The sequence below is a fragment of the Serratia sp. CC22-02 genome (assembly GCF_900182895.1).
In the GTDB taxonomy this organism is placed as follows: Bacteria; Pseudomonadota; Gammaproteobacteria; order Enterobacterales; family Enterobacteriaceae; genus Serratia; species Serratia nevei.
The window spans coordinates 111,908-169,438 of record NZ_FXUD01000007.1 but is presented as its reverse complement, the minus strand read 5'-3'; the positions used below and the strand labels follow the sequence as shown (position 1 = coordinate 169,438).

Below are 57,531 nucleotides of genomic sequence, written 5' to 3'. Positions count from 1 at the left end.
GACGAGAGAACTTTGATTATGGAAATTCTGCGTGGTTCGCCCGCTTTATCGGCTTTTCGCATTACCAAACTGCTGTCCCGCTGCCAGGACGCCCACCTGCCCGTCAGTGATATCTACGCCGAGTACGTCCACTTTGCCGATGTTAGCGCACCGCTCAGTGCCGAAGAACACGCCAAACTTCAGCGGCTGCTCAAGTACGGTCCTTCTCTCGCCGAACACGCTCCCGAAGGCCGGCTGTTGCTGGTCACGCCGCGTCCGGGCACCATTTCTCCCTGGTCTTCCAAAGCTACCGACATCGCCCACAACTGCGGTCTGCAGCAGGTGCTGCGGTTGGAGCGCGGCCTGGCGTTCTACGTCAAGGCGCCCGAGCTGACGGAAACCCAGTGGCGCCAGCTCGCCGCGCTGCTGCACGATCGCATGATGGAAACCGTCTTCAGCGAGCTGCAACAGGCCGAACAGCTGTTCGCGCACCATCAGCCAGCGCCGTATCAGTCTGTCGACGTGCTGGGCGCAGGGCGCACCGCGCTGGAGCAGGCCAACGTCCGGCTCGGCCTGGCGCTGGCGCAGGACGAGATCGACTACCTGCTGAATGCCTTTACCGGTTTGGGGCGCAACCCGACGGATATCGAACTTTATATGTTCGCGCAGGCCAACTCCGAGCACTGCCGCCACAAGATTTTCAACGCCGATTGGATCATCGACGGCGAACAGCAGCCTAAATCGCTGTTCAAGATGATCAAGAATACCTATGAGCAGACGCCGGACTACGTGCTGTCGGCGTATAAAGACAACGCCGCGGTGATGGAAGGCTCGCAGGTCGGCCGCTTCTTCGCCGCGCCGGACAACGGCAAGTACGATTACCATCAGGAAGAAGCGCACATCCTGATGAAGGTGGAAACCCACAACCACCCGACGGCGATCTCGCCGTGGCCGGGCGCCGCGACCGGCTCCGGCGGCGAGATCCGCGACGAGGGGGCTACCGGCCGCGGCGCCAAGCCGAAAGCCGGCCTGGTGGGCTTCTCGGTGTCCAACCTGCGTATTCCCGGCTTTGAACAGCCGTGGGAGCAGGATTTCGGCAAGCCGGAACGCATCGTCACCGCGCTGGATATCATGACCGAAGGCCCGCTGGGCGGCGCGGCGTTCAACAACGAATTCGGTCGTCCGGCGCTGCTGGGCTACTTCCGTACCTATGAAGAGCGCGTCAACAGCCACAACGGCGTTGAGCTGCGCGGCTACCACAAACCGATCATGCTGGCGGGCGGCATCGGCAACATCCGTGCCGATCACGTGCAGAAAGGGGAAATCACCGTCGGCGCCAAGCTGGTGGTGCTGGGCGGCCCGGCGATGAATATCGGCCTGGGCGGTGGCGCGGCCTCGTCGATGGCGTCCGGCCAGTCCGATGCCGATCTGGACTTCGCTTCGGTGCAGCGCGACAACCCGGAAATGGAGCGCCGCTGTCAGGAAGTGATCGACCGCTGCTGGCAACTGGGCGACCAGAACCCGATCCTGTTTATCCATGACGTCGGCGCCGGCGGCCTGTCCAACGCCATGCCGGAGCTGGTGAGCGACGGCGGCCGCGGCGGCCGCTTCGAGCTGCGCGATATCCTCAACGACGAGCCGGGCATGAGCCCGCTGGAAGTGTGGTGCAACGAATCGCAGGAGCGTTACGTGATGGCGATTGCCCCGGCGCAGATGGCGCAGTTCGACGAGATCTGCCGCCGTGAGCGCGCACCTTATGCGGTGATCGGCGAAGCGACCGAAGAACAGCACCTGACGTTGAACGACCGTCACTTCGACAACCAGCCGATCGACATGCCGCTGGACGTGCTGCTCGGCAAGACGCCGAAAATGACCCGCGACGTTACCCGCCTGCAGGCGAGTGGCCAGCCGGTGCAGCGTGAGAACATCACGCTGGCCGACGCGGTGAAACGCGTGCTGCATCTGCCGGCCGTTGCGGAGAAAACCTTCCTGATCACCATCGGCGATCGCACCGTTACCGGCATGGTGGCGCGTGACCAGATGGTCGGCCCGTGGCAGATACCGGTTGCCGACTGCGCGGTCACCACCGCCAGCCTGGACAGCTACTACGGCGAGGCGATGTCGCTCGGCGAACGTGCGCCGGTGGCGCTGCTGGACTTCGCCGCCTCCGGCCGCCTGGCGGTCGGGGAAGCGCTGACCAACCTGGCTGCCACCGAAATCGGCAGCCTGAAGCGCGTGAAGCTGTCCGCCAACTGGATGGCCGCCGCCGGCCACCCGGGCGAAGACGCCGGCCTGTACGAAGCGGTGAAAGCGGTGGGCGAAGAGCTGTGCCCGGCGCTGGGCATCACCATCCCGGTGGGCAAAGACTCCATGTCGATGAAAACCCGCTGGCAGGAAGGCAACGAACAGCGCGAAATGACCTCGCCGCTGTCGCTGGTCATCACCGCCTTCGCCCGCGTGGAGGACGTGCGCCACACCGTGACGCCGCAGCTGCGCACCGATAAGGGCGACAGCGCGCTGCTGTTGATCGACCTGGGCAACGGCCATAACGCGCTGGGTGCCACCGCGCTGGCGCAGGTTTACCGCCAGCTGGGCGACAAACCGGCCGACGTGCGCAACGTTGCGCAGCTGGCGGGCTTCTTCAACGCCATGCAGCAGCTGGTGGCCGATCAAGCGCTGCTGGCTTACCACGACCGCGCCGACGGCGGCCTGCTGGTGACGCTGGCGGAGATGGCCTTCGCCGGTCACTGCGGTGTGGACGTCAATCTCGACGGCCTCGGCGACGATGCGCTGGCGGTGCTGTTCAACGAAGAGCTGGGCGCGGTGATCCAGGTGAGCGCCGAACGTCTCGACGACGTGAAGCAGGCGTTCGCTCAGCACGGACTGACCGACAACGTGCATCACATCGGCAGCGTGCAGGCCGGCGATCGTTTCGTCATCACCCAACACGGCAAGGCGCTGTACAGCGAAAGCCGCAATACGCTGCGCACCTGGTGGGCGGAAACCACCTGGCAGATGCAGCGCCTGCGCGACAACCCGGCGTGTGCCGATCAGGAGCATCAGGCCAAGCAGGATGAACAAGATCCCGGCCTGAACGTGAAGTTGACCTTCGCACCGGAGGAAGACATCGCCGCGCCGTACATCGCCAAGGGCGCTCGCCCGAAAGTGGCGGTGCTGCGCGAGCAGGGGGTGAACTCCCACGTTGAAATGGCGGCGGCGTTCCACCGCGCCGGCTTTGACGCGGTGGACGTGCACATGAGCGATCTGCTGGCAGGGCGCCGCGATCTGCAGGACTTCCATACGCTGGTGGCCTGCGGCGGCTTCTCTTACGGCGACGTCCTGGGCGCCGGCGAAGGTTGGGCGAAGTCTATCTTGTTCAACGAGCGGGTACGCGACGAGTTCGAAGCGTTCTTCCACCGTCCGCAGACGCTGGCGCTGGGCGTGTGCAACGGTTGTCAGATGATGTCCAACCTGCGCGAGCTGATCCCGGGCGCAGAACACTGGCCGCGTTTTGTGCGCAACCTGTCGGATCGTTTCGAGGCGCGCTTCAGCCTGGTGGAAGTGGCGGCCAGCCCGTCGCTGTTCCTGCAGGGCATGACCGGTTCGCGTATGCCGATCGCCGTTTCCCACGGTGAAGGGCATGTCGAAGTGCGCGATGCGGCGCATCTGGCGGCGCTGGAAAGCCACGGTTTGGTGGCGCTGCGTTTCGTCAACAACGCCGGTCAGGTGACGGAAGCTTACCCGGCTAACCCGAACGGTTCGCCGAACGGCATTACCGCCGTGACCAGCGCCAGCGGGCGTGCCACGGTGATGATGCCGCACCCGGAACGCGTGTTCCGCACGGTCAGCAACTCCTGGCACCCGGAAGAGTGGGGCGAGGACAGCCCGTGGATGCGCATGTTCCGCAACGCCCGTAAGCAACTGGGCTAAGACGGCCACCACCGTACAGAGGGCGCAAGCAATTGCGCCCTTTTTTATGGCCGGCGTTCGGCGATTGGCGGCAGTGTCTGCATTTTGCGACAGGCGCTATTTTCTCTGTCGCTAAATGGAGACATTTAACTAATTGATTTTATTGGTGGTAATCGGGTTTGGCTTTAGTTGTCTGCATTTGGCGACAGCGCGGCGTTTTTTTCATCGCTCATCGGGGCGTGATGCGCAAAGAAACTTACTGGTATAATTTTATTTTTTAATAAAATCATGTTGTTATTATTTTTATTGAAAAGTTGGCACGTAACGTGCATTATTCTCGTCGGTTGCTCATTCAACTTTTTATGACGGCGCCGTAATTAGACGGCAAATCGCCTCATAAGCCTCTGAATGATGCCAAAGAAATGGTGCCTATCGTCCAACCAAACCGATAACAGACCGTGCAAACGGCTTTATCAAGCATCGGGCGACACGTGGAGTGAGGCACCGCCTGTATCCAACTGTGATGAAGGGTTCATCAATCCTGGATACTTACGGATGCTATTCGTCCTGTTCGATGCCAGCCGCTGCGCTACATCACCCTGGGGACGAGACTTAAGGGCATCCACACTTTCCTTGCGTTGGGGCAAGTTTCTTGCCCCGATGTCATTTCTCAACGCTGCGCTTATCCCCATTTCGTTGCCTATGCCCTCGAACGCAGACGCTATCCTCACACTCTTGCTTTCACACCGGTTGATGTTATCGAGGCCGCATGCCGTCGGCAGGCCAGGCCTATGGGCGCGTTTCACCGCACTTGCGGCTTTTTCCTTGTGCGTTCAGGATTCTCCCTTGCCGGGCTTTTCTCTTTCCGGCGAGTCAGTTAGCATCGTGACAGAGCTGAGAGAATGAGATGATTTCGTTGAAAAAATGGCGTTTATTCCCCCGTTCGCTGCGGCAATTGGTGCTGCTGGCGTTCCTGTTGGTGCTGTTGCCGCTGCTGGTGCTGGCCTATCAGGCCTACCAGAGTCTGGATCACCTCAGCGCGCAGGCGGCGGACATCAACCGCACCACGCTGGTGGACGCGCGGCGCAGCGAGGCGATGACCAGCGTGGCGCTGGAGATGGAGCGCAGCTATCGTCAGTACTGCGTGCTGGTCGATCCTACGCTGCAGAAGCTGTACCAGAACCAGCGCAAGCAGTATTCGCAGATGCTGGACGCCCACGCGCCGATCCTGCCGGACGAGCGCTACTACCAAACGCTGCGCCAGTTGCTGACCCAACTGGCGGCGATCAAATGCCATAACAGCGGGCCGGACCAAGAGGCTTCCGCCTTGCTCGAGTCGTTCTCCCGTTCCAACGCCGAAATGGTGCAGGCCACGCGCGCGGTGGTGTTTTCGCGCGGCCAGCAGCTGCAGCAGGCCATTGCCGAGCGCGGCCAGTTCTTCGGCTGGCAGGCGCTGCTGCTGTTCCTGGTCAGCGTGCTGCTGGTGGTGCTGTTCACCCGCATGATCATCGGGCCGGTCAAGGCCGTGGAGCGGATGATCAACCGCCTGGGGGAAGGGCGTGCGCTGGGCAGCACCGCGTCGTTCAAAGGGCCGCGCGAGCTGCGTTCGCTGGCGCAGCGCATCATCTGGCTGAGCGAGCGGCTGGCGTGGCTGGAGTCGCAGCGCCACGAGTTCCTGCGCCATATTTCGCACGAGCTGAAAACGCCGTTGGCCAGCATGCGTGAAGGCACCGAACTGCTGGCCGACGAGGTGGCGGGGCCGCTGACTTCCGATCAGAAAGAGGTGGTGGCGATCCTCGACAACAGCAGCCGCCATCTGCAGCAGCTGATCGAACAGCTGTTGGATTACAACCGCAAATTGGCCGATGGCCCGGCGGAACACGAGAACGTCGAGCTGCGCGAAATGGTCGATTTGGTGGTCGCCGCGCACAGTTTGCCGGCGCGGGCGAAGATGATTTCCACCGAAATTACGCTGGAGGCGGAAATCTGCTGGGCAGAGCCTACGCTATTAATGCGCGTGCTGGATAATCTCTACTCCAATGCGGTGCACTACGGCAAGGAATCCGGTAACATTTGGATCCGCAGCCGTCAGGTTGGACAACGGGTGCAAATCGACGTCGCCAATACCGGCACGCCGATCCCCGAGGCTGAAAGAGCCATGATTTTCGAGCCTTTTTTCCAGGGTAGTCACCAGCGAAAAGGGGCGGTAAAAGGAAGCGGACTGGGGTTGAGCATCGCTCAGGACTGTATCCGTCGCATGCGCGGTGAGCTGCAACTGGCGACGGTCGCCGGTGCAGACGTCTGCTTCCGCATTGAACTGCCGTTAACCGCCGAGAATGAATAAATAATGTACACATGGTCTAAACGCCTTCGTCTTGCACAGACCGAACGTTCACCGCGTGCCACGCACAGAGCGCCGCTCGGCAAACGCCCGATCAGCTGGTTGGGCGCCGTCTTCTTTATGCCGCTGTTGCTGGCGGGCTGCGTCGATCGCGCCGTCAGCGGTGGCCTGAACCCTCAGCAGCAAGAGGCGATCCCGGATACCAAGGTGATCGATTACCGCACCGCGGCTTGCGATACCCTGTGGCAGTTGGACGATAAGGACGCGCTGGATAACTCGCTCTACTGGCTGCGCGCGATGGACTGCGCCGATCGCATCGGCTCGACCCAGGCGCGTGCGCTGGCGAAAACGGTGCCTGGCGACAGCTGGTCCGGCGTTTTCAAACAGAGCATCCTGCTGGGCAGCGCACAGCCGACCTCCGGCGAACGCCGCCAGATCATCGACAGGATCAACAGCTACCGGATGGAATTCCCCGGTTCACTGCGTCCGCTGACGCAGCTGTGGCGCCAGCAGCAATTGCTGCAGATCACGCTGTTCGATGAGAAAGCACGCTATCAGCATCTGCAGGAGAGCAGCGACAGTCAGATCGATTCGCTGCGCCAGAGCCAGGCGCGTCTGCAATCTCAGCTGCAGGACACCTCGCGCAAGCTGGAGAACCTGACCGATATCGAGCGCCAGCTCTCTTCGCGCAAGCAGCTGCAAGGGGAAATCCCGGACAACAGCGCAGGTTCGCAAAAGGGCGAAGCCGCCGGTAAAAACGGCGCGGCCGCCAAAGGGGCTGAATCGCAGGACGAACCGGAAAAAGGCACCGCGCTGCCGGTTGAACCGGAAGACACCTATACGCCGCACCCTGCCAATAAGGAGTCCCACGCGCAATGACCGCACGCAAACCGGCCAATTTGCTCTTGGTTGACGACGATCCCAGCCTGCTGAAGCTGCTGGGCATGCGTCTGACCAGCGAAGGTTTTCACGTCACCACCGCCGAAAGCGGCCAGGAAGCGCTGCGCCTGCTGGCGCGCGAACAGATCGATCTGGTGATCAGCGATCTGCGTATGGACGAGATGGACGGCATGGCGCTGTTCGCCGAGATCCAAAAGCATCAGCCGGGCATGCCGGTGATCATCCTCACCGCGCACGGTTCGATTCCCGATGCGGTGGCCGCCACCCAGCAGGGGGTGTTCAGCTTCCTCACCAAACCGGTGGATCGCGATGCGCTGTATAAGGCCATCGACGAAGCGCTCGCGCTGTCGGCCACCCCGGCCGGCGACGAGGCCTGGCGCGAAGACATCGTCACCCGCAGCCCGCTGATGCTGCGCCTGCTGGAGCAGGTGAAAATGGTGGCGCAGTCCGACGTCAGCGTCTTGATCAACGGCCAGAGCGGCACCGGTAAAGAGGTGGTGGCGCAGGCGATCCACGCCGCCAGCCCGCGCGCCGGCAAGGCGTTTATCGCCATCAACTGCGGTGCGCTGCCGGAGCAGCTGCTGGAGTCCGAACTGTTCGGCCACGCCAAGGGCGCCTTTACCGGCGCGGTCAGCAGCCGCGAAGGGCTGTTCCAGGCGGCGGCGGGCGGCACGCTGTTCCTCGACGAGATCGGCGATATGCCGCTGTCGCTGCAGGTGAAGTTGCTGCGCGTGCTGCAAGAGCGCAAGGTGCGGCCGCTGGGCAGCAACCGCGATCTGGACATTGACGTGCGCATCATCTCCGCCACCCACCGCGATCTGCAAAAGGCGATGGCGAAGAACGAGTTCCGCGAGGATCTCTACTACCGCCTCAACGTGGTGAACCTGAAGATCCCGGCGCTCAACGAACGCGCCGAAGATATCCCGCTGCTGGCCAACCACCTGTTGCGCGAGGCGGCTCAGCGGCACAAGCCGTTCGTGCGCAGCTTCTCGACCGACGCCATGAAGCGGCTGATGACCGCCAGCTGGCCGGGCAACGTGCGTCAGCTAGTCAACGTCATCGAGCAGTGCGTGGCGCTGACCTCGGCGCCGGTGATCAGCGAAGCGCTGGTGGAGCAGGCGCTGGAAGGGGAAAACACCGCGCTGCCGACCTTCGCCGAAGCGCGCAACCAGTTCGAGTTGCACTACCTGCGCAAGCTGCTGCAGATCACCAAGGGCAACGTGACCCAGGCCGCGCGCATGGCGGGCCGCAACCGCACCGAGTTTTACAAATTGCTGTCGCGCCACGAGCTGGACGCCAACGATTTTAAAGAATGACAGTTTGCCGCCGGCGCCTGCCACGCAGGTTCTCAACAAATCCGGCGGAATGATTTACACTCCGTTCTCTTTGCCGCGGCGCGCCCCGGCGTAGAGCACCATGGAACGTATTAAGCGGGATCGTACACAAATGAGCAGATCACTTTCCATCGCCCTGGCCCAGCTGAACCTGCTGGTCGGCGACATTGAAGGCAACACCGAACGCATGTTGCAAATCGTGCAGGAGCAGCAGAAGGCGGGAGCCGATCTAGTCATGTTCAGCGAACTGGCGCTGTCCGGCTACCCGCCGGAAGATCTGCTGTATCGCAATGACTTCTATCAGCGCTGCGACGCGCAGCTGCTGCGCCTGCAGCAAGCCTCCGCCGAGACGGCGATCCTGGTCGGCCACCCGTGGCGCGAAGGCGACAAGCTGTATAACGCGCTGTCGCTGTTTGCCGAAGGCCGCCTGCTGACCCGCTACTTCAAGCAGCAGCTGCCGAACTACGGCGTGTTCGATGAGAAGCGCTATTTCCACGCCGGCAACGACACCTGCGTGGTGGAGCTGAAAGGCTACCGTCTGGGTCTGCTGATTTGCGAAGATCTGTGGTTCCCTGAGCCGATCGACGCCGCCAAGGCGGCCGGCGCGGAAATTATCCTGTCGATCAACGCCTCACCGTATAACCGCGAAAAGCCGTATATCCGCAAAACGCTGATGGCCGGCCACTGCCAGCGCACCCAGCTGCCGCTGGTGTACCTCAATCAGGTCGGCGGCCAGGATGAGCTGATCTTCGACGGCTGCTCCAAGGTATTCGACGCCGCCGGCACCATGACCCACCGTCTGGCGGCCTTCGACGAGCAGGTGACTCGTCTGGAATTCAATGAGCTGGCCGTGGTGCCGATGACCGATCCGGCCGCTGAGCTGCCGCAGCTGGCGCAGGTGTACCAGGCGCTGGTGTTGGCGGTGCGCGACTACGTGACCAAAAACGGCTTTAAAGGCGCGGTGCTGGGCCTGTCCGGTGGCATCGACTCGGCGCTGACGCTGGCGATCGCCGTGGATGCGTTGGGTAAAGACAAGGTGCAGGCGCTGATGATGCCGTTCCGCTATACCGCGGATATCAGCATCGCCGACGCCAAGGAAGAGGCGGAAATCCTCGGCGTGGAGTTCGATATCGTCTCCATCGAGCCGATGTTCGACGCCTTTATGGGCCAGCTGTCGCCGATGTTCGCCGGCACCGAGCGCGACACCACCGAAGAAAACCTGCAGGCGCGTTGCCGCGGGGTGGTGCTGATGGCGCTGTCCAACAAACGCCGCAGCATCGTGCTGACCACCGGCAACAAGAGCGAAATGGCGGTGGGTTACGCCACGCTGTACGGCGATATGGCCGGCGGTTTCGACGTGCTGAAGGACGTGCCGAAAACGCTGGTGTTCAAGCTGTCCGAATACCGTAACACCGTCTCCTACGTGATCCCGCAGCGGGTGATCGATCGTCCGCCGTCCGCCGAGCTGGCGCCGGATCAGGTCGATCAGGACAGCCTGCCGCCGTACGATATCCTGGACGCGATCCTGGAAGGCTACGTTGAACGCGACAAGTCGGTTGCCGATCTGGTGGCTGAAGGGTTCGACGAAGCGATCGTGCGCAAGGTGATCCGCCTGGTGGACATCAACGAATACAAGCGGCGTCAGGCCGCCGTCGGGCCGCGCATCACCGCCCGTAACTTCGGCAAAGACCGCCGCTACCCCATCACATCCGGTTTTGGCCGCAAAAATTGGTAAAAGGAAAGAAGATGAAAAAGATCGACGCGATTATCAAGCCGTTCAAACTGGATGACGTCCGCGAAGCGCTGGCCGAAGTGGGCATCACCGGCATGACGGTCACCGAAGTGAAAGGCTTCGGCCGCCAGAAGGGCCACACCGAGTTGTACCGCGGTGCCGAGTACATGGTCGACTTTTTGCCTAAGGTGAAGATCGAGATCGTGGTTGCCGACGACATCGTCGACACCTGCGTGGAAACCATCATGCAGACCGCGCAGACCGGCAAGATCGGCGACGGCAAAATCTTCGTCTTCGACGTGGCGCGCGTGGTGCGTATCCGTACCGGCGAGCAGGACGAAGAAGCGATCTGATCCTCCGCAGGGTCATCGGCCATCCAGGGCGCAGCGTGCTGCGCCCTTGTCATTTCTGCTCCCCGCGCATCATGCTTCTTCGCCTCGCCGTTTCCCCCCTTTTTGCCCGTCGGCATTCTAAAAAAGCGAACGCTATCGCGTTTTTGATACTTTTCCCGATCGCTTTTCTCGCGGGATCTACAATCAATCTAACTATCTTGATTGAGGTGATCCCCAATGAATTTCAAGTTGCGGCTAGGCGGCAAGGGCGTGCATCCCCAGGAGCTTACTCAAGTAAGTGACTGGGGGGACAAATCTGCCGGGAGCAGATTTGAACGCTGCTTGCAGCGGCCCGTTAGGGCGTGGCCTACGGATGGGCCACGTAATAGCACGCAGACAACAACGCAGCGGCTTGAAAGGCGATGGGGATGATGACGTTACGCCAAATCCGCCACTTTATCGCGGTGGCGGAAACCGGGTCGATCTCCGCCGGCGCCCAGGCGGTGTTTGTCTCCCAGTCTTCGCTGACGCTGGCGATCCAGCAGTTGGAAACCGAGATTGGCGTGCGGCTGTTCGATCGCCACGCCAAGGGCATGACGCTGACCCATCAGGGGCATCAGTTCCTGCGCCAGTCGTATCTGATCCTGGCGACGGTGGACAACGCCAAGCGCAGCCTGCAGATCGGCACCGAAAGCCTGACCGGCAAGCTGACCGTCGGCGTTACCAGCCTGGTGGCCGGCTACTTCCTGGTGGAGCTGCTCACGCGCTTCAAATCGGCCTATCCCAACGTCACCGTGCAGGTGGTTGAAGACGAGCGCCCGTATATCGAGCATCTGCTGGTCAGCGGCGAGATCGACATCGGCGTGCTGATCCTGTCGAACATCGAAGACCGCGACGCGCTGCAGACCGAGGTGCTGATGCACTCGCCGTATCGCCTGTGGCTGCCGCCGCTGCACCCGCTGCTGGAGCACGAGAGCATCAGCCTGGCGGACGTGGCCAAACAGCCGCTGATCCAGCTCAACGCCGATGAAATGGACGTGCACGCGCGGCGCATCTGGTCGCGCGCCGGGCTGAAGCCGGAGATCGCCATGAAGACCGCCTCGACCGAGGCGGTGCGCAGCCTGGTGGCGGCGGGGATGGGGGTCTCCATCCAGCCGGATATGGCGTACCGCGCCTGGTCGCTCGAGGGCAACATGATCGAAGCGCGCAAGTTGGACGATCTGCTGGAGCCGCTGGATATCGGGCTGGCGTGGCGGCGCGGCAGCGCGCGGCCGGAGCTGGTGACGCCGTTCCTTACCATCGCGCGCGAGAACGGCAGCAAACATGCCGCCGGGCTTAAGCATTCGATTTAATCGAACGCAGCGTTCAGTATTTAGAATTTGTTGCCCGCCAGAGGCTCGCTTAGGCTGATTAAAACTAACTTATTCACATTTGGTTAACGTTTTTGTCACTTAGGGGCGTCAGGCGATGGCAGATGTGCAGGTTCTCTCAGGTTTGTCCTGTCAGCAGTTCATTAACGGTCAGTTGGTCGACGGCGAAGGCCAGCAGGAGTGCATCGTCAATCCGGCCAACGGCGAGACGCTGATCGCCCTGACCGAAGCCTCTTCGGCGCAGGTCGGCGGCGCGGTGAAAGCCGCGCAGCAGGCGTTTGGCCACTGGTCGCGCACCACGCCGGCCCAGCGCGCCGCTCTGTTGCTGCGCATCGCCGACGCCATCGAGCGGCAGGCGCCGCAGCTGGCGCAGCTGGAAGCCCTCAACTGCGGTAAACCGCTGCATCAGGCGCTCAATGACGATCTGCCGGCGGCGGTCGACGTGTTCCGCTTCTTCGCCGGCGCGGTGCGCACGCAGCAAGGGCAGCTGGCCGGCGAGTATGTGCCGGGCCACACCTCGATGATCCGCCGCGATCCGATCGGCGTGGTGGCCTCGATCGCCCCCTGGAACTATCCGCTGATGATGGCGGCGTGGAAGATTGCGCCGGCGTTGGCGGCGGGCAATACCGTGGTGTTTAAACCCTCCGAGCATACGCCGCTGACCATTCTGGCGCTGGTGCCGGCGCTGCAGGAGATCCTGCCGCCGGGCGTGCTGAATATCGTCTACGGCGGCGGGGAAGGGGTCGGCAGCCAGCTGGTGGGGCACCCGCAGGTGCGGCTGGTGTCGGTCACCGGCGATATCGTCACCGGGCAAAAAATTCTTCAGGCGGCAGCCAAAAGCGTCAAGCGTACCCACCTGGAACTGGGGGGCAAGGCGCCGGTGATCGTCTGCGACGACGCCGATCTCGACGAGGTGGTCAACGGCATCCGCACCTACGGCTATTACAACGCCGGCCAGGACTGCACCGCCGCCTGCCGCATCTACGCGCAGGCGGGCATCTATCCCAAGCTGGTGGACGCGCTGGGCGAGGCGGTTGCCAGCCTGCGCTTTGCCCGCAAGCGCGATCAGGACAACGAGATCGGCCCGTTGATAAGTAGCCGCCAGCGCGATCGCGTCGCCAGCTTCGTCGAGCGAGCGCTCAGCCAACCGCATATCGAATTGATCACCGGCGCCGCGGCCCACTCCGGGCCGGGGTTCTACTACCAGCCGACCCTGCTGGCGGGCTGCCTGCAAAGCGACGAAATCGTGCAGCGCGAGGTATTTGGCCCGGTGGTCAGCATCACGCGCTTCGAACACCTGGAGCAGGCGGTCGAGTGGGCCAACGACTCGGAATACGGGCTGGCTTCGTCGGTGTGGACGCAAAATATCGATCGGGCGCTGCACATCGCCGCCCATCTGCAGTACGGCAGCACCTGGATCAACACCCATTTCACCTTGGCGAGCGAGATGCCGCACGGCGGCCTGAAACGCTCCGGGTACGGCAAGGATCTGTCCAGCGATTCACTGCAGGATTACAGCGTTGTCAGGCACGTAATGGCGAAGTTCAAAGCCAGCTTCTAGCGGTTCTATAAAGCAAAATCAGGCGGCAGCCGTTCCCTGCCGCACACAGATACGCAACACAGGGGTAATTACGATGAGAAAAACTACCGCAGTCACCACCACCGTCTCCGCGCTCTGTCTCACCGTGCTGTGCGGCCTGGCTCAGGCGGCCGATCTGCCGCAGTCGCTGGGCAAAGGCGAAGGCCGGCTGGATATCATCGCCTGGCCCGGCTACATCGAACGCGGCCAGTCCGACAAAAACTACGACTGGGTCACCCAGTTTGAAAAGCAAACCGGCTGCGCGGTGAACGTGAAGACCGCCGCCACCTCCGATGAAATGGTCAGCCTGATGGCCAAGGGCGGCTACGATCTGGTGACCGCCTCCGGCGACGCCTCGCTGCGCCTGATCTTCGGCAAGCGGGTGCAGCCGATCAACACCGCGCTGATCCCGAACTGGAAGAACATCGATCCGCGCCTGCTGAACGGCGCCTGGTACACCGTGGACGGCAAAACCTACGGCACGCCGTACCAGTGGGGGCCGAACCTGCTGATGTACAACACCAAAACCTTCCCGACGCCGCCGGACAGCTGGGCGGTGATCTTCCAGCAGCAGAACCTGCCGGACGGCAAAAGCAACCAGGGCCGGGTGCAGGCTTACGACGGCCCGATCTACATCGCCGACGCGGCGCTGTTCCTGAAGGCCACCCAGCCGCAGCTCGGCATCAGCGATCCTTATCAGCTCAACGAAGAGCAGTATCAGGCGGCGCTGAAGCTGCTGCGCAGCCAGCACGCGCTGATCCACCGCTACTGGCACGACACCTCGGTGCAGATGAGCGACTTTAAAAACGAAGGCGTGGTGGCCTCCAGCGCCTGGCCGTATCAGGCCAACGCCCTGAAGGGCGAGGGGCAGCCGATCGCCACCGTGTTCCCGAAAGAGGGCGTGACCGGCTGGGCGGACACCACCATGCTGCATGCCGACGCCAAGCACCCGAGCTGCGCCTACCAGTGGATGAACTGGTCGCTGGAGCCGAAGGTGCAGGGCGACGTGGCGGCCTGGTTCGGATCGGTGCCGGCTTCACCGGCGGGCTGCAAGGCCAGCGCGCTGCTGGGTGAGAAGGGCTGCGAAACCAACGGATTCAACCAGTTCGACAAAATCGCCTTCTGGAAAACGCCGCAGGCGCAGGGCGGCAAGTTCGTGCCGTACAGCCGCTGGACCCAGGATTACATCGCCATCATGGGCGGCCGCTAAGCCGCGGGGCGCAGCCCGCTGCGCCCGAATTACATCAGTATGGAGCACAGAAAATGACCATTGCCGTGCAATTCATCGATGTTTCGCGGACTTTCGGCGATGTTCGCGCCGTGGATCGGGTATCCATCGACATTCAGGACGGGGAATTCTTCTCCATGCTCGGGCCGTCCGGCTCGGGCAAAACCACCTGCCTGCGCCTGATCGCCGGCTTTGAACAGCTCACTTCCGGCTCGATTCGCATTCACGGCCAGGAAGCCGCCAACCTGCCGCCGTATCAGCGCGACGTGAACACCGTGTTTCAGGATTACGCGCTGTTCCCGCATATGTCGGTGCTGGAAAATGTCGCCTACGGCCTGATGGTGAAGGGCGTCGCCAAACGCGAGCGGCTGGCGCGGGCGCAAGAGGCGCTGGAGAGCGTGGCGCTCGGTTTCGTTGCCGAACGCAAGCCTGCGCACCTGTCGGGCGGCCAGCGGCAGCGCGTGGCGTTGGCGCGCGCGCTGGTCAATCGGCCGCGGGTGCTGCTGCTGGACGAACCGCTCGGCGCGCTGGATCTCAAGCTGCGCGAGCAGATGCAGGGCGAGCTGAAGAAGCTGCAGCGCCAGCTGGGCATCACCTTTATCTTCGTCACCCACGATCAAAGCGAAGCGCTGTCGATGTCCGATCGGGTGGCGGTGTTCAATAACGGCCGCATCGAACAGGTGGATACGCCGCGCGAGCTTTACATGCGGCCGAAGACGCCGTTCGTCGCAGAGTTCGTCGGCACCTCCAATGTGGTGCGCAGCGAGCTGGCGCAGCGCCTGCTCGGCGAAAGCCGGACCTTCTCGATCCGGCCGGAACATATCCGCCTGCTGGAGCACGGCGGCGCGGCGCAGGACGAGATCCAAGTGCAGGGCACGCTGCAGGAAATCCATTACCAGGGTGCGGCCACGCGGTATGAAATCGCGCTGAACGGCGGCGAAAAGCTGCTGGTCAGCCAGGCCAATCCGCAGTGGATCGCCGAAGGGCAACAGCGGCAGATCGGCCAGCCGATCGTCGCCTGCTGGCCGCGCGCGGCGATGGTACCGCTGCTGGAGGAGAGGTGAGATGGACATGAGCATCGATTCCCCCTCGGCGCGCGGCGGTACCGTGCGCGCGCTGTCGACCTGGCTTTATCGCCGGCCGACGCTGTATCTGCTTTTGCTGCTGGTGCCGCCGCTGCTGTGGTTCGGCGCGGTGTACCTCGGTTCACTGCTGACGCTGCTGTGGCAAGGGTTTTACACCTTCGACGATTTCACCATGGCGGTGACGCCGGATCTGACCTTCGCCAACCTGGCGGCGCTGTTCAACCCGGCCAACTACGACATCATCCTGCGCACGCTGACCATGGCGGTGCTGGTGTCGCTGGCCAGCGCGGCGCTGGCGTTCCCAATCGCCTATTACATGGCGCGTTACACCAGCGGCCGCGTCAAGGCGTTCTTTTACATCGCGGTGATGATGCCGATGTGGGCCAGCTATATCGTTAAAGCCTATGCCTGGACCCTGCTGCTGGCGAAAGACGGCGTGGCGCAGTGGTTCCTGCAGCACCTGGGGCTGGAGCCGCTGTTGGCTTCGCTGCTGACGGTGCCCGGCGTCGGCGGCAACACGCTGTCGACCTCGGGGCTGGGGCGTTTTCTGGTGTTCGTCTATATCTGGCTGCCGTTCATGATCCTGCCGATCCAGGCAGCGCTGGAGCGCCTGCCGCCCTCGCTGCTGCACGCCTCGGCGGATCTGGGCGCGCGGCCGGCGCAGACCTTCCGCCACGTCATTTTGCCGCTGGCGGTACCGGGCATCGCCGCCGGATCGATCTTCACCTTCTCGCTGACGCTGGGCGACTTTATTGTGCCGCAGCTGGTGGGGCCGCCGGGCTATTTCATCGGCAGCATGGTGTACGCCCAGCAGGGTGCGATCGGCAATATGCCGATGGCCGCGGCCTTTACGCTGGTGCCGATCGTCCTGATCGCCATTTACCTTTCCATCGTCAAACGTCTGGGGGCTTTCGATGCACTCTGAACGCGCGCCCTTAGGGCTGAAGCTGGCCGCCTGGGGCGGACTGATCTTCCTGCATTTCCCGTTGGCGATCATCGCCATCTACGCCTTCAACACCGAGGATGCCGCTTTCAGCTTCCCGCCGAAGGGCTTCACGCTGCACTGGTTCAACGTTGCCGCCGGGCGGCAGGACATCATCGATGCGGTGCTGCTGTCGGCGCAGATCGCCTGCCTGGCGACCGCCATCGCGCTGGTGCTCGGTACGCTGGCGGCGGCGGCGCTGTATCGGCGCGATTTCTTCGGCAAGGACAGCATTTCGCTGCTGTTGCTGCTGCCGATCGCGCTGCCGGGGATCGTCACCGGTCTGGCGCTGCTGGCGGCGTTCAAGGCGCTGAACATCGAGCCGGGTATCCTGACTATCGTCGTCGGCCATGCGACGTTTTGCGTGGTGATCGTGTTCAACAACGTCATCGCCCGGTTCCGCCGCACCTCGTACAGCCTGATCGAAGCGTCGATGGATCTCGGCGCCGACGGCTGGCAAACCTTCCGTTACGTGATCTTGCCAAACCTCGGCTCGGCGCTGCTGGCCGGGGGCATGCTGGCGTTCGCGCTGTCGTTCGATGAAATCATCGTGACCACCTTTACCGCCGGCCACGAGCGCACGCTGCCGCTGTGGCTGCTGAACCAGCTCGGTCGCCCGCGCGACGTGCCGATCACCAACGTGGTGGCGCTGTCGGTAATGCTGTTGACCATGCTGCCGATCCTCGGCGCTTACTACCTGACCAAAGGTGGGGAAAGCGTCGCCGGCAGCGGCAAATAATTTCCTTACCCGACCTCTGATAAAAGGATAACCCTATGCAAAGCCAACTGTTGATTGACGGCCACCTGGTGAATGGCCAGGGCGCGACCCAGCCGGTGTATAACCCGGCGACCGGCGAAGTGATTGCGCAGGTGGCGGAGGCCAGCCCGGAGCAGGTCGATCGCGCGGTGCTGGCGGCGGACGCCGCGTTCGCCGCCTGGGGGCAAACCACGCCGAAGGCGCGCGCCGAGCATCTGCTCAAGCTGGCGGATCTGATCGACGAGCATGCCGAGACTTTCGCCAGGCTGGAGTCGCTCAACTGTGGCAAACCTTATCACTGCGTGTTGAACGACGAGCTGCCGGCGGTGGCCGACGTGTTTCGCTTCTTCGCCGGGGCCAGCCGCTGCCTGACCGGCATGGCGGCCGGCGAGTATCTGGCCGGGCATACCTCGATGATCCGCCGCGATCCGCTCGGCGTGGTGGCCTCGATCGCGCCGTGGAACTACCCGCTGATGATGGCGGCCTGGAAACTGGCGCCGGCGTTGGCGGCGGGCAACTGCGTGGTGATCAAGCCGTCGGAGCAGACGCCGCTGACCACTTTCAAACTGGCCGAACTGGCCGCCGGGCTGTTCCCGCCGGGCGTGCTCAACGTGCTGTTCGGCCGCGGCGCAAGCGTCGGCGATCGGCTAACCGGGCATGACAAGGTGCGCATGGTGTCGCTGACCGGCTCGATCGCCACCGGCGAGCACATCATCGCCCACACCGCCGCCGGCATTAAGCGCACCCATATGGAGCTGGGCGGTAAGGCGCCGGTGCTGGTGTTTGACGACGCCGATCTGCAGCAGGTGGTGGACGGCATTCGCGGCTTCGGTTTCTACAACGCCGGGCAGGATTGCACCGCCGCTTGCCGCATCTACGCGCAGAAAAGCATTTATCCCGAGCTGGTGAAGCGGCTGGGCGAGGCGGTGGCCAGCCTGAAGATCGGTGCGCCGGACGACGAGAGCACCGAGCTGGGGCCATTGATTACCGCCCAGCATCTGGAGCGGGTCGCCGGTTTTGTCGAGCGCGCCAAAGCGTTGCCGCACGTGCAGGTGGTGACCGGCGGCGAGAAGGTGAAAGGACCGGGTTACTACTTCCAGCCGACGCTGCTGGCCGGCGCGCGCCAGGAGGATGAGATCGTGCAGCGCGAGGTGTTCGGCCCGGTGGTGACGGTGACGCCGTTCGACGACGAAGAGCAGGTGCTGGCCTGGGCGAACGAATCCAACTACGGGCTGGCGTCGTCCGTGTGGACCCGCGACGTGGGCCGCGCGCATCGCTTAAGCGCCCGCCTGCAATACGGCTGCACCTGGGTGAACACCCACTTCATGTTGGTGAGTGAAATGCCGCACGGTGGCCAGAAACTGTCCGGCTACGGCAAGGACATGTCGATGTACGGGTTGGAGGATTACACCGCCATTCGTCATGTGATGTTCAAACATTGATTTTACAATAATTATCCGCACAATAGCGCGGCCTTCGGGCCGGCCCCGGCCGGCCGATGATAATAAAAATTGAAAGGAAGCCTATATGGGTATCACCAGACGCGATTTTCTCAACGGGGTGGCGATCACCATCGCCGCCGGGTTGACGCCGCTGCAAATCTTGCGCGCGTCGCCGCAAACCGCCAATCAAACCCTGTACTACCCGCCGGCGCTGACCGGGCTGCGGGGTAACCATCCGGGCTCGTTCGAGCATGCGCACCAGCTGGGGCGCGACGGTAAAACCTTTGATTTCGGCAGCGTACCCGCCGTTGAAGAGTTCGATCTGGTGGTGGTGGGCGCCGGCATCAGCGGGCTGGCGGCCGCCTGCTTCTGGCAGCAGTTGAAAGGCGAGCAGCAGCGCATTTTGCTGATCGACAACCATGACGACTTCGGCGGCCACGCCAAGCGCAACGAATTCAACACCGACGACGGCATGCTGCTCGGCTACGGCGGCAGCGAATCGCTGCAGTCGCCGCGCTCCAACTTCAGCCCGGTGGCGATGGGGCTGCTGCGCAAGCTCGGCGTCGATATCGACCAACTGGAGCAGGCGTTTGACACCACTTTCTACCCGGATCTGAACCTGAGCCGCGGGGTTTACTTCGATCGCAAGAACTTCGGCGTCGACAAGGTGGTGAGCGGCGATCCGGGCCGCACGGTGGCGGACGACATTCCACGCGATCGCCTCAACGGCCGCTCTTATGAAGCGTTCATCGGTGATTTCCCGCTGCCGGAAAGCGATCGCCAGGCGCTGATCGCACTGCATACGGTGGAGAAAGATTATCTGCCGGAGATGACGCTGGAGCAGAAGGTCGAGTGGCTCGATACCCACAGCTACACCCAGTTCCTGCGTGAAAAAGTGGGCCTGAGCGAGCTGGCGATCCGTTATTTCCAGCAGACCACCAACGACTTCCAGGCGGTGGGCATCGACGGCACGTCGTGCAGCGATGCGCGCATCTGCGATCTGCCGGGCCTCGGCGGCATGAATTTGCCGCCGCTGGACGAAGAGTCGCAGGCGGATCTCGACGATCCTTACGTGTTCCACTTCCCGGACGGCAACGCCACGCTGACGCGCCTGATGGTGCGCAAGCTGATCCCGGCGGTGGCGCCGGCCGGCAAAGACATGAACGACGTGGTGCTGGCCAAATTTGACTACAGCCAGCTCGATCGGCCGGAGTCGCCGGTGAAGCTGCGTTTGAACAGCACCGGGCTGCACGCGGCCAACGTCGGCGACAAGGTGGAAGTCACCTACATGACCGGCGAGAAGATGACCAAGGTGCGCGCCGGGCAGGTGGTGATGGCCGGCTATAACATGATGATCCCGTACCTGGTGCCGGAGATGTCACACGAGCAGCAGGAGGCGCTCAAGCAGAACGTCAAGGCGCCGTTGGTGTACAGCAAAGTGGTGATCCGCAACTGGCAACCGTTCATCAAGCTGGGCGTGCACGAAATTTATTCGCCGGCCGCGCCGTACAGCCGCGTGAAGCTGGACTACCCGGTGAGCATGGGCGGGTATCAGCACCCGCGCGATCCGGATCGGCCAATCGGCCTGCATATGGTGTACGTGCCGACGCTGCCGGGCAGCGGCCTCAGCCCGCGCGAGCAGTCGCGCAAAGGGCGCGCGCTGCTGCTGGGCACGCCGTTCGAGGTGCACGAGCAGATGATCCGCGAACAGCTGCAGGGCATGCTGGGTGAGGCCGGTTTCGACCATCAGCGCGATATTCAGGCGATCACCGTCAACCGCTGGTCGCACGGTTATTCCTACTTCCTCAACGGGCTGTTTGACGATGAAGAAGAAGCCAAGAAAATCATCGAAACGGCGCGGCAGCCGATCGGCAAGATCGTTATCGCCAACTCCGATTCTGACTGGAGCCCGTACGCCAACTCGGCGATCGATCAGGCGTGGCGCGCGGTGAACGAACTGGCCTACGGCAAGGTTGCCGCCAAGGAGGGAGCATGAGTCTGCGTTCGCTGTACCTGTTGAGCCTGCTGGCGGCCGGCGGCTCGGCCCAGGCGATGTCGGCCGGGGAATATGTCGCCAAGGCCGGCGACTGCACCGCCTGCCACACCGCGCCGGGCGGCGCTGAACTGGCGGGCGGCATGAAGTTCCCGACGCCGCTCGGGGCTATCTACGCCACCAACATCACGCCGGACAAGCTGCACGGCATCGGTGCCTATTCGTTCGAAGAGTTCGATCGCGCCATGCGCCAGGGGGTAGCCAAAGACGGTCACCGGCTCTACCCGGCGATGCCGTACACCTCGTACGCCAAAATGAGCGCGGAAGACATGCGCGCGCTGTATGACTACCTGATGAATGAGGTGCCGGCGCAGAACGTCGCCAACCGGGACAGCGGCATCAGCTGGCCGCTGTCGATGCGTTGGCCGCTGGCGGTGTGGAACCAGTTGTTCCACGACGACCAGCCGTATCAGGCAGATCCGCAGCAAAGCGCCGAGTGGAACCGCGGCGCCTACCTGGTACAGGGCGCGGGCCATTGCGGCAGCTGCCACACGCCGCGCGGCTGGGCGATGCAAGAGAAGGGGCTGGACGGTAAGGAACCGGTGTTCCTGAGCGGCGCCGAGCTGGACGGCTGGTACGCCTCCAATCTGCGCGGTCTGCCGCCGGAAGAGGTGACGGCGCTGCTGAAAACCGGCCGCAGCCGCCATGCGGCGGTCGCCGGGCCGATGAGCGAGGTGGTGACCCACAGCACGCAGTATCTCAGCGACGGCGATCTGAACGCCATCGCGGTGTACCTGCGCAGCCTGGCGCCGGAAACCGCCGCCAAAGCCGCTGCGCCTGCCGTGCAGGCGAATAATCCGGGCGGCAAGGCGACCTACGCGATGTACTGCTCGACCTGCCACGGCAACAAGGGCGAGGGCACCGATTTTGTCATTCCGGCGCTGGCGGGCAATGCCACGGTAACGGCGGACAATCCGCTGACCGCGCTGCGGGTAGTGCTGGAAGGGGCGCATACCCCGGCCACGCAGCAGGCGATGGCGTTCGATATGCCGGCTTACGGCTGGGCGTTGAACGATCGGCAGGCGGCGGATCTGATGAGCTATCTGCGGGGAAGCTGGGGCAACCAGGCGGCGCCGGTGACGGTGCAGCAGGTGCAGGACGCGCGCCAGCTGCAGGCGAAATGAGGGGGGAGCGCGGTCTGACGGCCGCGCTCCGCAAGCATTACAGCACCTTATGCGGGCCGAAACATTCGTAGTGGATGCGTTCGGCCTCTACGCCCATCTCCAGCAGTTGTTTGCCCACGAACTGCATGAAGGCCACCGGGCCGCAGAAGTAATAGTGCATCTGCGGATCGGCCAGGCTGCCTTGCAGCGCGCTCAAATCCATCAATCCGCGGCTGTGGTAGTCGCGGCCTTCCACGTCATCGGCAGCCGGCTCGCGGTACCACACATGGCGGCTCAGATTCGGCATACGCCCGGCAATATCCGCTACCTCATCGGCAAAGGCGTGCACGCTGCCGTTTTCCGCCGCGTGCAGCCAGTGGACCTGCGCCTGATGCTGGTTGTCGTGCAGGGTGTTGAGCATGCCGAGCATCGGGGTTTGGCCGACGCCGGCGGAGATCAGCGCCACCGGCGTGGTCGGCGCCACGTCGAGGAAGAAGTCGCCGTGCGGCGGGGCGATGTAGATCACGTCGCCTTCCTGCGCCTGCTGGTGCAGGTAGTTGGACACTTTCCCCTGATCTTCGCGCTTCACCGCGATGCGGTAGAACTCGCCGTTCGGCGAGGTGGTCAGCGAGTACTGGCGAATTTCCTGATGCTCCAGGCTGTCGTGCTTGATGTAGACCGCCAGGTATTGCCCCGGTTTGAAGTCCGCCACCCGGCCGCCGTCCACCGGCGCCAGCACGAAGCTGCAGATCACGTCGCTCTGCGGCTGTTTCTTCAGGATGCGGAACGCGCGCAGATCGCGCCAGCCGCCGTTGTCGGTTTCGCTCTGCTGATAAATCTGCTCTTCACGCTGGATAAATACGTTGGCCAGCACGCCGTAGGCTTTGCCCCAGGCGTCCAGGACTTCCTGACCCGGGCTGAACATTTCGTCCAGCGTCGCCAGCAGGTGACCGCCGACGATGTTGTACTGCTCCGGCTGGATATTGAAGCTGGTGTGCTTCTGCGCAATGCGCTCCACCGCCGGCAGCAGCGCCGCCAGGTTCTCGATGTTGGCGGCATAGGCGCAGATGGCGTCGAACAGCGCCTGACGCTGATCGCCGTTGCGCTGGTTGCTCATGTTGAAAATGTCTTTCAATTCCGGGTTGTGCGCGAACATGCGATCGTAAAAGTGGGCGGTCAGCTTCGGCCCGGTCGCAGCCAGCAGGGGAAGGGTAGATTTCACGGTGGCGATGGTTTGGCTATCCAGCATGGAAGCGCTCCTTGGGTTGGGATCTTGACGAGAATTCTAATGATGTATTTTAAATGCATCTTATTGGGTTCCGCGTCGCTTGTAAATACCCTTGTTTTCGTTGCGGTGTTCTTCGGGCGTCGATCGCGCTCACAGAACATGAAAAAAGCGCATTGTTCGCATGAGGAAATGTCCGTTGATAAACGGCGGCGTTTCGCGGATCAAAGCCTTGCGCCACCTTATGCCAATCGTTTGCGTAAAAACCTCTGTCAAGACCTATCTTCGGTGGGGTGAAACGGTTTACACTGTGGCCCAGAACCCAAACGGGTAGTTATTTGGTGATTTTTTAGTTAGCTGATTTAAGTCAGGAGATGCCGGATGTTAAAGCGTGAAATGAACATTGCCGATTACGATGCGGAACTGTGGCGTGCCATGGAGCAGGAAGTGGTGCGTCAGGAAGAGCACATCGAGCTGATCGCGTCTGAGAACTACACCAGCCCGCGCGTGATGCAGGCTCAGGGTTCCCAGCTGACCAACAAATACGCTGAAGGCTATCCGGGCAAGCGTTACTACGGCGGCTGCGAATACGTGGATATCGTTGAGCAGCTGGCTATCGATCGCGCCAAAGAATTGTTCGGCGCCGATTACGCCAACGTGCAGCCGCACTCCGGCTCCCAGGCTAACTTCGCCGTGTACACCGCGCTGCTGCAGCCGGGCGACACCATTCTGGGCATGAACCTGGCGCACGGCGGCCACCTGACCCACGGTTCCCCGGTCAACCTGTCCGGCAAACTGTATAACGTGGTGCCTTACGGCATCGACGACAAAGGCCAAATCGACTATGACGATCTGGCCAAGCAGGCGCAAACCCACAAGCCGAAAATGATCATCGGCGGCTTCTCCGCTTACTCCGGCGTGGTTGACTGGGCCAAAATGCGCGAAATCGCCGACAGCATCGGCGCTTACCTGTTCGTCGACATGGCGCACGTAGCGGGCCTGATCGCCGCCGGCGTGTACCCGAACCCGGTACCGCACGCGCACATCGTCACCACCACCACCCACAAAACCCTGGCGGGCCCGCGCGGCGGCCTGATCCTGGCGAAGGGCGGCGACGAAGAGCTGTACAAGAAGCTGAACTCCGCCGTGTTCCCTGGCGGCCAGGGCGGCCCGCTGATGCACGTGATCGCCGGCAAGGCGGTGGCGCTGAAAGAAGCGATGGAGCCTGAGTTCAAGGTTTACCAGCAGCAAGTGGCGGTCAACGCCAAGGCGATGGTGGACGTGTTCCTGCAGCGCGGCTACAAAGTGGTCTCCGGCGGCACCCATAACCACCTGTTCCTGCTGGATCTGGTCGACAAAAACCTGACCGGTAAAGAAGCGGACGCTGCCCTGGGCCGCGCCAACATCACCGTCAACAAAAACAGCGTGCCGAACGATCCGAAGAGCCCGTTCGTTACCTCCGGCGTGCGTATCGGCACCCCGGCCGTGACCCGTCGCGGCTTCAAAGAGGCCGACGTGCGCGAACTGGCCGGTTGGATCTGCGATGTGCTGGACAACATCAACGATGAAGCCACCATCGAACGCACCAAGAAGAAAGTGCTGGATATCTGCGCCCGCCTGCCGGTTTACGCATAATCCCGCTTTCGCCCAAAAAAACCCGCTGCGGCGGGTTTTTTTTATGCCCGCCAGCAGCAAACTGTGAACTGTCTGGCACTCTAACGCATTGAAGTGGAATGACGATTGCGGGGCAGTGTGAGCTCTGTCAAAGTATTGCCCTCACTCCGGAGGGATCATGGTTCTGCAATCAACGCGTTGGCTCGCTCTCAGTTATTTCACCTACTTCTTTTCCTATGGCATCTTCTTACCGTTCTGGGGCGTGTGGCTGAAAGGCGAGGGCATCGCGCCGGAAACCATCGGCATGTTGCTCGGTGCCGGCTTGGTGGCCCGCTTCCTCGGCAGTTTACTGATTGCACCCCGCGTTAAAGATCCCTCTCATTTAGTCTCCGCCCTGCGCCTGCTGGCTCTGCTGACCCTGGCCTTCGCGGTCGGCTTTTGCTTCGGCAACGGCTGGGGCTGGCTGATGCTGGTGATAGCGGGGTTCAACCTGTTCTTCTCGCCGCTGGTGCCGCTGACCGACGCGCTGGCCGGCACCTGGCAAAAGCAGATCCGTATGGACTACGGCCGGGTAAGGCTGTGGGGCTCGCTGGCGTTCGTCATCGGCTCGGCGCTGACCGGGCAGCTGGTGGCGGTGTGGGGCCATAACGCCATTCTTTACAGCCTGATCTTCAGCGTGTTGGCGATGCTGCTGGGCATGTTGCTGAAGCCGAGCGTCATGCCGCAGGGCGAAGCGCGCACGCACAGCGGAGCCGAGCGCTCGCTGTGGGCACTGCTGAAAGAAGGGCCGGTCTGGCGATTCCTGTTGTGCGTCACGCTGCTACAGGGGGCGCATGCCGGCTACTACAGCTTCGGCTCCATTTACTGGCAGGAGGCGGGCTATTCGGCCTCGACCATCGGCTATCTGTGGTCGCTCGGCGTAGTGGCGGAGGTGATTATTTTCGCCAGCAGCAACGTGCTGTTCCGCCGCTGGAATGCGCGCAACCTGCTGTTGCTCTCCGCCTGCTGCGGCGTGCTGCGCTGGAGCCTGATGGCCTACAGCACCGAGCTGGGCTGGCTGCTGCTGATCCAGATCCTGCACTGCGGCACCTTCACCGTCTGCCATCTGGCGGCGATGCGCTTTATCGCCGCACGCCAGGGACAAGAGGTGATCCGGCTGCAGGCGGTGTATTCGGCGCTGGCGATGGGCGGCGGCATCGCCGTCATGACGGTCATTGCCGGGTTCCTGTTCGAACATTGGCAGGGCGGGGTATTCTGGGTGATGGCGGCGGTCGCGGTGCCGGCCTTGTTCATCCGGCCGCCGGCGGTCAGCGTCAGCCGCTGATTAAGGGGCTTCCAGCAGCGCGCGGATCGCCTGGCGCTGCCGGGTTTCCAGCGGCAGTTCGGTATAGATCAGCGGCGGGTGCGGATCGCTGTGCACCGCCGCATAAGGGGTGATCACCAGCATGACGCCCTGCGGCGCGCCGCCGCGCAGATAGTCGTTCAGCGGCAGATACTTGATGTTCAGCGGCAGCAGCGTGAGCTCGCGAATCTGGTATTCCACTTCTTCTTCCAACTGCGGGTTGTCCAGCGTCAGCAGCAGCACCTGTTTTTCCTGCAGCGCGTTGTCCTGCATCAGCCAGGCGCCGAAGCTGATGGCCACCAGGCCGGCCTCCTCGTTGGAAAAATGCACGCCGTACTCCTGCTCCAGCGGTTTCAGCGCTTCCTGCGTGGTGCGCATCAGCCGCGGGTATTTGCGCACCACTTCTTCCAGCAGCATATTGTCGATGCCGATGGCGAAACGGCAGCGCTCCAGCGCCGGCGCCAGGTGGGCGAACAGCTGGCTAACCAACTCCGCCTTGCTGCTGAAGGCCATACCGGAAAGTTGCTGGAAGCGCTCGACCATGCTGTCGATGGCCGTCATCAGCCGCTGTTCCTGCGCGGAGTCGTTGCTGTGGTAGCTGTGATTTTTCAACATGGTAAACGTCAGTGCCAAAAAATCGCGCTCGTCTGCCTGCGGCGGCTGGTTAAACAGCCGGTTGCAGGCCTGATGCAGCCAGGCGGCGGCCTGCTGCTCCGGCTTTTGCCGCAGCCAGTCGCGCTGAACGGCGTCGAAACGCGGATGCTGCCGCAGGCGATTTTGCCAGGCGCAGTAGAGCAGATAATGCTGCAGAAATTGGCGGTCGCGCGCGTCAAAGTGGCGGTTGAGCAGCGGCTCGCAGGTATCGATCGCCTCTGCCAGCGCAGACGCCGGGGCGGCATCGGCCGCCAGCGCGTGCCGCAGGCGCGGGGCGAAATCGCCTTCAACGAATTGCGGGCTGCAGCGCAGGGCCCGTCGCAGCCAATGGATCAGGCACAGACGCTGGTCGAGCGCGCTGCCCCGCAGTTGGTATCCACGATCGTGATCGACGGCGATCTCCAGGTGGTGGAAACGCTGGATTTCACTGGCCACCTCGGCTATATCTTGCCGGGTTATCGGGGGGGCGACGCCGTTGATTCGGCTTAGGGTCTCCAGCTGTAACTCGGGCTCCGGCGTGTACAGCATCAGCAGCAGATGGCAGCGCCGTTGTTGTCCGGAGAGCTCGGGCACGGGAGAGGTGTCCAGGCTCATTATCACCTTCCGGCATAAAAGGTTGCGATTATGCCTAAGCATAGCAAAAGGCTTTGTAATGGCAGGGTTACCGCGCGGCTTTTACTTCGGCTTACAACTTTCGTCACAAATATCGCCGGGAGAGGCGGGCCGTTCGGTATTTATTTGTGTTACGTTATAACAAATGCAGGTAAGACAGGATAATGATGAAGTTACGTCGTCTTTTGGCTGCCTTCGGCGCCGTGTTCAGCGCCGGTGCGATCGCGCATCCGCACAGCTTTATCGACATGAATACCACCTTCGTCGCCAAAGACCAGCGGCTGGTCGGCCTGAAAATGGTGTGGGTGATGGATGAAATCACCTCGGCGGATCTGCTCTACGATGCGAAAAACGCCAAGAGCGATTCTGAAGTGTGGAAAAAGCTGGCGGCGGAAGTGATGGCCAACGTGCTGGGGCAGCACTATTTCACCGATCTTTACCGCGACGGCAAGCCGGTGAAATACCTGAACTTGCCCAGCGAATATCACCTGTCGCGCCAGGGCAATCAGGCGGTGCTGGAGTTCGTGCTGCCGTTGGCCGAGCCACAGCCGCTGGCGGGCAAGCCGTTCGAACTTTCTACTTACGATCCGACTTATTTCGTGGATATGACCTATAAAGACCAAAATGCAGTGCATCTGCCGCCGGAGATGGCGCAGCTATGTAGCTATAAGCTGATGACGCCGAAGCCGAATGCGTCGCTGCAGGCCTATGCGCTGTCGCTCGACAAGAACGACTCGCCCGGCGAAGACCTGGCGCTGGGGCAGCAGTTCGCCCAGCGGGTGACGCTGCAATGTCGTTAAATTTCTCACCACCGACGACGAGCCGACGCCACTGGGCCTTCGGTCTGTGGCCGCTGCTGCCGTTCACGCTGGCGTTGGCGGCCGCCGCGCTGCTGGCGTGGCACTATTGGCCGCAGCTGCTGATGCAGAGCGTGGTATGGCAAAAAGCGCTGCACCAGCAGATGGCGGGGCTGTTGCAGCAGGTGAAGGCCGCGCCGCAGCAGGCCGGGCTGGCGCTGATGCTGTTCAGCCTCGGCTATGGCGTCTTGCATGCGCTCGGCCCCGGCCACGGCAAAGTGGTGATCGCCACCTACCTGGCTACCCATCCGGCGCGGCTGAAAAGCAGCCTGAAGCTGACCTTCGCCGCCTCGCTGGTGCAGGGTGGGGTTGCGATCGCGCTGGTCACGCTGATGCTGGTGGTATTGCAGCTCTCTTCGCGCCAGCTGCACCAAAGCAGCTTCTGGCTGGAAAAGGGCAGTTTTATTCTGGTGATGCTGCTTGGCGTGCTGCTGAGTTGGCGCGCGCTGAAACGCCTGTTTGCGGCGATCAAGGCGATGCGCCCGGCGCCGGCGCTGCGCATCAACAGCCTGACGCCGCTGGCGGCGGATCATGTGCACAGTGCCCACTGCGGCTGCGGCCACCGGCATCTGCCGAGCGACAGCGAGCTGCAGGCGGGAAGCGACTGGCGCACTCAGGCCGCCATCGTGCTGGCGATGGGCATGCGTCCCTGTTCGGGGGCGATTTTGGTGCTGCTGTTCTCCAAGGTGATCGGCGTGTTCGGCTGGGGAGTGATCTCCGCGCTGGCGATGGCGTTCGGCACCTCGTTGACCATCTCGATGCTGGCGCTGCTGGTGCATTACAGTCGCCGGCTGGCGGTGCGCCTCAGCCGTTCGCGTGCCCCCGCCGCCTGGAGCGCGGTGGCCTGGGGGGCGCTGGCGTTAGCCGGCGGCCTGATCCTGTTGGCTGCAGGGCTGTTGCTGTACGTCAGCGCGCAGCCGGAATTCGGCGGCGGCATCCGGCCCTTCTCCCGCTAACGGGCATAAAAAAAGCGCTGCATCGGCAGCGCTTTTTTTCGATTCGCTTCTGGCGATTAACGCTTCAGCGCTTCGCTCAGTTCTTCACGCATGGTGGCCAGCATGGCTTTCACTACGCGCGGGTTGCCTGCAACCACGTTGCCGGAGCTGAAGTGGTTGTGGCCACCGACGAAGTCGGTCACCAGGCCGCCGGCTTCACGCACCAGCAGTTCGCCCGCGGCGAAATCCCACGGCTTCAGGCCGATTTCGAAGAACCCGTCTACGCGGCCGGCGGCCACATAGGCCAGATCCAGCGCGGCGGAACCGGTGCGACGGAAGTCTGCGCACTGGGTGAACAGCTTGCCGACGATGTTGATGTAAGGCGTTGCGTGCTGCTTGACCTTGAACGGGAAGCCGGTCGCCAGGATGGTGCCATCCAGATCTTTGGCGTTGGTGCCGCGCAGGCGGTAACCGTTGAGCTGTGCGCCCTGGCCGCGAGTGGCGGTGAACAGTTCGTTGCGCATCGGATCGTAAACCACGGCCACTTCAGTACGGCCTTTGATGCGTACGGCGATGGAAACGGAGAAATGAGGGAAACGTTTGATGAAGTTTGCAGTGCCATCCAGTGGATCGATCACCCATTGCACATCGCGATCTTCGCCGATCAGCTCACCGCGTTCTTCGCTCACGATACTGTGTTGCGGATAAGACTTGCGGATGACGTCGATGATCAGATGCTCTGCATCGCGATCGACGTTGGTGACGAAGTCATTGGTCCCTTTCTGGCTCGCTTCTACAGCGTCCGGGGTTTCGTAGTTTTTGGCAATCAGGTTACCGGCCTTGCGCGCAGCGCGCACGGCGATAGTCAGCATCGGATGCATGGGTATCTTCCAACTAGGATGTTAAAGAACAGGAAACGGCGCGAAGTATAGCAGCTGTTCGGCAAATTGCCTACGGCTGTGTTAAGATGCTGCGATTTTCCGCCACGCTCAGAGTTTGTATGCTGCACAATATCCGCATTGTTCTGGTAGAGACTTCACATACCGGCAACATGGGCTCGACCGCCAGAGCCATGAAAACCATGGGTTTAACCAACCTTTATCTGGTTAATCCGCTGATCAAACCCGATTCTCAGGCCATCGCCCTGGCCGCCGGTGCCAGCGACGTGATCGGCAACGCCACTATCGTCGATACCCTCGATGACGCCATCGCCGGCTGTAGCCTGGTGGTGGGCACCAGCGCACGTTCTCGCACCTTGCCGTGGCCGATGCTGGAGCCGCGTGAATGCGGCGTGCGCGCGGTGCACGAGGGCGAACACGCGCCGGTGGCGCTGGTGTTCGGCCGCGAACGCGTCGGGTTGACCAACGATGAACTGCAGAAGTGCCACTACCACGTCGCCATTCCGGCCAACCCGGACTACAGCTCGCTGAACCTGGCGATGGCGGTGCAGATCCTGGCGTACGAAGTGCGCGTGGCTTACCTCGATCGCCAACAGGCGGGCGCGCCGCAGCTGGAAGAGACGCCGTATCCGCTGGTGGACGACCTCGAGCGTTTCTATCAGCACCTGGAGCAGACGCTGCAGCGCACCGGCTTTATTCGCCCGTCCCATCCGGGGCAGGTGATGAGCCGCCTGCGTCGGCTGTTCACCCGTGCGCGCCCGGAAGGGCAGGAACTGAATATCCTGCGCGGCATGCTGACGTCGATCGAGAAACAGGATAAACATCAAGGTAATTAATTGATGTGGCATAACGGTGGGCGACAATAGTATTAGTTATCCAAAGGTTATAACATGTATTTTATATACCTTTGTTCTTGCTAAGTTCAAAACGTGCTAATACTTGAGTCAATTACTAGGTTAAATAGTTGACTGTTTTACTCAGGAATGTCAGACTTTCGGCCATATTTGACCAACAGGTAACCATTGAGCTATGAGACTGACATCCAAAGGCCGTTATGCCGTAACCGCTATGCTTGACGTAGCGCTGCATTCCCAGGAAGGGCCGGTACCACTGGCGGACATTTCCGAACGCCAGGGTATTTCGCTCTCTTATCTGGAACAATTATTCTCCCGTCTGCGCAAGAACGGCCTGGTGGCCAGCGTGCGTGGTCCGGGCGGTGGTTATCTGCTGGGTAAAGACGCGGGTGAGATCGCCGTTGGCGCTGTCATCACTGCCGTCGATGAATCGGTAGATGCAACCCGTTGCCAGGGCAAAGAAGGCTGTCAGGGCGGCGATCGCTGCTTGACCCACGCCCTGTGGCGCGATCTGAGCGAGCGCATCAGCGGGTTCCTGAACAACATTACGCTGGCAGAACTGGTCAATAACCAGGAAGTGCTGGTGGTGGCGGATCGTCAAAACAACGATACGCGCCGCACGGCCAACGGTCGTCCGCAAGAAACTATCAACGTTAATCTGCGCGCATAAGCAGCTGGCGAAATTTTTTTAGTTTTTGGAAGTGATGTACGGAGCACAAGAGCAATGAAATTACCGATTTATCTGGATTACTCAGCAACGACGCCGGTTGACCCGCGCGTTGCTGAGAAGATGATGCAGTTTTTGACCCTGGACGGCACTTTCGGCAACCCGGCTTCCCGTTCCCACCGTTTTGGTTGGCAGGCGGAAGAGGCGGTAGACATCGCCCGTAACCAAATCGCCGAACTGGTGGGCGCCGACCCACGCGAAATCGTCTTCACCTCCGGGGCGACCGAATCCGACAACCTGGCGATCAAAGGCGCTGCCAATTTCTACCAGAAAAAAGGCAAGCACATCATCACCAGCAAAACCGAACACAAAGCCGTGCTGGACACCTGCCGTCAGCTGGAGCGCGAAGGGTTTGAAGTGACCTACCTGGCGCCGCAGAGCAACGGCATCATCAGCCTGCAGGATCTCGAAGCGGCGATGCGCGATGACACCATTCTGGTCTCCATCATGCACGTCAATAACGAAATCGGCGTGGTGCAGGATATCGAAGCGATCGGCGAAATGTGCCGCGCGCGCGGTATCATCTACCACGTTGACGCCACCCAGAGCGTGGGCAAACTGCCTATCGATCTGAGCAAGCTGAAAGTCGACCTGATGTCGTTCTCCGGCCACAAAATCTATGGCCCGAAAGGCATCGGCGCGCTGTACGTGCGCCGCAAGCCGCGCATCCGCATCGAAGCGCAGGTACACGGCGGCGGTCACGAGCGCGGCATGCGTTCCGGCACCCTGCCTGTTCACCAGATCGTCGGCATGGGCGAAGCTTACCGCATCGCCAAAGAAGAGATGACCGAAGAGATGGCGCGTCTGCGCACCCTGCGCGATCGTCTGTGGAACGGCGTGAAAGATATGGAAGAAGTGTATCTGAACGGCGATCTGGAGCACGGCGCACCGAACATCCTGAACGTCAGCTTCAACTACGTTGAAGGCGAGTCGCTGATCATGGCGCTGAAAGACCTGGCCGTTTCTTCCGGTTCAGCCTGTACCTCCGCCAGCCTCGAGCCGTCCTACGTGCTGCGCGCGCTGGGCATGAGCGATGAATTGGCGCACAGCTCGATCCGTTTCTCTCTGGGGCGTTTCACCACGGAAGAAGAGATCGACTACACCATTCAACTGGTGCGTAAATCCATCGGCCGTCTGCGCGATCTGTCCCCGCTGTGGGAGATGTTCAAGCAGGGCGTGGACATCAACAGCATCGAATGGGCGCATCATTAATTCTCAGGTTTCAGGAGCAAGGTCATGGCTTACAGCGAAAAAGTAATCGATCATTATGAAAACCCGCGCAACGTGGGTTCTTTCGACAACGAAGATCCTACCGTCGGCAGCGGCATGGTAGGGGCGCCGGCCTGCGGCGACGTCATGAAGCTGCAGATCAAGGTTAACGATGAAGGCATCATCGAAGACGCGCGCTTTAAAACTTACGGCTGCGGTTCCGCCATCGCCTCCAGCTCGCTGGTGACCGAATGGATGAAAGGCAAGTCGCTGGATCAGGCTGAAGCGATCAAAAACACCCAGATCGCCGAAGAGCTGGAATTGCCGCCGGTCAAAATTCACTGCTCGATCCTGGCTGAAGACGCCATCAAAGCAGCGATTGCCGACTATAAGAGCAAGCACAGCGCCAAGTAATTTGTCTGAGTCGGCCCGGCCGCGCCGGGCTTTGATGTGAAGTGTGAGGTTGTGATGTCTATTACCATGAGCGACAGCGCTGCGCAGCGTGTTCAGGCGTTTTTGACGAACCGCGGCAAAGGTCTCGGCCTGCGTCTGGGAGTGCGAACTTCCGGCTGCTCCGGGATGGCGTACGTGCTGGAATTTGTTGACGAAGCCAACGATGACGACATCGTGTTTGAAGACAAAGGCATCAAGGTGATCATCGACGGCAAGAGCCTGGTCTACCTTGACGGCACCGAGCTTGATTTCGTTAAGGAAGGCCTGAACGAAGGCTTCAAGTTCAACAACCCGAACGTCTCAAGCGAATGCGGCTGCGGCGAGAGTTTCAACGTCTGACAGTCCATCGTGCTCCCCCGTTTCGGCGGGGGAACTTCATCCGCTAACGCCCAGAGCACGCTATGGATTACTTTACTTTATTCGGGCTGCCAGTTCGCTACACCGTGGACGGCAGCCTGCTTGCGTCCCGCTTCCAGGATCTGCAGCGCCAATTCCACCCCGATCGTTTCGCCAACCAGCCGGAGCGCGAACGCCTGATGGCGTTGCAGCGGGCGGCGACCATCAACGAAGCCTACCAGGCGCTGAAGCACCCGTTAAAACGCGCGGAGTATATGCTATCTTTGCACGGCTTCGATCTGGGCAACGAACAGCATACGATGCGCGACACCGCGTTCCTGATGGAACAGCTGGAACTGCGCGAAGAGCTCGACGCCATTGAGCGCAAGCCGGAGGCGGAAAGCCTGCTGGCCGATTTCGGCGCGCGGCTGGCCGTCTCCATCAAGCAGCGCAGCGCGCTGATGCTGCAGCAGTTGGACAGTGAACAGTGGGCGGATGCCGCCGACACCGTGCGCAAGCTGCGCTTTTTGGACAAACTCCAGCAACAGGTTGAACAACTCGAAGAAAAACTGCTGGGTTTTGAGTAACACCTTCTGATTCTGATTGTGGAAGCTTCAACATGGCCTTATTACAAATTAGTGAGCCTGGCCTCAGCGCCGCGCCGCACCAGCGACGTCTGGCCGCCGGCATCGACTTAGGCACCACCAACTCGCTGGTCGCCACGGTGCGCAGTGGGCAAGCGGAAACGCTGGCCGACGAACAGGGCCGCCATTTGCTGCCTTCGGTGGTGCATTATCAGGCGGACGCGCAGCGCGTCGGCTGGGAGGCGCGCCAACAGGCGGCGCAGGATCCGGCCAATACCGTCAGCTCCATCAAACGCATGATGGGCCGCTCGTTGGCGGACGTGCAGCAACGTTACCCGAACTTGCCTTATCAATTCCAGGCCAGCGACAACGGCCTGCCGCTGATCGTCACCGCCGCCGGCCCGGTTAACCCGGTCGGCGTCTCCGCCGATATCCTGCGGGCCCTGTCCGCGCGCGCGCAAGCGGCGCTGGAAGGCGAGCTGGATGGCGTGGTGATCACCGTTCCCGCCTACTTCGACGACGCGCAGCGCCAGGGCACCAAAGACGCGGCGCGTCTGGCCGGCCTGCACGTCCTGCGCCTGCTGAATGAACCGACCGCGGCGGCGATCGCCTACGGGCTGGATTCCGGCCAGGAAGGGGTGATCGCGGTTTACGATCTGGGCGGCGGCACCTTTGATATCTCCATTCTGCGCCTCAGCCGCGGCGTGTTCGAAGTGCTGGCCACCGGCGGCGATTCCGCGCTGGGCGGCGACGACTTCGATCACCTGCTGGCCGACTGGCTGCGCGAGCAGGCCGGCGTGGCCGATCGCAGCGACCACGGCGTGCAGCGCCAGCTGCTGGATGCCGCTATCGCCGCCAAAATCGCGTTGAGCGATGCCGACAGCGTGCGCGTTGAGGTAGCCGGCTGGCAGGGCGAGGTGACCCGCGCCCAGTTCGAAGCATTGATCGCTCCGCTGGTGAAACGTACGTTGATGGCTTGCCGCCGCGCGCTGAAAGACGCCGGCGTCGCCGCCGACGAGGTGCTGGAAGCGGTGATGGTCGGCGGTTCCACCCGCGTGCCGCTGGTGCGTGAGCAGGTGGGGGCCTTCTTCGGCCGCACGCCGCTGACGTCGATCGATCCGGATAAAGTGGTCGCCATCGGCGCCGCGATCCAGGCCGACATTCTGGTGGGCAACAAGCCGGACAGCGACATGCTGCTGCTGGACGTGATCCCGCTGTCGCTGGGCCTCGAAACCATGGGCGGCCTGGTGGAGAAAGTGATCCCGCGCAACACCACCATTCCGGTGGCGCGCGCGCAGGAGTTCACCACCTTCAAAGACGGCCAGAGCGCGATGATGATCCACGTGCTGCAGGGCGAGCGTGAGCTGGTGCAGGATTGCCGTTCGCTGGCGCGCTTCACGCTGCGCGGCCTGCCGCCGCTGCCTGCCGGGGGGGCGCACATTCGCGTTACCTTCCAGGTGGATGCCGACGGTCTGCTGAGCGTCACCGCAATGGAGAAATCCACCGGCGTTGAAGCGTCGATCCAGGTCAAGCCGTCGTACGGCCTGTCGGACAGCGAAATCGCCGGCATGATCAAGGATTCGATGGCCAACGCGCAAAGCGACGTGGGCGCGCGCAAGCTGGCGGAGCAACGCGTGGAAGCCGCGCGGGTGCTGGAAAGCCTGCAGGGCGCGCTGGCCACCGACGCCGCGCTGCTGAGCGAGACGGAAAGCCAGGCGATCGCCGCCGCGACCCAGGCGTTGCAGCAGGCGGTGCAGGGGGAAGATCCCGCCGCTATCGAAGACGCCATCAAAACATTAGATGCACAAACGCAAGATTTTGCCGCGCGCCGCATGGACGCTTCCATTCGCCGCGCGCTGGCTGGCCATTCTGTGGATGAGGTTTAACCATGCCTAAAATTGTTTTCCTGCCCCATCAAGATCTTTGCCCGGAAGGGGCGGTTCTGGAAGCCGAAAAAGGGGAGTCGATCCTCAACGTTGCGCTGCGCAACGGCATTGAAATTGAGCACGCCTGCGAGAAATCCTGCGCCTGCACCACCTGCCACTGCATCGTACGTGAAGGCTTCGATTCGCTGGAAGAGAGCAGTGAGCTGGAAGACGACATGCTGGACAAAGCGTGGGGGCTGGAGCCGGAAAGCCGTCTGAGCTGCCAGGCGCTGGTCGCCGACGAAGATCTGGTGGTCGAAATGCCGCGCTACACCGTCAACCACGCGCGTGAGCATTAATTGTTAGCCGCAGCGCCAACCCGGAGATCATAATGGGACTGAAGTGGACCGATAGCCGAGAAATCGGCGAAGCCCTGTACGACCAATACCCGGACACCGATCCGAAAACCGTGCGTTTTACCGACATGCATCAGTGGATCTGCGATCTCGAAGAGTTCGACGACGATCCGCAGGCTTCCAACGAAAAAATACTGGAAGCGATCCTGCTGGTCTGGTTAGATGAAGCGGAGTAAATAGCGTAACGGGCTGCCATGGGCGGCCCGTTTATTTTGTATCCGACAAGATTAATAAAAGAATAATCCGGAGTAAGAAGGCTATGACAACAGAATTCATGCAGGTCACGCTGTCGCAACAACCTGCCGACGCCCGTTGGGGCGAAAAAGCGCTGCTCAGCACCAACGGCGAAGGGATGACCATCCACCTGACCGGCGCCGACAAGCTGGGCGCGATCCAGCGTGCGGGCCGCAAAATTGACGGTCAGGGCATCAAAAACGTCAAGCTGGCCGGCGACGGTTGGGACTTGGAAAACAGCTGGGCGTTTTGGCAGGGTTACCGCGGGCCGAAAGGGCAGCGCAACGTCGAATGGGCCGAGCTGCCGGAAGCCGCGCGTCAGGAGCTGGATAAGCGCCTGAAGATCGTTGACTGGGTGCGCGACACCATCAACATGCCGGCGGAAGAGCTGGGGCCAGAGCAACTGGCGACCCGCGCCGTCGATCTGATGTGCGACGTCGGCTGTGATGCCGTCAGCTACCGCATCACCAAGGGCGAAGATCTGCGCGAGCAGAACTATGCCGGCATCCACACCGTCGGCCGCGGCTCCGAGCGCCCACCGGTGCTGCTGGCGCTCGACTTCAACCCGACCGGTAACCCGGACGCGCCGGTGTTCGCCTGCCTGGTCGGCAAGGGCATCACCTTCGATACCGGCGGTTATAGCCTGAAACAGAGCGCCTTTATGGATTCGATGAAGGCTGACATGGGCGGCGCGGCCACCATCACCGGCGCCCTGGCGCTGGCGGCGGCGCGCGGCCTGAAGCAGCGCGTGAAGCTGTACCTGTGCTGCGCCGACAACATGGTCAGCGGCAACGCTTTCAAACTGGGCGACATCATTCGCTACCGCAACGGCAAAACCGTTGAGGTGATGAACACCGATGCGGAAGGGCGTCTGGTGCTGGCCGACGGCCTGATCGACGCTTCTGAGCAGAACCCGCAGCTGATTATCGACTGCGCGACCCTCACCGGCGCGGCCAAAACAGCGGTCGGCAACGACTACCATGCGCTGTTCAGCTTCGACGACGCGCTGGCGCAGGAGCTGCTGAGCAGCGCCGCCGCCGAGCAAGAGCCGTTCTGGCGTCTGCCGCTGGCCGAGTTCCACCGCAGCCAGCTGCCGTCCAACTTCGCCGAGCTGAACAACGTGGCCGGCCCGGCCTACACCGCCGGCGCCAGCACCGCGGCGGCCTTCCTGTCGCACTTCGTCAAGAATTACCAGCAAGGCTGGCTGCACATCGACTGTTCCGCCACCTACCGCAAAGGCGCGGTGGAGCAGTGGTCGGCCGGCGCGACCGGTTTGGGCGTGCGTACCCTGGCCAATCTACTGCTGAGCAAAGCCAAATAATTGAACGCCCGCCACGTCGGGCGCTAGAATGCGCATTATCTTCGGGGCCCAGCATGCTGGGCCTCGCTATTTGATCCCTGGAGTTTGCCATGAGTGCCCATCATCACGATGCCGCCCCGAGCGAGAACGAACTTGAACGCCTGCTGAAGCTGGCGGTGACGGAGCCGGCCCACCGCCCGGCGTTCTTCCGTGAATTGCTCGACGCCACGGTGCTGATCCTCGGCGACAGCGAGCAGGTGCAGCAGGACGGCGACATCGCGCTGAACGCGGATACGCCGGTCAATATCCAGCATTGGGAGAAGCAGGACGGCGGCAGCATCATTCCGTTCTTCACCTCGCTGGAGGCATTGCAGAAGGCCGTTGAGGACGAACAGCCGTTTATCGCTATGCCGGCGCGGGTGTTGTTCGAAATCACCCAGGGCGCTGATCTGTTCCTCAACCCGAAGGCGGAATACGGCAAGGAGTTCTATCCGGAAGAGGTGGCGATGCTGCTGGCGACCGGCGGTATTGTCAAACCGGTGGAGCATTACGTCGACAAAGAGACCCAAATCCTGCTGGGGCAGCCCGAAGAGTATCCGTCGGCGATGGTGGACGCGTTGACCACGCTGTTCAGCCAGCGCAAGCCGGTGCGCCGCGCGTTTCTGGCGCTGATGCACGACCAGGCGGCGGACGAGAAGCCGAATTTGCTGATCGGGCTGGAAGTGGACGCCGAGCCGGCGGAGATCGAGGCGTTGATCAACGAGGCCGGCAGCGTCGCCAGCGAAACGGCGCCGAACGACGAACCAGTGGATTTCTGTCTGGTGTCGGAGAAAGAGCGCGGCATCAGCCACTATCTGATCTCCCATACGCAGCCGTTTTATCAGCGCCGCTGGGGCAGCTGGCTGCGCAATTTGATCCCGTCTACCGACAAGACCCAGTAGCGCCGTCACGTTGTCGAAAATGGCCCATGAAGATCATATTTTTTTAATGAAATGTTGATTTTCCCGTAGGCAAGCGTTAACGGCGCACATATAATCTGCGCCACTTGAGAAGGCCGGCAACATTGCAGACCGGCCTGTTTTGGAAGTCATACAGAGGCCATCATGACCGTAGAACGTACCTTTTCCATCGTTAAACCAAACGCTGTAGCCAACAACGACATCGGCGCTATCTATGCGCGTTTCGAGCGCGCCGGTTTCAAAATCATCGCCGCTAAAATGCTGCGTCTGACTCGCGAACAAGCTGAAGGCTTCTACGCTGAGCACAAAGGCCGCCCATTCTTCGACGGTCTGGTTGAGTTCATGACCTCCGGCCCAATCATGGTGCAGGTTCTGGAATCTGAAAACGCCGTACAGCGCAACCGCGACATCATGGGCGCAACCAACCCGGACAACGCGCTGGCCGGTACCCTGCGTGCCGACTACGCGGACAGCTTCACCGCTAACGCCGTGCACGGTTCCGACTCCGTTGAATCTGCACAGCGCGAAATCGCTTACTTCTTCAACGAAAGCGAAATCTGCGCACGTTAATCGTGCCGTTTCTTGGCTGATAACCAGGCATTCACCGGCTGAAACAATAAAAATGCCCTGAATGCCTTTCAGCCGTAGCCACCCGCTACTAAAATTTGTACAATGCCGCGCCCCTGATAAGACGACTTGTCAGGGGCGTGTTTTTAGTGCCGCCACCCGAATCATGCGGGCTGAAATGCACAACTTACTGTCCATTCTTTAGCGCCATAACGTGTAATAACGAGGCCAGAGATCATTATGTTAGAACCCATCACGTCCGAGCACACCGTGTCTGAAAATAATTCGCTGACTACCCCCTCCGTTAACGTGGAGCAACCGGCTGCGGCCAAAATCAACCTGCTGGACCTGAACCGCCAGCAAATGCGCGAGTTCTTCGCCGAAATGGGCGAGAAACCGTTCCGCGCCGATCAGGTGATGAAGTGGATTTACCACTACTGCTGCGACGATTTCGAGCAGATGACCGACATCAACAAAGTCCTGCGCGGCAAGCTGCAGCGCGTGGCGGAGATCCGCGCGCCGGAAGTGGCGGAAGAACAGCGTTCGGCCGACGGCACCATCAAGTGGGCGATTAAAGTCGGCGATCAGCAGGTCGAAACCGTGTACATCCCGGAAGCCGACCGCGCGACGCTGTGCGTCTCCTCGCAGGTAGGCTGCGCGCTGGAGTGTAAATTCTGTTCGACGGCGCAGCAGGGCTTCAACCGCAACCTGCGCGTGTCGGAAATCATCGGCCAGGTGTGGCGCGCGGCGAAAATCATCGGCGCGCTGAAGGTGACCGGCCAACGCCCGATCACCAACGTGGTGATGATGGGCATGGGCGAGCCGCTGCTCAACCTGAACAACGTGGTGCCGGCGATGGAAATCATGCTGGACGACTTCGGCTTTGGCCTGTCCAAACGCCGCGTGACCCTGTCTACCTCCGGCGTGGTGCCGGCGCTGGACAAGCTGGGCGACATGATCGACGTGGCGCTGGCGATCTCGCTGCATGCGCCGAACGACACCATCCGCGATGAGATCGTGCCGATCAACCGCAAGTACAACATCGAGACCTTCCTGTCCGCGGTGCGTCGCTATCTGGAAAAATCCAACGCCAATCAGGGCCGCGTGACCGTCGAGTACGTGATGCTGGATCATATCAACGACAGCACCGACGATGCGCATCAGCTGGCTGAAGTGCTGAAAGACACGCCGTGCAAGATCAACCTGATCCCGTGGAACCCGTTCCCGGGCGCCCCCTACGGCCGCAGCTCCAACAGCCGGGTGGATCGTTTCTCCAAGGTGTTGATGGAATACGGCTTTACGACTATTGTTCGTAAAACCCGTGGTGACGATATCGACGCCGCCTGCGGGCAACTGGCGGGTGAAGTGATCGACCGTACCAAGCGTACCCTGAAGAAGAAAATGGCCGGGGAACCTATCAACGTACGGGCGGTCTGAATCCTATAGCACCATTTTTTGTTATCTAACAGCCTGTTATGCGCAAGCGTGTCGCTGGCGGGCGTTAGCTGACGGCCGATAAGGAAATGAATGCGGGCATGAAGCTGAAACTGTGGGGTGTGTGGCTGGCGGCCGGGTTGTTGGCCGGGTGTTCCGGTTCAGCGCCGGAAAAGGAAGCACAAGTCTCTGAGGCGGGCCAGACGCGGTTGCAGCTGGGCCTGGAGTACCTGCAGCAAGGCGACATGGACGCCGCGCGCCAGAACCTGGAAAAGGCGCTGGACGCGGCCCCACAGGATTACCGCACGCAGTTGGGCATGGCGCTCTATGAGCAGCGGATCGGTGAAAATGCCGCGGCCGAACAGCGTTATCGGCAAGCGCTCAAACTTGCGCCAGGCAATGGCACCGTATTGAATAATTACGGTGCGTTTCTTTGCGGTTTAGGGCAGTATGTACCGGCGCAACAGCAGTTTAGCGCTGCGGCGCTGGCGCCCGATTATGGCCAGGTCGCCGACAGCCTGGAAAACGCAGGTTACTGTTTTCTCAAGGCCGGACAAAACGATGAGGCGCGCACGCTGTTGAGCCGCGCGCTGAAGGTCGATCCGGACAAAGGCACTCCGCTGTTGGCGGAGGCCGAAAAGCAATTTGGAGAAGGGAAGCGCGCCCAGTCGCAACTTTTATTGGATGTTTATCAGCATGTTCTGCCGGCCAGCGCCAGCAGCTTATGGTTACAGATTCGTTTCGCCGCGTTAGCCGGCCGTCAGGATAGCGTTCAACGCTATGGCAAGCAGCTAGCGCGAAGTTTTCCACAATCCAAACAGTACCAGCAGTTCTTAGCTAATGAATACTGAAGCCTCCCAAGATAAAACCGTATCCATGACGACGGGCCAGCGCCTGCGTCAGGCCCGTGAGCAACTCGGGCTGAGCCAACAGACCGTTGCAGAACGCCTGTGTCTCAAAATGTCCACCGTGCGCGATATCGAGGAAGACAGCGTGTCTGCTGACCTCGCGTCCACCTTCGTGCGCGGCTACATCCGTTCCTACGCCAAGCTGGTGCATTTGCCGGAAGACGAACTGCTGCCGATGCTGGCCAAGCAGGCGCCGTTGAAGATGGCGAAAGTGGCGCCGATGCAAAGCTTCTCGCTGGGCAAGCGCCGCAAGAAACGCGACGGCTGGCTGATGAGCTTCACCTGGCTTATCGTGTTCGTGGTGATCGGCCTGACCGGCGCCTGGTGGTGGCAAAACCACAAGGCCCAGCAGGAAGAGATCGCCACCATGGCCGATCAGTCCTCCGCGCAGCTTTCACAGAATAACGAAGGGCAGTCCGTGCCGCTGACCGACGGCAACGCCGACGCTGGCACCAACGTGCCGTTGACCGACAACAGCGCTGCGCCGGCCGATGCCGGCGCAGCGGCTCAGGCACCGGCGGCTACCGCTCAGGTGCCGGGCACGGCTCAGCAGCAGCCTGCCGTGGTGTCGCCAAGCCAGACTACCCTGCCGGAAACCACCCCGGCGGCACAAGCGCCGCTGCCGACCGCCGATGCGGGCGTGGCTGCGCCGGCAGCCGATCCGAACGCGCTGGTAATGGACTTCTCCGCTGACTGCTGGCTGCAGGTGAGCGACGCGAGCGGTAAAACGCTGTTCAGCGGCACCCAGAAGAAGGGCGGCAAGCTGAACCTGGCCGGCACCGCGCCGTATAAGCTGACCATCGGCGCGCCGGCGGCAGTACAGATCCAGTATCAGGGTAAACCGGTTGATTTAAGCCGGTTCGTTAAGTCAAACCGTGTTGCTCGCCTGACCGTCGCCGCGCAGTAATCGCGCGGCCCCGGTCGTGATGTCAGAGCAGCAATGGAGAGTAAGTAATGCATAACCAAGCGCCCATCAACCGTCGAAAATCTACACGCATTTACGTCGGCAAGGTGCCTATTGGTGATGGCGCGCCGATTGCCGTGCAGTCGATGACCAACACCCGTACCACCGATGTTGAAGCAACGGTTAATCAGATCAAAGCGCTGGAGCGCGTGGGCGTCGACATCGTCCGCGTTTCGGTTCCTACCATGGACGCCGCCGAGGCGTTCAAGCTGATCAAGCAGCAGGTCAACGTGCCGCTGGTCGCCGATATCCATTTCGATTATCGCATCGCGCTGCAGGTTGCCGAATACGGCGTAGACTGCCTGCGTATCAACCCGGGCAACATCGGTAACGAATCGCGCATTCGCTCGGTGGTGGACTGCGCCCGCGACAAGAACATCCCGATTCGCATCGGCGTCAACGGCGGCTCGCTGGAGAAAGACCTGCAGGAAAAGTACGGCGAACCGACGCCGGAAGCGCTGCTGGAATCTGCCATGCGCCACGTGGACATCCTCGATCGCCTCAACTTCGACCAGTTTAAAGTCAGCGTCAAAGCGTCGGACGTGTTCCTGGCGGTGCAGTCTTACCGTCTGCTGGCGTCGCGCATCGATCAGCCGCTGCATTTGGGCATCACCGAAGCCGGCGGCGCACGCAGCGGGTCGGTCAAATCGGCCATCGGCCTGGGCATGCTGCTGTCTGAAGGCATCGGCGACACCCTGCGCATCTCGCTGGCGGCGGACCCGGTTGAAGAGGTGAAGGTCGGTTTCGATATCCTGAAGTCGCTGCGCATCCGCGCGCGCGGCATCAACTTCATCGCCTGCCCGACCTGTTCGCGTCAGGAGTTCGACGTGATCGGCACGGTGAACGCGCTGGAGCAGCGCCTGGAAGACATCATCACGCCGATGGACGTTTCGATCATCGGCTGCGTGGTGAACGGCCCGGGGGAAGCACTGGTGTCCACCATGGGCGTGACCGGCGGCCATAAGAAGAGCGGCTTCTATGAAGACGGCGTGCGCCAGAAAGAGCGTTTCGACAACGAACAGATGATCGACCAGCTGGAAGCGAAAATTCGCGCCAAGGCCGCGATGATGGACGAAAGCAACCGCATCACGGTCAACCTGCTGGAAAAATAAGCGTTATCGCTACACGGCGGGCCTGTTGGCCCGCTTGTTTATGAACCTGAAGGGCAGAAAACCGCATCCGCGTTGAATACCGGGCGGCAAAGTCCCTATAATCGGGTTCATTTTTACAGACAACGGACAGAGAACTCACGTGGCAAAGAACATTCAAGCCATTCGCGGCATGAACGACTACCTGCCGGAAGAAACGGCATTATGGCAGCGTATTGAAGGCACCCTCAAGCAGGTGCTGGGCAGCTACGGTTACAGCGAAATCCGGTTGCCGATTGTAGAGCAGACCCCGTTATTCAAACGCGCGATCGGCGAAGTGACCGACGTCGTGGAAAAAGAGATGTATACCTTCGAAGACCGCAACGGCGAAAGCCTGACGCTGCGTCCGGAAGGGACGGCTGGCTGCGTGCGCGCCGGCATCGAACATGGTCTGCTGTACAATCAGGAACAGCGTCTGTGGTACATCGGCCCGATGTTCCGCTACGAGCGCCCGCAGAAGGGCCGCTACCGTCAGTTCCATCAGCTGGGCGCGGAAGTGTTCGGCCTGCAAGGCCCGGACATCGACGCCGAGCTGATCCTGCTGACGGCCCGCTGGTGGAAAGCGCTGGGCATCGCCGAGCACGTCAAGCTGGAGCTGAACTCCATCGGTTCTCTGGAGGCGCGCGCCAACTACCGCGACGCGCTGGTGGCGTTCCTGGAGCAGCACGTCGAGGTGCTGGACGAAGACTGCAAACGCCGCATGTACAGCAACCCGCTGCGCGTGCTGGACTCCAAGAATCCTGAGGTGCAGGCGCTGTTGAACGACGCGCCGCGCCTGTCCGAGTACCTGGACGAAGAATCCCGTGCTCACTTCGCCGGTCTGTGTGAACTTTTGGCGCAGGCAGGTATCCCATATACCGTTAACGAGCGCCTGGTGCGCGGTCTGGATTACTACAACCGCACCGTGTTTGAGTGGGTGACCACCAGCCTGGGCGCGCAGGGCACCGTCTGTGCGGGCGGCCGTTACGACGGCCTGGTCGAGCAATTGGGCGGCCGTGCCACCCCGGCGGTCGGTTTCGCCATGGGCCTCGAGCGCCTGGTGTTGCTGGTGCAGGCGGTTAACCCGGAATTCAAGGCGCCGTCGGCTATCGACGTGTACGTCATCTCTTCCGGCGCGGGCACCCAGAGCGCGGCGATGCAGCTGGCTGAACAGGTGCGCGACGCGGCGCCGCAGCTGAAGCTGATGACTAATTACGGCGGCGGCAACTTCAAGAAGCAGATTACCCGTGCGGACAAATGGGGCGCGCGCATCGCGCTGATCCTGGGTGAGAGCGAAGTGGCGGCGCAGCAGGTGGTGGTGAAAGACCTGCGCAGTGGTGAACAAGAAACGCTGGCGCAAAGCGAAGTCGCTGCGCGTCTGGCTTTGATGTTAGGTTAAGGAGAAGGACACCGTGGAAGTCTATACCACTGAAAACGAACAAGTCGACGCACTGCGTCGGTTCTTTGCCGAGAACGGCAAAGCGCTGGCGGTGGGCGTGGTGCTCGGAATTGGTGCCCTGGTTGGCTGGCGTTACTGGCAGAGCCATGAAAACTCCAACATGATGGCTGCGTCGCAATCCTATCAGGAAGCCAGCGATCGTCTGGCGGCCGGCAAGCCGGATGACGTGGCTGCCGCGGAGAAATTTGTCCAGGCTAACGGCAACAGCTACGGCGTATTGGCCGCGCTGCAGTTGGCCAAGCACTTTGTCGAACAGAATGATTTCGCCAAGGCGGAACAGCAACTGGCGCTGGCGCAGGGCCAGACCAAAGACGACAACCTGTTGGCAATGATCGATCTGCGTCTGGCGCGCGTCCAGCTGCAGGAGAAAAAGCTGGATGAAGCGCTGAAAACGCTGGATGGCGTGAAAGGCGAAGGCTGGGCGGCGATGATGCAGGATGTGCGCGGCGATGTGCTGCTGGCCAAGGGCGACGCCAAGGGCGCGCGCGAAGCTTACAGCAAAGGCATTGAATCCAACGCTTCTCAGGCGCTGCAGGTTCTGCTGCGCATGAAATTGAATAACTTGTCCAGCTAAGGGGAATTCCCATGCAATTGCGTAAAACACTCTTGGTCGGACTGGTTTCCGCTGCCTTGCTGAGTGGTTGCTCGCTGTTTAACAGCGAAGAAGACGTGGTTACCATGTCGCCGTTGCCGAAAGTTGAAAATCAGTTTACGCCGAACAAGGCGTGGAGCACCACGGTGGGCGACGGTATCGGTGAGTATTACTCCCACCTGCGTCCGGCCTATCAGGACAGCACCATTTACGCCGCCGATCGCTTCGGCATCGTGAAAGCGATGGACGCCGACAGCGGCAACGAGAAGTGGAAGGTCAATCTCTCGGAGAAGACCGGTTTCTTCTCCAGCAACCTGTCTGCGCTGCTGTCGGGCGGCCTGACGGTCGCGGGTGACAAGGTTTACGTCGGCAGCGAAAAAGCGGTGGTTTACGCATTGAACACCGCCGACGGCGCCATCGCCTGGCAGACCAAAGTGGCCGGCGAAGCGATCTCCCGTCCGGTTGTCAGCGACGGCATGGTGTTGGTGCACACCTCCAACGGCATGCTGCAGGCGTTGAACGAAGCCGACGGCGCGGTAAAATGGACGGTTAACCTGGACATGCCTTCGCTGTCGCTGCGCGGTGAATCCGCGCCGGCCGTCGCCTTTGGCGCTGCCATCGTCGGTGGTGACAACGGCCGCGTCAGCGCCGTGCTGATGCAGCAGGGTCAACTGATCTGGCAACAGCGCATTTCTCAGCCGAGCGGCGCGACCGAAATCGATCGCCTGAACGACGTGGACACCACGCCGGTGATCGTTGACGGCGTGGTCTACGCGCTGGGCTACAACGGCAACCTGACGGCGCTGGATCTGCGTTCCGGCCAGATTATCTGGAAACGCGAGCTGGGGTCGGTGAACGATTTCATCGTCGACGCGGGCCGCATCTACCTGATCGACCAAAACGATCGCGTCGTCGCGCTCAGCACCGAAGGCGGCGTGACCGTGTGGACGCAGAGCGATCTGCTGCACCGCAACCTGACGCCGCCGGTGATGTATAATGGTTATCTGGTGACCGGTGACGCCGAAGGCTATCTGCACTGGATCAACACCACCGATGGCCGTTTTGTCGCCCAGCAGGAAGTGGACAGCTCCGGCTTCCTGTCTGCGCCGATGGTGGCCGGCGACAAGCTGGTCATCCAGGCTCGCGGCGGGAAAGTTTACGCTTTCACCCGCTAACGCCGCTCGTCGCAAGGCTTGAAAACGGCTCCTGAATGTTCAGGGGCCGTTTCGTATTTTTATAAGCTGTACCGCTGGTGTCTATCCACAGTGCAGTAACGCATTGATTATTAAGTAATGAGGCTTCAACAATGATACCTGTCGTCGCGCTGGTCGGGCGCCCGAATGTGGGTAAATCCACCTTGTTCAACCGTTTAACCCATACGCGCGATGCGCTGGTGGCGGATTTCCCGGGGCTGACGCGTGACCGCAAGTATGGTCGTGCTGAAATCGAAGGCAATGAATTCATCATCGTCGATACCGGCGGTATCGACGGCACCGAAGACGGCGTCGAAACGCGCATGGCCGGTCAGTCGCTGCTGGCGATCGAAGAAGCGGACATCGTGCTGTTCATGGTCGACGCCCGCGCCGGCCTGATGCCGGCGGATCAGGGCATCGCCCAGCACCTGCGCAGCCGTCAGAAGGCAACCTTCCTGGTGGCCAACAAGACCGACGGCCTGGATCCGGACACCGCTACCGCCGATTTCTACTCGCTCGGCCTGGGTGAAGTGTTCGCTATCGCCGCTTCCCACGGCCGTGGCGTGACCCAACTGATCGAACACGTGCTGGTGCCGTTCGTGCCGGAAAAACCGGAAGACGTCGAGCTGACCGAGGAAGAGGCCAACGCCGCTTACTGGGCCGAGCAAAACGGCGAAACGCTGGAAGGCGAAGAAGACGAAGAGCCGGAAGAAGAGTTCAACCCGCAGGATCTGCCGATCAAGCTGGCGATCGTCGGTCGTCCGAACGTTGGTAAGTCTACGCTCACTAACCGCATCCTCGGCGAGGAGCGCGTGGTGGTGTATGACATGCCGGGCACCACCCGCGACAGCATCTACATTCCGATGGTGCGCGACGAACGCGAATATGTGCTGATCGACACCGCCGGGGTGCGTAAACGCGGCAAGGTGACCGAAACCGTCGAGAAGTTCTCGGTGATCAAAACCCTGCAGGCGATTGAAGACGCCAACGTCGTGCTGCTGGTGATCGACGCGCGTGAAGGCATCTCCGATCAGGATCTCTCGCTGCTCGGCTTTATCCTCAATAGTGGGCGCTCACTGGTGATTGCGGTCAACAAGTGGGACGGTATGAGCGAAGAAGATCGCGAGCACGTGAAAGAGATGCTCGACCTGCGTCTGGGCTTCGTCGACTTCGCGCGCGTGCACTTTATTTCCGCGCTGCACGGCAGCGGCGTCGGCAACCTGTTCGAATCGGTGCAGGAAGCCTACGAGTGCGCAACCCGCCGCGTAAATACCTCGATGCTGACCAAAATCATGCAGATGGCGGTTGACGATCACCAGCCGCCGTTGGTGCGCGGCCGCCGCGTGAAGCTGAAATATGCCCACGCCGGCGGTTACAACCCGCCGATCGTGGTGATCCACGGCAACCAGGTCAGCGATCTGGCCGATTCGTACAAACGCTATCTGATGAACTACTTCCGCCGCTCGCTGAACGTGATGGGGACGCCGATCCGTATCCAGTTCAAAGAGGGGGACAACCCGTTCGCCGGCAAACGCAACCTGCTGACGCCGACCCAGATGCGTAAGCGCAAGCGCCTGATGAGCCACCTGAAAAAGAGCAAGTAATCGCTCATGTGGGGCGCGGCAGTGATGCCGCGCCCCTTTTTTATTGGCCCGAAATCGTTTTATTATCTGAAGATTACCTCGCCTGCCTGAAGGAACACCATGTCCTGGGAAACCTGGAGTTTTGCGTTTAACGTCACCGTGCCGAATCTGTTGATGATGCTGCTGGGGATCCTGCTGCGCCATTGGCGCCTGATGGATGACCGCTTTGTCGACGGCGCGACCCGCCTGGTGTTCAATCTGGCGCTGCCGTGCCTGCTGTTTTTCAGCATCGCCACCAACCACCCGCAGCTGCTCGGCAACCTGCCGCTGGTGCTGTTTGGCGCGGTCGGCACGCTGGCGACCTTCCTGCTCTTGGAGCTGGCCGCCAAGTGGCTGGTGAAAGAGCCGCGTGAGCGCGGGGTGTTCGTACAGGGCGGTTTCCGCGCCAATACCGCCATCGTCGGCCTGGCCTACGCCATGACCGCCTATGGCAGCGAAGGGATTGCGCTCGCCTCGCTGTACCTGACGGTGACGGTGATCCTGTTCAACATACTGTCGGTCATCACCCTCACGCGCAGCCTGCAGGGCGGGCAGGGCAAGAAAATCAGCCACCTGTCTTTGCTGCGCAGCATCGTTACCAATCCGCTGATCATTGGCCTGGTGTGCGGGCTGCTGTATGCGCAAACCGGGCTGGGCATCCCGGCCGTGATCCGCCAGACCGGCAGCTATATTTCCGCGCTGTCGCTGCCGCTGGCGCTGCTGTGCACCGGCGCCAGCCTGGATTTTCGCGCCATGTTCCGCTCGTCCAACGTGGCGGCGCTGTCGTCGGCGGCCAAGCTGTTTCTGGTGCCGTGCCTGATGACGCTGGCCGGCTGGCTGTGCGGGTTTCAGGGGGCGGCGCTGGGCATTATCTTCCTGTTTTCCGCCACGCCGACCGCTTCGGGCAGCTATGTGATGACGCGCGCCATGGGCGGCAACGCCACGCTGGCGGCCAACATTATCGCCATCACCACCGTCGGTTCGTTCTTCACCACCGCGTTGGGGATCTATTTCTTGCGCTCATGGGGCGCGATTTAACCTGGAGTCGTTATGGAAGCGCACTGTCCGCACTGCCGTCAGACCATGAAGTGGGTAGCGGGTCACTACCATTGTGAAACCTGCCAGAGCGATTATCGGCAGCTGGCGAGCTGCCCGGAGTGCGGGCAGCCGCTGCAAGAATTGAAAGCCTGCGGGGCGGTGGATTACCTGTGCCAGAACGGGCACGGGCTGATCTCCAAAAAACGGGTGAATTTCAGCTATCAGCCGCTGTAAGCCCTCACTCATCCACCTGGCCGGTTTTCCACAGATCCACCAGCGCCTGCGGCGCGCTGCTTTCCGGGATTAACAGCACGATCTCAGTGCTCAGGGTGGGGCTGGTGTAGTTGATTTGCACGCGGTAGTAGCGCTGGTCGCCGCAGCCGGGGGAGGTGGGCTGGCCTTCTTCCTGCGCATAGGGCAGCGTCTGGTTCAGCAACTGATTCAGGCGCTGCCGCTGCTCCGGCGTGATATCGGCCAGCGCGATGCGGCGCTGGCCCGCCAGTTTGGGAATGTAGGCGAAGCCCCCCTCGCGCGCCAGCTCAATGACCGTATCCTGATTGAGCGTCGGCAGCGGTTTCATTATTCCACCCCCACCTGATGCCAGGCTTGCTGCACCTTGTCCGCCACGCTCTGGTCGAAACGCGCTAGCGCATGTTTCACCGTGGCGCGGGCGAAGGTGGCGAAGTCGGCGTTTTGCGGCAGCGCTTTGTCGCACACCGTGTCATACCAGACGTAGCCGGCTTTCTCCCAGGCGAAGCCGCCCAGCGCCGTCGCCGCCAGGTAGAAGGCGCGGTTGGGGATACCGGAGTTGAGGTGCACACCGCCGTTGTCTTCCTTGGTCTGGATATAATCTTTCATGCTGGCGGGCTGCGGGTCTTTGCCCAGCAGCGGATCGTCGTAGGCGGTGCCGGGTGCCGACATCGAGCGCAGCCCTTTGCCTTTGATGCCCTTGGCGAGCAGCCCGGCGCCTATCAGCCAGTCGGCTTTATCGGCGGTTTGCTGCAGGTGGAACTGCTTGACCAACGAGCCGAATACGTCGGACAACGACTCGTTGAGCGCCCCGGACTGCTGGTAGTAGATCAGCCCGGCTTCGCTCTCGGTCACGCCGTGCGCCAGTTCGTGGCCGACCACGTCGATGGCGATGGTGAAGCGGTTGAAGATCTCGCCGTCGCCGTCGCCGAACACCATCTGCTGGCCGTTCCAGAAGGCGTTCTGGTACTCCTTGCCGTAGTGCACGCTGCCAACCAGCGGTAGCCCCTGGTTATCCAGTGAATTGCGGCGGTAGGCCTGCCAGAAGAAATCGTAGGTGACGCCGAGATAGTCGTAGGCCTCGTCCACCGCCACGTCGTGGTTGCTGGGCTGGCCCTCTTTGCGCACCTGTTTTCCGGGCAGCTGGGTGCCGTTTTGGGCGTCGTAGATATCGCGGAGCGCTTCGCCGGCTCGGGCGTTTTTCTCGGCCGGCGAACGCAGCGGCTTATTGCCGAGCAGGCTTTGCACGTGGTTCAGCGTGTGCAGCGCGCAGTCGCGCTGCGGGGCGTTGCCGTGTTCAATGATGCGGCGCAGCATGTAGGGAGGAATGACGGAACGCATGCGCTGGGCTGGCATAGTGGCTCTCCTTAGGCAAAAATTTTACCTCATCGAATGAATGCACTGTGCCTAAGTGTAGCCTACTCGTCATAAAGCCTGTGGTCATGCGTGCTCACCGCCGGCGCGGTCTTGTGCGGGCTGATGCGCCGCACCGAGGCGCGCACCGCCAGCCGGCCGTGCAGCAGCAGATTGCACGGCGGCGCGTCGGCGCGCAGCATGCGCCGTTGCAGCAGTTGGATCGCCTCGTAGCCCAGCTCATCGCGCGGAACCTGCACCGAGGTCAGCGGCACATCGTGGATTTCCGCCAGGTTGAAGCCGTCGGTGCTCATCACCGAGACGTCGCCCGGCACGCTCAGGCCCCGCTTGTTGAGCGCCTTGACCGCCCCGACCGCCATGTAGTCGCCGCCGGCCAGGATCGCCGTCGGCAGCGGGGAGTGGCCGAGGAGGCCGTCGAGATAGGTGGCCAGCGCCTGCTCGGCCTCTTCACTGCCGAAGCCGGAGGTGGTGACCAGATGGCGGCCGTCGTCGAACGGCAAATGATGCCGGGCGTAGGCCTGCCGGATGCCCGCCAGCCGCAGCTCCATGGTGTGGCGGCGCAGACACTGCAGATTGAGGATATGGCTGTGCCCCTGCTGAAACAGGTAGCTGGCGGAATAGTCGCCGATCAGCTGATGATCCGGTGAGACGCTGTCCAGCCGCATCTGCCGATCGCTGCAGTTGATCAGTACGCAGGGCTTGTGCAGATCGGCGGCCAGGGTGTGGATATGCTCGTCGTCGATGCCGATGATCAGCGCCGCTTCGGTGTGCGGGTCGCTCATCTTTTCCAGAAACAGCGCGCCGTCGCTGTGTTGCTCTTCCAGCCCGCAGTAGCGGATGCGCACCTCGTGCTCCATCAGCGCGGCGGCGATACCCTGAATGACCTTGTAGTAGAAGATGTCGGTGCGCACGTCGAACGCGCGCTGCGGCGCGAACACCATCACGTTGTTCAGCATCAGCCGGCCGCTGGAAATACCCTGCAGAATGCCGTTTTGCTGCGCACAGTCCAGCACCTTGCGGCGCGCCTCGGCGCTGGTGTTGGCCTTGCCCGCCAGCACGCGGGAAACGGTGCTGATCGACAACCCGGTTTGGCGAGCGATCTCCTGAATTTTCAGCTTTCCGTTCATTCTGTGATCTCCTTCAAATTCGTCCATGAGAATATTTTCACCGCGGATTTTCAGCGTCTTGACCGGCTTTCATGCCCATTATGACTATTTTTTCACCCGCCTGTGAAAATCTTTGCAAAAAACCCCGTTTCGCTACGCGCTCTCGCTGAGTAGTCTGCATTGGTACACCAATTTTAGCGACCTGTCAGTCCAATTTTAACGGTGTGCGAAAAAGAAAACAAAAAATAAATCATGGGGTTGTGATTGTCTGTCGGCCAATGATACGGCGCCGACCCGTTTTCACCGTCCCGTGTTTGATAGCACAACGTACCCTACTAAAACACGCGTTGCCGTCGCCGGCGGCCGCGGGGAGAGAACCGATGAGTGTGGAGATCAATCAGGCGGTCGCGCAGAGCGGCCGGCGCAAGTTCAAATCGCTGCGCTGGTGGATGCTGGCGCTGTTCTTGCTGGGCGTCACGGTCAACTACATCACCCGTAACTCGCTGGGCATTTTGGCGCCGGAGCTGAAAACCAGCCTGAACATGAGCACCGAGCAATATGCCTGGGTGGTGGCGTCGTTCCAGCTGGCTTACACGGTGTTTCAGCCGATCTGCGGCTGGCTGATCGACGTTATCGGCCTGAAGATGGGCTTTCTGATCTGCGCCGGCATTTGGGCGGTGGTATGCATGCTGCACGCCGGCGCCGGCAGCTGGCTGCAACTGGCCATTCTGCGCTTCTTCATGGGGGGAGCGGAGGCGGCGGCCACCCCGGCCAACGCCAAGGCGATCTCCGACTGGTTCCCGAAGAAGGAGCGGCCGATCGCCGCCGGCTGGGCGGGCGTCGGTTTCTCCATCGGTGCCATGCTGGCGCCGCCGATCATCGTCATCGCTCACGTCTCCTTCGGCTGGCAGGGCGCCTTCCTGTTCTCCGGCGGGCTGGCGCTGATTTGGGTGGTGCTGTGGTGGCTGTTCTACCACTCGCCGCAGCAGCACCCGAACCTCAGCCAGCAAGAGCTGGATCTGATCCGCGAAGACAACGAGCCGGTGCTGCCGAAGCTGCCGTTCCTCACCTCGCTGGCCAGCCTGTGCAAGAACAAGAAGTTCTACGGCATCGCCATCCCGGCCTTTCTCGCTGAACCGGCCTGGGCGGTCTTCAGCTTCTGGGTGCCGCTGTACCTGGCCACCGAACGCGGCATGGATCTGAAACAGATCGCGATGTTCGCCTGGCTGCCGTTCCTGGCGGCGGATATCGGCAGCGTCGCCAGCGGCTATCTCACCACCCTGTACCGCAAATGGTTCGGCTGCAGCCGCGTCAACTCGGTGGTCGCCAGCTCGGTGACCGGCGCTTTCCTGATGGTGTCGCTGGCGTTCGTGGCGATCACCCAAGATCCCTATGTGGCGATCGCGCTGATCTCGATCGGCGGCTTCGGCCACCAGGTGATCTCCTGCATGCTCAGTGCGCTGGTGGTGGAGTCGTTCGATAAAAACCAGATGGCGACGGTCAATGGTATGCGCGGCTCCAGTGCCTGGATCGCCAGCTTCCTGTTCACGCTGCTGATCGGCGCGGTATCCGACACCCTCGGCTTCAACCCGCTGTTCATCGCCATGGGTTTCTTCGACCTGATCGGCGCCCTGTTCCTGATTGCCCTGATCGCCGAACGTGGCGGTAAGAAAACACCTTCACACAGCTAAGTGGAATGCTTATGAAAACCTTGAAAAACTGGACGTTGGCGGCGCAGCATGCCGACCACGTTGAGCTGCTGGTCGATGAACGCCACCGTTTCTGCCTGTACGTGCTGGAAAACGATCTGTTCCGCGTGTTGATCAAACGTGAGGGCGAGCTGGCGCTGGATCGCACCTGGAGCATCGCGCCGCAGGAGGATGTGCCCTGGGAGGGGCGCGATCGGCTCAGCGTCGCCGGCTTCAGCCTGCCGGGCTATCAGCTGCGCCAGGAGGGCGATCGGCTGGTGGTCAGCACGCCGCGTCTGCGCGTGACGGTACATCAGCCGCTGTGGCTGGAATGGGAGTACTGCAACGCCGCCGGCGAATGGCGGCCGCTGGCGGCGGACCGGCCGACCAGCGCCTATCTGCTCAATGCGCACGGCGACGGCGTGGCGCATTACCAGCGCCGTTTCGCCGATGAGCGCTATTACGGCCTGGGGGAGAAAGCCGGCGATCTGGAACGCACCGGCCGCCGCTTCGAGATGCGCAATCTGGACGCGATGGGCTACAACGCCGCCAGCACCGACCCGCTGTACAAACACATTCCGTTTACCATCACCCGCGGGCCGGAGGCGAGCTTCGGCCTGTTCTACGACAACCTGAGCAGCTGCTGGCTGGATCTGGGCAACGAGATCGACAACTACCACGCGGCCTATCGCCGCTATCAGGCCGAAGCGGGCGATCTGGATTACTACCTGTTCCTCGGGCCGAAGGTAGTGGACGTCACCAAGGCCTTCGTGCGCCTGACCGGCCGCACCCACTTCGGGCCGAAGTGGAGCCTGGGCTACAGCGGCTCGACCATGCACTACACCGACGCGCCGGATGCCCAGCAGCAGCTGCAGCAGTTCATCGCGCTGTGCCGTCAACACGCCATTCCCTGCGACTCCTTCCAGCTGTCGTCGGGCTACACCTCGATCAACAACAAGCGCTACGTGTTCAACTGGAATTACGACAAGGTGCCGCAGCCCAAGCAATTGAGCCAGGCGTTTCACGACGCCGGTCTCAGGCTGGCGGCTAACATCAAGCCGTGCCTGCTGCAGGATCACCCGCAGTATCAGGCGGTGGCGGCGCAGGGGCTGTTTATCCGCGATTCGCAAAGCGACGCGCCCGAGCGCTCCAGCTTCTGGGACGACGAGGGATCGCACCTCGACTTCACCAACCCGGCGGCGGTGCGCTGGTGGCAGCAGGGTGTCACGCAGCAGCTGCTGGAGATGGGCATAGACTCGACCTGGAACGACAACAACGAATACGAAGTGTGGGACGGCGAAGCGCGCTGCCACGGCTTCGGGCGGCCGATCGCCATCAAGCACATCCGCCCGGTGATGCCGCTGCTGATGATGCGCGCCTCGATGGAGGCCCAGCAGCGCTTCGCGCCGCAGAAGCGGCCGTACCTGATCTCGCGCTCCGGCTGCGCCGGCATGCAGCGCTACGTGCAGACCTGGAGCGGCGACAACCGCACCAGCTGGCAGACGCTGCGCTACAACATCCGCATGGGGCTGGGCATGAGCCTGTCCGGACTGTATAACCTCGGCCACGATGTCGGCGGCTTCTCCGGCGACAAGCCGGATGCGGAGCTGCTGGTGCGCTGGGTGCAAAACGGCGTGATGCATCCGCGTTTCACCATTCATTCCTGGAACGACGACGCCACGGTCAACGAGCCCTGGATGTACCCGGCCGCCACCCCGGCGGTGCGCGAGGCGATCAACCTGCGTTACCGGCTGCTGCCGTATTTCTACACCCTGTTATGGCAGGCCTGCGCCGACGACGAGCCGATGCTGCGCCCGACCTTTCTCGATCATGAACAGGATGCGCGCACCTTCGACGAGAACGACGATTTTCTGATCGGCCGCGATCTGCTGGTGGCCAGCGTAGTGGAACCGGGGCAGCGCCGGCGTTCGGTGTATCTGCCGGACAACGGCGAAGGCTGGTACTGCTTCTACAGCGGCCAGTGGTTCGGCGGCGGCCAAACGGTAACGCTGGCGGCGCCGCTGGAGCGTCTGCCGCTGCTGGTGCGCGCCGGGGCGGCGTTGCCGCTGTCGCAGCGGTTGGCGCATGTGGACGTGGCCGCCGACGATCGGCGCGAGCTGCGGCTGTTTCCGCTCAAGGGCTGCGGTGCAAGTAGTGGGTTGTTGTTTGAGGACGACGGTGAAAGCGAAGGCTGGCGGCAGGGCGATGCGCTGTGGCTGCGCTGGGAAATGCGCTGCGACAATCAGCGCATCATGCTGGATATCACGACGGAAGGGCGTTTCCGCCCGGCCTGGCGCACGTTGGCGCTCAGCCTGCCGGAAGGCGAGACGCGCGCGCTGTGGGTAAACGGCGAACCGGGCGAGCGTTTTACGCTGGAGTAGGGGTTACTCGGCCGCGCGTTTCTTGCGCGGCTTCTTGGCGACGGTGATGGTTTTCACCTCGCTTTCCACCCAGCCGTCCTGCAGGCGGGTTTTCAGCAGTTCGCCGACCTGCGCCTGTTTGGTGGTTTTCAGCAGCTCACCGCGCGGGGTTTGCGTCACGCTGTAGCCGCGCGCCAGCGTCGCCAGCGGGCTGACAGTTTCCAGTTGGCTGCAGGCCACGCCGAAGCGCTGGCGGTAGGCGTTGAGCTGCCGCTCCATCGCCTGCTGCAGGCGGTATTCCTGCTGCTGTACGCGCTGTTGGTAGCGGTGAATGCGGCCCTGCGGCTGCACCTGCGCCAGCCGCTGCTGGGCGCGTTCGCTGCGGCGGGCGGCCAGGCGCAGCTGTTGCTGCATGCCGTCTTCCATCCGGCGCTGCAGCTTGAACAGCAGCGTCTGCTGGCGCGCCAGGCGCAGATGCGGATGCTGCTGCTGTAAACGGTGGTGAATGCGGGTGAACTGCTGCTGGCGCTGCGCCAGGTAGTAATCCATCGCCATCTCCAGCCGCTGCTGCTGCGACTGCAGCTGGCGCAACAGCTCAAGCTGATTGCGGCTGACCAGTTCGGCGGCGGCGGAAGGGGTCGGCGCGCGC

At 61.8% G+C, this 57,531-nt stretch carries 50 protein-coding genes (1 of these 50 running past the window's edge); 43 read left to right on the top strand and 7 right to left on the bottom strand.

Going from position 1 to position 57,531, the window contains the following annotated elements; all coding sequences use genetic code 11:
• The first annotated feature begins 15 nt into the window (after positions 1 to 15).
• From purL to QOL81_RS20725, 15 genes are all read left to right on the top strand, one after another.
• Entirely contained in the window at positions 16 to 3,909 is a 3,894-nt protein-coding gene (purL, locus tag QOL81_RS20795; protein ID WP_195892973.1) for a phosphoribosylformylglycinamidine synthase, read from the top strand.
• Between the two features lie 886 nt (positions 3,910 to 4,795).
• Complete coding sequence (locus QOL81_RS20790; protein ID WP_049200747.1) at positions 4,796 to 6,232, top strand: sensor histidine kinase; 1,437 nt, start codon at positions 4,796 to 4,798, stop codon at positions 6,230 to 6,232.
• Positions 6,233 to 6,235: 3 nt separating this feature from the next.
• Complete coding sequence (gene qseG, locus QOL81_RS20785) at positions 6,236 to 7,108, top strand: two-component system QseEF-associated lipoprotein QseG (RefSeq protein WP_110158348.1); 873 nt, start codon at positions 6,236 to 6,238, stop codon at positions 7,106 to 7,108.
• On the top strand, positions 7,105 to 8,445 hold the full coding sequence (glrR, locus tag QOL81_RS20780) for a two-component system response regulator GlrR (RefSeq protein WP_025303931.1): 1,341 nt from the start codon (positions 7,105 to 7,107) through the stop codon (positions 8,443 to 8,445). Before qseG ends, glrR begins: the two co-directional genes overlap by 4 nt.
• A 130-nt stretch (positions 8,446 to 8,575) precedes the next feature.
• On the top strand, positions 8,576 to 10,198 hold the full coding sequence (locus QOL81_RS20775) for an NAD+ synthase (RefSeq protein WP_197757956.1): 1,623 nt from the start codon (positions 8,576 to 8,578) through the stop codon (positions 10,196 to 10,198).
• A gap of 11 nt (positions 10,199 to 10,209) precedes the next feature.
• Entirely contained in the window at positions 10,210 to 10,548 is a 339-nt protein-coding gene (gene glnB / locus QOL81_RS20770; protein WP_004847623.1) for a nitrogen regulatory protein P-II, read from the top strand.
• 407 nt (positions 10,549 to 10,955) lie between these two features.
• A complete protein-coding gene (locus QOL81_RS20765; protein ID WP_038874511.1) occupies positions 10,956 to 11,879 on the top strand; it encodes a LysR substrate-binding domain-containing protein in 924 nt (307 codons plus the stop codon).
• Positions 11,880 to 11,994: 115 nt separating this feature from the next.
• Positions 11,995 to 13,458: a gamma-aminobutyraldehyde dehydrogenase gene (locus QOL81_RS20760; RefSeq protein WP_047730064.1), complete on the top strand. Its 1,464-nt coding sequence runs from the start codon at positions 11,995 to 11,997 to the stop codon at positions 13,456 to 13,458.
• Positions 13,459 to 13,531: 73 nt separating this feature from the next.
• Complete coding sequence (ydcS, locus tag QOL81_RS20755; RefSeq protein ID WP_033635611.1) at positions 13,532 to 14,686, top strand: putative ABC transporter substrate-binding protein YdcS; 1,155 nt, start codon at positions 13,532 to 13,534, stop codon at positions 14,684 to 14,686.
• Positions 14,687 to 14,739: 53 nt separating this feature from the next.
• Positions 14,740 to 15,768, top strand: a complete 1,029-nt coding sequence (locus QOL81_RS20750) for an ABC transporter ATP-binding protein (protein WP_033651579.1) — start codon at positions 14,740 to 14,742, stop codon at positions 15,766 to 15,768.
• 1 nt (position 15,769) lies between these two features.
• Positions 15,770 to 16,714: an ABC transporter permease gene (locus tag QOL81_RS20745; protein ID WP_033644105.1), complete on the top strand. Its 945-nt coding sequence runs from the start codon at positions 15,770 to 15,772 to the stop codon at positions 16,712 to 16,714.
• A complete protein-coding gene (locus QOL81_RS20740; RefSeq protein WP_038874514.1) occupies positions 16,704 to 17,510 on the top strand; it encodes an ABC transporter permease in 807 nt (268 codons plus the stop codon). The genes QOL81_RS20745 and QOL81_RS20740 overlap by 11 nt, the downstream gene beginning before the upstream one ends.
• Before the next feature lie 35 nt (positions 17,511 to 17,545).
• A complete protein-coding gene (gene patD, locus QOL81_RS20735; protein ID WP_060425034.1) occupies positions 17,546 to 18,970 on the top strand; it encodes an aminobutyraldehyde dehydrogenase in 1,425 nt (474 codons plus the stop codon).
• An 85-nt stretch (positions 18,971 to 19,055) separates the two neighbouring features.
• The gene (locus tag QOL81_RS20730; RefSeq protein WP_060425032.1) at positions 19,056 to 20,966 is read left to right on the top strand and encodes an NAD(P)/FAD-dependent oxidoreductase; all 1,911 of its coding nucleotides are present in this window, start codon (positions 19,056 to 19,058) and stop codon (positions 20,964 to 20,966) included.
• Positions 20,963 to 22,147: a c-type cytochrome gene (locus tag QOL81_RS20725; RefSeq protein WP_060425030.1), complete on the top strand. Its 1,185-nt coding sequence runs from the start codon at positions 20,963 to 20,965 to the stop codon at positions 22,145 to 22,147. The genes QOL81_RS20730 and QOL81_RS20725 overlap by 4 nt, the downstream gene beginning before the upstream one ends.
• A gap of 37 nt (positions 22,148 to 22,184) precedes the next feature.
• Here the strand turns inward: QOL81_RS20725 and hmpA are convergent, their stop codons facing one another.
• On the bottom strand, positions 22,185 to 23,375 hold the full coding sequence (gene hmpA, locus QOL81_RS20720; RefSeq protein ID WP_060425028.1) for an NO-inducible flavohemoprotein: 1,191 nt from the start codon (positions 23,373 to 23,375) through the stop codon (positions 22,185 to 22,187).
• A gap of 357 nt (positions 23,376 to 23,732) precedes the next feature.
• Between hmpA and glyA the strand changes: the two genes are divergently transcribed.
• Positions 23,733 to 24,986 carry a serine hydroxymethyltransferase gene (gene glyA / locus QOL81_RS20715; RefSeq protein WP_025303922.1) on the top strand — a complete coding sequence of 418 codons (1,254 nt, stop codon included), beginning with the start codon at positions 23,733 to 23,735 and terminating at the stop codon, positions 24,984 to 24,986.
• A 157-nt stretch (positions 24,987 to 25,143) separates the two neighbouring features.
• Complete coding sequence (locus QOL81_RS20710; protein ID WP_038874523.1) at positions 25,144 to 26,289, top strand: 3-phenylpropionate MFS transporter; 1,146 nt, start codon at positions 25,144 to 25,146, stop codon at positions 26,287 to 26,289.
• Here QOL81_RS20710 and csiE read toward each other — a convergent pair whose 3' ends face one another.
• Entirely contained in the window at positions 26,290 to 27,555 is a 1,266-nt protein-coding gene (gene csiE / locus QOL81_RS20705) for a stationary phase inducible protein CsiE (protein WP_197757951.1), read from the bottom strand.
• Positions 27,556 to 27,737: 182 nt separating this feature from the next.
• Here csiE and QOL81_RS20700 point away from each other — a divergent pair, with 182 nt between their 5' ends.
• Together QOL81_RS20700 and QOL81_RS20695 are read left to right on the top strand one after the other, a co-directional pair.
• The gene (locus QOL81_RS20700; protein WP_283440010.1) at positions 27,738 to 28,373 is read left to right on the top strand and encodes a DUF1007 family protein; all 636 of its coding nucleotides are present in this window, start codon (positions 27,738 to 27,740) and stop codon (positions 28,371 to 28,373) included.
• Positions 28,364 to 29,386 carry a nickel/cobalt transporter gene (locus tag QOL81_RS20695; RefSeq protein ID WP_049200710.1) on the top strand — a complete coding sequence of 341 codons (1,023 nt, stop codon included), beginning with the start codon at positions 28,364 to 28,366 and terminating at the stop codon, positions 29,384 to 29,386. The genes QOL81_RS20700 and QOL81_RS20695 overlap by 10 nt, the downstream gene beginning before the upstream one ends.
• Positions 29,387 to 29,442: 56 nt before the next feature.
• Here the strand turns inward: QOL81_RS20695 and suhB are convergent, their stop codons facing one another.
• Positions 29,443 to 30,246: an inositol-1-monophosphatase gene (suhB, locus tag QOL81_RS20690; RefSeq protein WP_004941400.1), complete on the bottom strand. Its 804-nt coding sequence runs from the start codon at positions 30,244 to 30,246 to the stop codon at positions 29,443 to 29,445.
• 119 nt (positions 30,247 to 30,365) lie between these two features.
• Between suhB and trmJ the strand changes: the two genes are divergently transcribed.
• The 22 genes from trmJ to QOL81_RS20580 all read left to right on the top strand — a co-directional run bounded on the left by trmJ (position 30,366) and on the right by QOL81_RS20580 (position 50,339).
• Positions 30,366 to 31,100 carry a tRNA (cytosine(32)/uridine(32)-2'-O)-methyltransferase TrmJ gene (gene trmJ / locus QOL81_RS20685; RefSeq protein WP_025303916.1) on the top strand — a complete coding sequence of 245 codons (735 nt, stop codon included), beginning with the start codon at positions 30,366 to 30,368 and terminating at the stop codon, positions 31,098 to 31,100.
• 193 nt (positions 31,101 to 31,293) lie between these two features.
• The gene (iscR, locus tag QOL81_RS20680; protein ID WP_004941404.1) at positions 31,294 to 31,788 is read left to right on the top strand and encodes a Fe-S cluster assembly transcriptional regulator IscR; all 495 of its coding nucleotides are present in this window, start codon (positions 31,294 to 31,296) and stop codon (positions 31,786 to 31,788) included.
• Between the two features lie 54 nt (positions 31,789 to 31,842).
• Complete coding sequence (gene iscS / locus QOL81_RS20675; RefSeq protein ID WP_015378780.1) at positions 31,843 to 33,057, top strand: cysteine desulfurase; 1,215 nt, start codon at positions 31,843 to 31,845, stop codon at positions 33,055 to 33,057.
• A 24-nt stretch (positions 33,058 to 33,081) separates the two neighbouring features.
• Positions 33,082 to 33,468 carry a Fe-S cluster assembly scaffold IscU gene (gene iscU, locus QOL81_RS20670; RefSeq protein WP_004941408.1) on the top strand — a complete coding sequence of 129 codons (387 nt, stop codon included), beginning with the start codon at positions 33,082 to 33,084 and terminating at the stop codon, positions 33,466 to 33,468.
• Positions 33,469 to 33,522: 54 nt separating this feature from the next.
• Positions 33,523 to 33,846, top strand: coding sequence for an iron-sulfur cluster assembly protein IscA (gene iscA, locus QOL81_RS20665; RefSeq protein ID WP_004941410.1), 324 nt, complete (start codon positions 33,523 to 33,525; stop codon positions 33,844 to 33,846).
• Between the two features lie 62 nt (positions 33,847 to 33,908).
• The gene (gene hscB / locus QOL81_RS20660; RefSeq protein ID WP_169318682.1) at positions 33,909 to 34,430 is read left to right on the top strand and encodes a co-chaperone HscB; all 522 of its coding nucleotides are present in this window, start codon (positions 33,909 to 33,911) and stop codon (positions 34,428 to 34,430) included.
• A gap of 32 nt (positions 34,431 to 34,462) precedes the next feature.
• Positions 34,463 to 36,313: a Fe-S protein assembly chaperone HscA gene (hscA, locus tag QOL81_RS20655; RefSeq protein WP_060424938.1), complete on the top strand. Its 1,851-nt coding sequence runs from the start codon at positions 34,463 to 34,465 to the stop codon at positions 36,311 to 36,313.
• Positions 36,314 to 36,315: 2 nt separating this feature from the next.
• Complete coding sequence (gene fdx / locus QOL81_RS20650) at positions 36,316 to 36,651, top strand: ISC system 2Fe-2S type ferredoxin (protein ID WP_004941417.1); 336 nt, start codon at positions 36,316 to 36,318, stop codon at positions 36,649 to 36,651.
• Positions 36,652 to 36,683: 32 nt separating this feature from the next.
• The gene (gene iscX, locus QOL81_RS20645) at positions 36,684 to 36,884 is read left to right on the top strand and encodes a Fe-S cluster assembly protein IscX (RefSeq protein WP_006327336.1); all 201 of its coding nucleotides are present in this window, start codon (positions 36,684 to 36,686) and stop codon (positions 36,882 to 36,884) included.
• A gap of 83 nt (positions 36,885 to 36,967) precedes the next feature.
• Entirely contained in the window at positions 36,968 to 38,263 is a 1,296-nt protein-coding gene (gene pepB, locus QOL81_RS20640) for an aminopeptidase PepB (RefSeq protein ID WP_033635597.1), read from the top strand.
• 89 nt (positions 38,264 to 38,352) lie between these two features.
• A complete protein-coding gene (sseB, locus tag QOL81_RS20635; protein WP_087762410.1) occupies positions 38,353 to 39,183 on the top strand; it encodes an enhanced serine sensitivity protein SseB in 831 nt (276 codons plus the stop codon).
• 162 nt (positions 39,184 to 39,345) lie between these two features.
• Entirely contained in the window at positions 39,346 to 39,771 is a 426-nt protein-coding gene (ndk, locus tag QOL81_RS20630) for a nucleoside-diphosphate kinase (protein ID WP_004941424.1), read from the top strand.
• Between the two features lie 237 nt (positions 39,772 to 40,008).
• Positions 40,009 to 41,205 carry a dual-specificity RNA methyltransferase RlmN gene (gene rlmN, locus QOL81_RS20625; protein ID WP_004941426.1) on the top strand — a complete coding sequence of 399 codons (1,197 nt, stop codon included), beginning with the start codon at positions 40,009 to 40,011 and terminating at the stop codon, positions 41,203 to 41,205.
• A 98-nt stretch (positions 41,206 to 41,303) separates the two neighbouring features.
• The gene (gene pilW / locus QOL81_RS20620; protein WP_033638557.1) at positions 41,304 to 42,053 is read left to right on the top strand and encodes a type IV pilus biogenesis/stability protein PilW; all 750 of its coding nucleotides are present in this window, start codon (positions 41,304 to 41,306) and stop codon (positions 42,051 to 42,053) included.
• Positions 42,043 to 43,017, top strand: a complete 975-nt coding sequence (gene rodZ / locus QOL81_RS20615; protein ID WP_038874539.1) for a cytoskeleton protein RodZ — start codon at positions 42,043 to 42,045, stop codon at positions 43,015 to 43,017. The genes pilW and rodZ overlap by 11 nt, the downstream gene beginning before the upstream one ends.
• Positions 43,018 to 43,064: 47 nt before the next feature.
• Positions 43,065 to 44,186 carry a flavodoxin-dependent (E)-4-hydroxy-3-methylbut-2-enyl-diphosphate synthase gene (gene ispG / locus QOL81_RS20610; protein ID WP_016929756.1) on the top strand — a complete coding sequence of 374 codons (1,122 nt, stop codon included), beginning with the start codon at positions 43,065 to 43,067 and terminating at the stop codon, positions 44,184 to 44,186.
• A 139-nt stretch (positions 44,187 to 44,325) separates the two neighbouring features.
• Entirely contained in the window at positions 44,326 to 45,600 is a 1,275-nt protein-coding gene (hisS, locus tag QOL81_RS20605; protein WP_025159556.1) for a histidine--tRNA ligase, read from the top strand.
• Positions 45,601 to 45,613: 13 nt separating this feature from the next.
• Entirely contained in the window at positions 45,614 to 46,234 is a 621-nt protein-coding gene (locus QOL81_RS20600) for a YfgM family protein (RefSeq protein WP_033635592.1), read from the top strand.
• Between the two features lie 11 nt (positions 46,235 to 46,245).
• Positions 46,246 to 47,427 (top strand): outer membrane protein assembly factor BamB, encoded by a 1,182-nt coding sequence (bamB, locus tag QOL81_RS20595; protein WP_169318679.1) that lies wholly within the window; start codon positions 46,246 to 46,248, stop codon positions 47,425 to 47,427.
• A gap of 131 nt (positions 47,428 to 47,558) precedes the next feature.
• On the top strand, positions 47,559 to 49,049 hold the full coding sequence (gene der / locus QOL81_RS20590; protein WP_019452357.1) for a ribosome biogenesis GTPase Der: 1,491 nt from the start codon (positions 47,559 to 47,561) through the stop codon (positions 49,047 to 49,049).
• A 99-nt stretch (positions 49,050 to 49,148) separates the two neighbouring features.
• The gene (locus tag QOL81_RS20585; RefSeq protein ID WP_060424926.1) at positions 49,149 to 50,105 is read left to right on the top strand and encodes an AEC family transporter; all 957 of its coding nucleotides are present in this window, start codon (positions 49,149 to 49,151) and stop codon (positions 50,103 to 50,105) included.
• Positions 50,106 to 50,117: 12 nt separating this feature from the next.
• The gene (locus QOL81_RS20580; protein ID WP_060424924.1) at positions 50,118 to 50,339 is read left to right on the top strand and encodes a zinc ribbon domain-containing protein; all 222 of its coding nucleotides are present in this window, start codon (positions 50,118 to 50,120) and stop codon (positions 50,337 to 50,339) included.
• Between the two features lie 4 nt (positions 50,340 to 50,343).
• Here the strand turns inward: QOL81_RS20580 and QOL81_RS20575 are convergent, their stop codons facing one another.
• The 3 genes from QOL81_RS20575 to QOL81_RS20565 form a co-directional block, all read right to left on the bottom strand.
• Positions 50,344 to 50,685 (bottom strand): protealysin inhibitor emfourin, encoded by a 342-nt coding sequence (locus QOL81_RS20575; RefSeq protein ID WP_033635587.1) that lies wholly within the window; start codon positions 50,683 to 50,685, stop codon positions 50,344 to 50,346.
• The gene (locus tag QOL81_RS20570) at positions 50,685 to 51,710 is read right to left on the bottom strand and encodes a M4 family metallopeptidase (RefSeq protein ID WP_060424922.1); all 1,026 of its coding nucleotides are present in this window, start codon (positions 51,708 to 51,710) and stop codon (positions 50,685 to 50,687) included. The genes QOL81_RS20575 and QOL81_RS20570 overlap by 1 nt, the downstream gene beginning before the upstream one ends.
• Positions 51,711 to 51,772: 62 nt before the next feature.
• Positions 51,773 to 52,855: a LacI family DNA-binding transcriptional regulator gene (locus QOL81_RS20565; protein ID WP_100396642.1), complete on the bottom strand. Its 1,083-nt coding sequence runs from the start codon at positions 52,853 to 52,855 to the stop codon at positions 51,773 to 51,775.
• A gap of 359 nt (positions 52,856 to 53,214) precedes the next feature.
• Here QOL81_RS20565 and QOL81_RS20560 point away from each other — a divergent pair, with 359 nt between their 5' ends.
• Both QOL81_RS20560 and QOL81_RS20555 read left to right on the top strand, forming a co-directional pair.
• Positions 53,215 to 54,525, top strand: a complete 1,311-nt coding sequence (locus QOL81_RS20560; protein WP_099816858.1) for an MFS transporter — start codon at positions 53,215 to 53,217, stop codon at positions 54,523 to 54,525.
• 11 nt (positions 54,526 to 54,536) lie between these two features.
• On the top strand, positions 54,537 to 56,903 hold the full coding sequence (locus QOL81_RS20555) for a glycoside hydrolase family 31 protein (protein WP_169318678.1): 2,367 nt from the start codon (positions 54,537 to 54,539) through the stop codon (positions 56,901 to 56,903).
• Positions 56,904 to 56,906: 3 nt separating this feature from the next.
• Here QOL81_RS20555 and xseA read toward each other — a convergent pair whose 3' ends face one another.
• Positions 56,907 to 57,531 carry the 3' portion of an exodeoxyribonuclease VII large subunit gene (xseA, locus tag QOL81_RS20550; RefSeq protein WP_055312720.1) on the bottom strand. 752 nt of this gene lie beyond the right edge of the window, so the window shows 625 of its 1,377 coding nt (coding positions 753-1,377); the start codon falls outside the window, past its right edge; the stop codon is at positions 56,907 to 56,909.

Excerpts from the sequence above, each read along its gene's own strand:
- QOL81_RS20710 (WP_038874523.1), top strand. The coding sequence starts at position 25,144 with ATGGTTCTGCAATCAACGCGTTGGCTCGCTCTCAGTTATTTCACCTAC.
- hscA (WP_060424938.1), top strand. The coding sequence starts at position 34,463 with ATGGCCTTATTACAAATTAGTGAGCCTGGCCTCAGCGCCGCGCCGCAC.
- patD (WP_060425034.1), top strand. The coding sequence starts at position 17,546 with ATGCAAAGCCAACTGTTGATTGACGGCCACCTGGTGAATGGCCAGGGC.
- ispG (WP_016929756.1), top strand. The coding sequence starts at position 43,065 with ATGCATAACCAAGCGCCCATCAACCGTCGAAAATCTACACGCATTTAC.
- QOL81_RS20760 (WP_047730064.1), top strand. The coding sequence starts at position 11,995 with ATGGCAGATGTGCAGGTTCTCTCAGGTTTGTCCTGTCAGCAGTTCATT.
- pepB (WP_033635597.1), top strand. The coding sequence starts at position 36,968 with ATGACAACAGAATTCATGCAGGTCACGCTGTCGCAACAACCTGCCGAC.
- QOL81_RS20695 (WP_049200710.1), top strand. The coding sequence starts at position 28,364 with ATGTCGTTAAATTTCTCACCACCGACGACGAGCCGACGCCACTGGGCC.
- QOL81_RS20565 (WP_100396642.1), bottom strand. The coding sequence starts at position 52,855 with ATGAACGGAAAGCTGAAAATTCAGGAGATCGCTCGCCAAACCGGGTTG.
- iscU (WP_004941408.1), top strand. The coding sequence starts at position 33,082 with ATGGCTTACAGCGAAAAAGTAATCGATCATTATGAAAACCCGCGCAAC.
- QOL81_RS20570 (WP_060424922.1), bottom strand. The coding sequence starts at position 51,710 with ATGCCAGCCCAGCGCATGCGTTCCGTCATTCCTCCCTACATGCTGCGC.
- ydcS (WP_033635611.1), top strand. The coding sequence starts at position 13,532 with ATGAGAAAAACTACCGCAGTCACCACCACCGTCTCCGCGCTCTGTCTC.
- glrR (WP_025303931.1), top strand. The coding sequence starts at position 7,105 with ATGACCGCACGCAAACCGGCCAATTTGCTCTTGGTTGACGACGATCCC.
- QOL81_RS20740 (WP_038874514.1), top strand. The coding sequence starts at position 16,704 with ATGCACTCTGAACGCGCGCCCTTAGGGCTGAAGCTGGCCGCCTGGGGC.
- ndk (WP_004941424.1), top strand. The coding sequence starts at position 39,346 with ATGACCGTAGAACGTACCTTTTCCATCGTTAAACCAAACGCTGTAGCC.
- hmpA (WP_060425028.1), bottom strand. The coding sequence starts at position 23,375 with ATGCTGGATAGCCAAACCATCGCCACCGTGAAATCTACCCTTCCCCTG.
- hscB (WP_169318682.1), top strand. The coding sequence starts at position 33,909 with ATGGATTACTTTACTTTATTCGGGCTGCCAGTTCGCTACACCGTGGAC.
- der (WP_019452357.1), top strand. The coding sequence starts at position 47,559 with ATGATACCTGTCGTCGCGCTGGTCGGGCGCCCGAATGTGGGTAAATCC.
- glyA (WP_025303922.1), top strand. The coding sequence starts at position 23,733 with ATGTTAAAGCGTGAAATGAACATTGCCGATTACGATGCGGAACTGTGG.
- QOL81_RS20750 (WP_033651579.1), top strand. The coding sequence starts at position 14,740 with ATGACCATTGCCGTGCAATTCATCGATGTTTCGCGGACTTTCGGCGAT.
- iscX (WP_006327336.1), top strand. The coding sequence starts at position 36,684 with ATGGGACTGAAGTGGACCGATAGCCGAGAAATCGGCGAAGCCCTGTAC.
- QOL81_RS20700 (WP_283440010.1), top strand. The coding sequence starts at position 27,738 with ATGATGAAGTTACGTCGTCTTTTGGCTGCCTTCGGCGCCGTGTTCAGC.
- QOL81_RS20745 (WP_033644105.1), top strand. The coding sequence starts at position 15,770 with ATGGACATGAGCATCGATTCCCCCTCGGCGCGCGGCGGTACCGTGCGC.
- QOL81_RS20580 (WP_060424924.1), top strand. The coding sequence starts at position 50,118 with ATGGAAGCGCACTGTCCGCACTGCCGTCAGACCATGAAGTGGGTAGCG.
- trmJ (WP_025303916.1), top strand. The coding sequence starts at position 30,366 with ATGCTGCACAATATCCGCATTGTTCTGGTAGAGACTTCACATACCGGC.
- QOL81_RS20765 (WP_038874511.1), top strand. The coding sequence starts at position 10,956 with ATGATGACGTTACGCCAAATCCGCCACTTTATCGCGGTGGCGGAAACC.
- suhB (WP_004941400.1), bottom strand. The coding sequence starts at position 30,246 with ATGCATCCGATGCTGACTATCGCCGTGCGCGCTGCGCGCAAGGCCGGT.
- fdx (WP_004941417.1), top strand. The coding sequence starts at position 36,316 with ATGCCTAAAATTGTTTTCCTGCCCCATCAAGATCTTTGCCCGGAAGGG.
- QOL81_RS20790 (WP_049200747.1), top strand. The coding sequence starts at position 4,796 with ATGATTTCGTTGAAAAAATGGCGTTTATTCCCCCGTTCGCTGCGGCAA.
- QOL81_RS20725 (WP_060425030.1), top strand. The coding sequence starts at position 20,963 with ATGAGTCTGCGTTCGCTGTACCTGTTGAGCCTGCTGGCGGCCGGCGGC.
- rodZ (WP_038874539.1), top strand. The coding sequence starts at position 42,043 with ATGAATACTGAAGCCTCCCAAGATAAAACCGTATCCATGACGACGGGC.
- rlmN (WP_004941426.1), top strand. The coding sequence starts at position 40,009 with ATGTTAGAACCCATCACGTCCGAGCACACCGTGTCTGAAAATAATTCG.
- QOL81_RS20555 (WP_169318678.1), top strand. The coding sequence starts at position 54,537 with ATGAAAACCTTGAAAAACTGGACGTTGGCGGCGCAGCATGCCGACCAC.
- iscR (WP_004941404.1), top strand. The coding sequence starts at position 31,294 with ATGAGACTGACATCCAAAGGCCGTTATGCCGTAACCGCTATGCTTGAC.
- iscA (WP_004941410.1), top strand. The coding sequence starts at position 33,523 with ATGTCTATTACCATGAGCGACAGCGCTGCGCAGCGTGTTCAGGCGTTT.
- sseB (WP_087762410.1), top strand. The coding sequence starts at position 38,353 with ATGAGTGCCCATCATCACGATGCCGCCCCGAGCGAGAACGAACTTGAA.
- csiE (WP_197757951.1), bottom strand. The coding sequence starts at position 27,555 with ATGAGCCTGGACACCTCTCCCGTGCCCGAGCTCTCCGGACAACAACGG.
- qseG (WP_110158348.1), top strand. The coding sequence starts at position 6,236 with ATGTACACATGGTCTAAACGCCTTCGTCTTGCACAGACCGAACGTTCA.
- QOL81_RS20575 (WP_033635587.1), bottom strand. The coding sequence starts at position 50,685 with ATGAAACCGCTGCCGACGCTCAATCAGGATACGGTCATTGAGCTGGCG.
- QOL81_RS20585 (WP_060424926.1), top strand. The coding sequence starts at position 49,149 with ATGTCCTGGGAAACCTGGAGTTTTGCGTTTAACGTCACCGTGCCGAAT.
- bamB (WP_169318679.1), top strand. The coding sequence starts at position 46,246 with ATGCAATTGCGTAAAACACTCTTGGTCGGACTGGTTTCCGCTGCCTTG.
- QOL81_RS20775 (WP_197757956.1), top strand. The coding sequence starts at position 8,576 with ATGAGCAGATCACTTTCCATCGCCCTGGCCCAGCTGAACCTGCTGGTC.
- glnB (WP_004847623.1), top strand. The coding sequence starts at position 10,210 with ATGAAAAAGATCGACGCGATTATCAAGCCGTTCAAACTGGATGACGTC.
- QOL81_RS20730 (WP_060425032.1), top strand. The coding sequence starts at position 19,056 with ATGGGTATCACCAGACGCGATTTTCTCAACGGGGTGGCGATCACCATC.
- QOL81_RS20560 (WP_099816858.1), top strand. The coding sequence starts at position 53,215 with ATGAGTGTGGAGATCAATCAGGCGGTCGCGCAGAGCGGCCGGCGCAAG.
- iscS (WP_015378780.1), top strand. The coding sequence starts at position 31,843 with ATGAAATTACCGATTTATCTGGATTACTCAGCAACGACGCCGGTTGAC.
- pilW (WP_033638557.1), top strand. The coding sequence starts at position 41,304 with ATGAAGCTGAAACTGTGGGGTGTGTGGCTGGCGGCCGGGTTGTTGGCC.